We start from the raw sequence: 57671 nt of genomic DNA on the forward strand, positions 1-57671 counted from the left end.
TGCGTATGTATACATCAATCACGCCTCGGTGTGATTGCGTCAAGATTTTAAATTGAGCTTGTGCCTGCTGGACGCAGGTATGCAACCTTTTCCGCAGGACGCGGCGTTCTTAGTCTGAGATAAATTAACACAAGAAAAAAGTCCTTGCACGGTATGTTTTCCTCTATTAATTTAAATGGAAATCATGAAGACCGAACTACATCGGCCTTCATGATTACTTATTTCTGTTATTATTTTTTAGCTCTGAATTCTGGCACTTCAATTTCACCATCAGCAATTTGCTTAGTGAATTTTTCTACTTCGTCTAATACATCTTGTGGGATTGCTCCGCGTGAATCAGCAAGTGCGATACCATCGTCAGCAAGACCGAAAGTTGTTACTTCGCCGCCTGGGAAATCGCCTTTAGCAGCTAGATCAGCTGTGTTTTTAACTGCAATATCAACACGTTTCAGCATTGAAGTCAATGTAATGTTATCCTCACCGATTTTACCTTCTTCGTACTGATCGGAGTCAACACCTATTACCCATACATATGCGTTTGAATCTGCTTTTTTACGTTCTTTTGCTTCAGAGAATACGCCGTTACCTGAACCGCCGGCCGCGTGGAAAATAATATCTACGCCTGAAGAATACATACGGTTTGCAAGTGCTTTACCTAGTTCAGCTTTTGCAAAATCGCCTGTATACTGAACATCTACTTTAAGTTCAGGTTTCACTGATGCAACACCTGCAAGGAATCCAGCTTCAAAACGCTCGATTACCGGAATATCCATGCCGCCAACAAACCCAATTTTATCGGATTTCGTCATATGAGCAGCTGCAACACCCGCAAGGAACGAACCTTCTTGCTCTTTGAACATAAGGCTTGCTACGTTCGGTAAATCAGAAACTTCGTCAACAAGTGCAAATTTATTGTCAGGACGTTGTGTAGCAATTTCTTCAATAGACTCTTTCAATAAGAATCCTATTCCGTAGATTAGATCGAAGTCACGTTGAACTAGTTTATTAAAGTTTGGCAGGTAATCAGCGTCTTCTTTTGATTGTAAGTAATCAAAACCGCCATCGCCTTTTGTATAGTTATTTTCTTTGCCGTATTCTTTGATACCTGTCCAAGCAGATTGGTTGAACGATTTGTCGTCAACGCCGCCTGTATCAGTTACCATCGCGATTGAAAAAGTATCTTCCTTCGGAGTGCTTGTAGAACCTTCTTTTTCTTTTGCTTTATCCGTTCCGCATGCACCAAGTAGTGTACCTGCTGCAAGAACCATTGATAAAGCAAGACCAAATTTACGTTTGCTCATTTGTGGAACCCCCTGTTTTCATTATTATATAGTAGGACGCGTTAGCGTCTTATACCCGTTTCCAGGAAACATAAATGTTGAAAAGTACTAACTAACGTTCGGATGAAGTGGGGGAATTCTGCTAAATCAAGTTAAATCTTTCTCGAAGATTCAGCATCCCATTACCTCATTCCCAGTGGTGCACTTCCTCGCGATTGCTTACTAACATAATAATGGTAGCTATAACTTCACACAAATCCTTGAAGGCTGGATTACTCAAGCCCCCCATGATTCTATTATTTAGTCGGATATTCAGGTACTACAATTTCACCGTCAGCGATTTTTTTCGCAAACTCATCAACTTTTGCAAGGACATCATCTGGAATCGCACCATGTGAATCCGTAAGCGCCATTCCATCCTCAGCTAGACCGTAAGTTTTCACTTCGCCTCCTGGGAATTTACCGTCACGTGCAAGTTCCGAAATATTTTTAACGGCTACGTCTACACGCTTAAGCATAGAAGTCAATGTAATGTTTTCATCCCCGACTTGTCCTTCTGCATATTGGTCGGAGTCAACACCAATGACCCAAACGGATGCGTTTTTATCGGCTGATTTACGTTCTTTTGCTTCAGAAAACACACCATTTCCTGTTGCGCCAGCAGCGTGGAATATAATATCTACACCTGAAGAATACATACGGTTCGCAACTGCTTTACCGAGTTCTGCTTTTCCAAAATCACCGGTATACTGAACGTCAACTTTAATGTCAGGGTTTACTGCTGCAACACCTGCTACGAAGCCCGCTTGGAATCGTTCTATAACTGGAATTTGCATTCCACCAGCAAAACCAATTTTATCGGTTTTTGTCATTAATGCAGCTGCTGCACCCGCAAGGAAAGCACCTTCTTGCTCTTTGAACATAATGCTGACCACATTCGGACTGTCAGCAATTTCATCGACAAGACCGAACATTGTGTCCGGATGCTGATCCGCAATTATTTCCATCGCATCTTTCAGAAGATAACCGATTCCGTATACAAGGTCGAAGTCACGGCGGACAAGTCTGTTCAAGTTCGGCTCAAAATCAGCGTCACCCTTAGATTCCAAGTAGTCGTAGCCGCCATCACCTTTCTCAAGGTTGTTTTCTTTGGCAAATTCTTGGATCCCTTTCCAAGCCGATTGGTTGAACGATTTATCATCAACACCGTTTGTGTCCGTAATCATTGCAATTGAAAAATTATTTTCTTTTGCTCCTTGTTTAGAACCTGTGCCTTCGTTGTTCTTTGCTTTCTCTGTTCCACATGCACCAAGTATTGTACCGGCAGCAAGAACCATCGTTAAAGCAAGACCAAATTTACGTTTGCTCACTTTTGGAACCTCCTCATTTTCTTCATTTTAGTAGGACGTATTAACGTCTTATACCCTTTTTCGTACAACATGAAAACTAAATTTATCGGCCCGGAAATAATTTTTCGAGTAGAGGACCATTTCGCCTTCCTCACTATAATGATGTTGCCGGAGGACAAGGAGCGGAATGTCGACACCACACCTCAGGATGGACGATGCTTCATCATCGTAACCTACAGGTTCAATATGCGCCACAGCTTGAACAATACGGATTGTACCTGACTTTTCGATTGCATCGAATAGGGAGTTATTCAATAATTCATCCGTACTAGACGAGAGATTTTTTGAAAGAACCTGGTCAATACAATAAACGACCGGATCGCCGTCCGCAGTCCTTACTCTTTTAATTGTAACTAGACGCTCATCTTCACCACATCCAAATTTTGCGATGCTTTCATCACAGGGTGCCGTCTCTAAAACGTCCATAAAAATCGTTCCTGGCTCCATCCCCGCATCACGAATCATAGAGGATACACTGGATAAGTTTTCGATGCCCGATGAAAATAATGGTTTTGGTTTAACGAACGTTCCAACACCGTGTTTACGGACAATGACTTTATCCTCCTCTAACACACGAAGTGCTTCACGGAGTGTTGCACGGCTGACACCCAACGTACGAGCGAGTTCAAATTCCGAAGGGAACCGCTCATTCTCTTTGAATATACCCGATTCAATGTCCTTTTTCAGACGTTCAATCACCTGGACATATAGATGCCTTTGGTCCGCCTTTACCATCATTACATCTCCCCCCTCAACGAGGTCAGACCTCTGATGTTAAACGTCACTACTAATCATCCATACTATATCACTTTCGTCATATAAAATAAACAATATTTCAAAAAATATTATCAATGTGTTCTTTTGACTTGATTAAATATACCTATTTTGTCACCCTTATTAAGTATGACTATCCAATTCGTCCTTACTTATTAGCACTTGACGTGGCTTGCTGCCTTCAGGCGGTCCCACAACCCCCCGCATTTCCATCTGATCTACAATGCGTGCCGCTCTCGAATAGCCAACCCTGAAACGACGCTGCAATAAGGAGACGGATGCTGTCTGCATATCCGTCACTAGTTGAACCGCTTCATCGTAATAGTCGTCTGTTTCTTCATGTGGCGCCACTTCTTCAATTTCTGTTGGAATCATTTCTTCTTGGTACTGGGCTTTCTGCTGTTCAATAACAAAATCGACGACTGCCTCAACTTCCGCATCCGTGACAAATGCACCTTGAATCCGAACCGGTTTTGCAACACCTGCCGGAAGGAACAGCATGTCCCCCCTACCCAGTAGTTTTTCCGCACCGCCACCATCCAAAATCGTCCTTGAATCGATTGACGATGACACCGCGAATGCAATCCTCGATGGAATATTCGCTTTAATGATACCTGTTATAACGTCAACACTTGGTCGTTGTGTCGCGATGATCAAGTGGATCCCAGCAGCACGGGCCATTTGTGCAAGCCTTGTGATTGAATCTTCCACATCGCTGGATGCAACCATCATGAGGTCCGCCAGCTCATCCACAATCACAACGATATACGGCATACGTGGATGCTTTTCCTCATTCTCTTCGTTCCAGACGACGATATGTTCATTGTATCCTTCAATATTTCTAGTTCCCGTGTGAGAAAACAATTCATAACGTCTTTCCATTTCAGAGACAACTTTCTTCAGCGCCTGAGATGCTTTCCGTGGATCCGTGACGACAGGTGCAAGTAAGTGAGGAACGCCGTTATAGACATTCAGTTCAACCATTTTAGGATCAATCATCATCATTTTCACTTCATGCGGTTTTGCACGCATTAAAATACTGACAATAATGCCGTTGATACATACACTCTTACCGCTACCTGTTGAACCGGCAATCAAAACGTGCGGCATCTTATTCAATTCTGCTAGCATCGCCTGCCCTGTGACGTCCCGCCCTAGCGAAATCATTAATTTTGAGTCGGGGCGATTATTCTCTTTTGCTTCAATAACTTCCCGCAGGCTGACAACAGCAACTGAACTGTTCGGAACTTCAATTCCGATTGCAGACTTCCCTGGAATCGGTGCTTCGATACGAATTCCGCTTGCAGCTAGTGCAAGTGCTATGTCATCAGCAAGGCTCACGATACGGCTTACTTTAACCCCCGTATCCGGTAACACTTCGTACTTCGTGACAGCCGGTCCAAGATGCACCTCAGTAACCTTCGCTTTCACGCCAAAACTAAGGAAAGTTCGTTCAAGCTTTTGCGCATTCGCCTGAATCGAATTGTACTCTTCCGACTGGTCGATAATTGGCGTTTGTTTCAGTAATGACGGGGGAGGTAAGATGTACGATTCGTTCTCCTCTTCTCCTGTCACACCTGTATAAGCATTAACTTCTACGGGAACTTCCTGTTGTTCCACTACCGCCACCTGCTCATCCTGAACTGGCTTATCTATCCGTTCACTAAACGCCGAAATAATCGGTTGTGATACAACCACTTCGTTTTCTGGTTGGAGTGGCGGCAGATTTTGCACAGATGGTTCATCCTCAGAATTAACTTTCTTCCTCGAGCGGGTCGTTCTTGATTCGCCAGAAGTTTTTTTAACTGCCGGCGCTTTTTTGGGTAATGAATCTTTCATCGACTTAAGCAGTTTCGGGAAATGATCGGCTACATATGGGACAAGCGCTTTTCCTGTTAATAGAACAACACCAATTAAAAATAATAAAATACCTGCAACCATTGCCCCAGCCGAATCAAACAACGAATAGAACATGGCAAATAGAATTGCCCCTGTCATTCCTCCCCCGAGCGCTCCACTTCTCGACGTGATGCCATCATTCGTGATAAGTACTTTCCATGTTTCTTTAAGCGCTGAACTCGACATAAGAACACGGCTTTCGTAGAGTTCCTTGAACAAATGGACATGGCTAAACAGAACGAAACTAGCCAGAATGAATAAACAGCCTCCTACAACACGGTTTCTCCATCCGCCCACTTTCTGTTTAATCATGAACATAAGCGCCTGAACAATGAGCAAGAGTGGGATTGCAACATGCCAGTTCCCGAAAATGAATCTTGACAAGGAAGAAAGGCCTCTCCCAACAATCCCGAATTCAAATATGATGATGATAGCAAAGCCAATCATCACCAAGCCCATCACCTCATATATCAACGGATGCAACTCGGATGACTTCTTTTTTTGCGCGGCCGATTTCTTTTTCTTCTTATTTGATTTCCTAGCCATGTATTAATGGTACCTCCTTTTCAAAAAAAGGGTTTCCCGCCGGTCAGACGGCAAGGAAACCCTTTGTAGCATTTTTAATAAATTAGAAGCTTACCAACTTAGATCCGTGTCAAGACTCCGGGCGCCAGACGCTCGGGACATAAGTCAGCCCAGCTAGGAAGGATTGGACTGCATCCTTCCCCGGAAAAGTTCGCCGCGCCGCCAGTCCTTCTTATGACTGTCGCGTCTAAGCGGCACCCTGCACTTTTCTTATGAATTAGTATTCCATTATTATAGGAATGATCATTGGTCTTCTTTTCGTTTGCTGATACAGATATGAACTAAGTGTATCGCGTATCTCTTGTTTAATGTTTGTCCATTCGAACGTCTCTTTATTCACATATTTCTCAACAATTTTTCTGACAAGATTTGCAGACTCTTCAAGAAGCTCTTCGGATTCACGTACATAGACGAATCCACGAGAGACAATTTCCGGACCTGCAGCGATGCGTTTCTGTTTACGGTTTAGTGTGACAACCACTGTAAAGATCCCATCCTGTGAAAGTAGTTTACGATCACGGAGTACGATATTTCCAACGTCCCCTACGCCAATACCGTCAATCAGAATATTACCTGCTTGAACACGTCCACTCATGCGCATCTTACTATTTTTATATTCGACAATGTCGCCTTTATCTGCAATAAATATTTGTGATTTTTGAAGACCCGTCTCCTGTGCAAGCTTGGAATGCGCAATAAGCATCCGGTACTCGCCTTGGATTGGGATGAAATAGCTAGGTTGCATTAAGTTCAGCATCAGTTTCAAATCTTCCGAACTACCATGCCCTGATACGTGGACATTCTTACTTGACGTAAGAACATTCGCACCCGCTTTTGCAAGATCATTCATCGTCTGGAACATCGAAACTTCCATCCCTGGAGATGGTGTAAACGTGATAAGAACTGTATCTGTTTCTTTGATACGTAAGTCTCTATGCTGTTTACGAACAATTTTTTCTAACGCGTCAAGTGGCTCGCCTTGGTTACCAGTCACGATAATGACAACTCGGTCATCGTCATACTTCTCGATTTCTTTGACCGGAATGACAATGTCATCGTCAACCGTTAAATAACCGAGTTTCAAGCCGACTTCGAAGTAACTTTCTAGACTTTTTCCAACGACTGCCACTTTTTTACCTGTTTCCAATGCCGTATCGAATACTTGCTGAATACGGATAAAATTCGACGCATAAAGTGCGACAAGAATTCTACCTTCTGCTCCGTGGAACGTTTTAGATAGACTTTTTTCAATAACCGACTCAGATGTCGTATAACCCGGACGCTCGGCCTCGGATGAATCCGACATAAGGATGAAGACACCTTCTTCACCAAGTGCCGCCATTTTCGCAATGTCGGGGCGGTACTTACCTTTAGCAGACTGATCGAATTTAAATTCTCCTGTATGGACAATTGCCCCTTCACTTGTATGGAATACGATTCCAAGTGAATCTGGTATGCTGTGTGTCGTATGGAAGAATGTTACGTACGTGCCTTTGAAATTCATGCGACTTTTGTTCGTCACTTCAAAAAACTTAACATTCGGGGGTGCCGGCATTTCTTTCAAATGTTCTTTTGCCAGTGCAATTGTCAACTTAGAACCATAGACAGGTGCCTGTACTTTTTGCAGAAGATAGGAAATCGAACCGATTGCATCTTCATGACCATGTGTCAGGAAGATTCCTTTTACGCGGTCTTTATTTTCTTCGATATAACTTATATCTGGAATGACGATGTCAATTCCAAGCATTTCTCCTTCAGGGAACATAAGCCCCGCGTCAACGATGAACAGTTCGTCATCAACTTCGACCACATACATTGCTTTACCGATTTCTCCAACTCCACCGAGTGGAATGATTCTAATTAGTTCATTTTTTGTTTTTGTCACTTTGTTTCCTCCTATTAATAATTCCCGTCCATAACGACTATATTTCATTATACGGGACTAGAGCTATCTGTACAAACAAAAAAAGCCGGTATTTGATACCGGCTCCGTTTAATTAAAAATATGAAGGTTTTTTCTATAGTTTTCCCAGACTTTATCAAAGGCTTCATCATTACCTTCAAGCCCTACCAGCGGCAGTCTGACTCCCCCAGTTTCGACACCCAGTTTTTCTAGCGCGTATTTCACCATTACAGGGTTGGGTGCAGTAAAAATTGCCCGGTATAAAGGAAGCAACGCCCTATGCATCGCACCCGCTTGTTCTGTCCGCCCCTCTTTGAAGGCAGCAATCATCTGTTGCATTTCATTACCCGCGACGTGTGAGGCGACCGATACGATACCTTTTCCGCCTATTGCCAGGGTCGGTAACGCCAATGAGTCGTCCCCGCTATAGACTGAAAACCCATCATCCGTCCCTGTAATAATATCAACCATCTGATCCAAACTTCCACTTGCTTCTTTTACCGCCCGGATATTTTTTATTTTTGATAAAGCGATAAGCGTTTCAGGAAGCATATTGACAGCCGAACGCCCCGGAATATTATACAACATCACCGGCAGACTGGTTTCCCCTGCAACTAGTGAGAAGTGAGCGTACATTCCTTTTTGGTCAGGTTTATTGTAATAAGGCGCGACGAGCATAATACCGTCAGCCCCTACTCGTTCCGCCATCCGTGTCAGCTTGATGGTTTCTTTTGTAGAAAATGTCCCCGTTCCCGCGATGACTGGTATGCGCTTATTTACTGCTTTTATCGCGAACGTAAAAAGTGCTTCCTTCTCTTCTACGGAAAGTGTAGGAGATTCGCCAGTCGTACCGCATACAACCAATGAATCACTTCCATTCGCAATCAGGTGCTCAATCAGTTTTCCGGTTTTGTCGTAGTCAATGTCTCCCGTTGCTGAAAAAGGTGTGACCATTGCCGTCGATACGCGTCCAAGTTCCATAATTATCAGCCCTTTACTTTTGTTTGTTAATTAAGCAGAGTTTCTGCGATTTGCACAGAATTTAGTGCTGCCCCTTTTAGGAGATTGTCCGATACAATCCACAGATGGAATCCTGCTGGGTGTTCTGGATCTTTTCGAATACGGCCTACAAACACTTCGTCCTTACCTTCTGCAAATAGTGGCATCGGATACAATTGTTTAGATGGATCGTCTTGGACGACGACGCCTGGTGCATTTTCAAGTAGAGCATGAAGTTCTTCTACAGAAACTCCTTCTTTACCAATTTCAATATAAACCGACTCAGAATGCCCCGTTACGACAGGAAGACGTACACATGTCGCTGACACGGACAATTTCTGATCACCAAATATTTTTTTTGTTTCATTCATCATTTTAAGTTCCTCAAGTGTGTAGCCTGAAGGATCGAAAGCATCAATTTGAGGTATCGCATTGAATGCGATTGGATAATGCCGTTCTGCTGAAGCAGATGGTAAAATAGTTGCTTCTGTTTTCGAGCGGTTTTCAAACTGCAAACTCTGACTTTCCAATTCATCAATTGCTTCAGAACCAGCACCTGATACTGCCTGATACGTTGAAACAATGATTCGATCCAGTCCAAACTTCTCACGAATCGGTTGCAACGCAGTCACCATTTGAATCGTCGAACAGTTTGGGTTGGCAATGATTCCTGTATGTCCGCTTAAAGCTCCAGCGTTCACTTCAGGAACTACTAACGGAATGTCTTCTATCATTCGGAATGCGCTCGTATTATCAATGACGACCGCTCCTCTTTTTACAGCTTCATGTGCAAACTTTTCTGAAATAGATCCACCCGCACTAAAAAATGCGATGTCAATGCCTTCGAATGATTCTGGAACCGTTTCTTCAACAATATAGTTATGGCCACCTGCAATGATTTCTGCACCTGCAGATCGCTTGGAGGCTAGCAGCTTAATTGATTGGACTGGAAAATTACGTTCAAGTAATTTTTCAAGAATTTTTGTACCAACAGCTCCCGTAGCACCGACTATTGCAACATTAACCTTTTTCATCTCTATCTCCCTTTCAGCTTATACGGATGCATAAATAATCAGGGCATGCATGTTTTATACTGTTTTCCAAATTGCTGCAAAAAACAGCATGAATAGCATAAATACTTCTGTCCCTTACATCGTTAGCAGTTCATTGGAGGAATTATATCATATATCCGATTATTCTGCCCTGTATTTTTATATTTTGTCGTGAATAATTAATAACGGTTGAAGTTGTCTTTTTTCGAGGGCAGCAGCTGCCGCAGGTACCATGAGTGTGAAATCGGAGATAAGTGAGTTTGGTTTTTTCAACGGATCGTCCTGTCCGAACGGGATAAAAAAGACGTTTTTCATATTGAGCAGTTTCATAAGATTCATTGCATTTAGACCAAGTGCATCGTTTGTTGAAATACCGATGAGCACTGGGCTTTCATTTCGTAGCGTGGCTTTGGCAGCCATTAAGACAGGTGAATCTGTTGCCGCATTAGCAAATCTACTCATAGAATTCCCAGTCATCGGTGCAATAATCATACAATCGACAGGCGTTTTAGGACCGAATGGCTCAGCTCCAACAATTGTAGCTATTACTTTTTCACCAGTTGCAGCTTCAATTCGTGCAATCCATTCTTCCCCTGTTCCGAAACGCGTTGCCGCTGTCAAAACAGAGTGAGTGATAACGGGTACAACGGTTGCTCCCGCGTCTTTTAGTGCATCAATAGTCGGTATGATTGCCTCATACGTACAATGTGACGCTGTAATCCCAAGGCCTATCCTCTTTCCCTTTAGCATCGTGTTCCCCTTTCATCTTCTATACATTCTCTCGAGCGCATCCGCCAAAGCGACTGCTGCATCTACAGGAAAGTGCTTTCCCGGTAATCCGAGGAGTACTGTATAGTATTCAGATGAAAGCTGAGCCTTTAGGCAGCCCGGGGCTGATGCAAGGTCATAAATGTGCAGACTAGGGTTCTGAGGTGCAGCAAGCCACTTTACGGGAATCGTATTGATTAAAATCCCTTTTTTCATTGACCAATCATCCGTTAATCGCTCAGTCTTATATCCGTGATAACAGGCTTCACCGAGCTGATCATTCGACCTGGCAACAACCGTCACAACTGCCCCCAAAGACGCCAATGCATGCGCTGTCGCCTTACCAACCTTGCCGAAACCCGCCACCGAGAAATGAGTCCCTGAGATGCATCGTTTTGTGCGTGCATAGTATTCATGGATAAATCCCTCGGCAGTCAGCTTCGCATTTTGCCAGATGAATGGCTCTTCTTGAAGATAACAATGGAGTGACAATCCTACCTCTCTTAAGGGCTTCAGCCACTCTTCAGACGCTTTTCCCGTATAGAGCTCCATTCCCTCATCTAGTAATGAGGGAGGGATTGGATCTTTCATTTGCACAATCGGGAAAACAATTTGCCTGGGCGAATAGTTCGTGATTTCTTCACCAAGTTCATCCGAATAATGATTGGTTCCAATGTGGTGAGTGGCAAATCCTCTTTCAAACATTATGTCGCTACAGGCCGCCAATCTGCTGTCCGTTCCAATGAAGAGCCAGTTATTATCTTTCATCGCTGGCCAACTCATCCATACTATGCGTTTTTCCAAATAAAATACGATCTTCTCCAATTAGGACAATTTCATGCCAAGGTATGAATTCATCCGAAGCTTCTTGACGGTTCTTGAATGAAAAACGACCGAACTTCTTCTTTATTTCAAATCCGATAATATCCCCTGTTCTTCCGTTAAAAATAAGGTCGGTATCCGCCAAGAAACCATAGCGGACCCCGTCCTCGACTTGAATAAGCTCTTTCTGAGCAAGTTCTGAAAGTAGCATCGTCATTCCCCTTTCCTTCGTCTCCATCCATCATATGAAATGAACACGGGAAAACTGACTAACGCTATAAAGTTAATCTTAAACAGTGGGGGGCTTTATCCCCCACTGTCTATTAGTTTAATCATTCGGGCTTTTACGAGCAGTTGCCCCCCACTTATTCTACTTGTGTCCTCGAAGACTTGGAGTGGGGGCTTACTGCCCGTTAATGCGGGAGCAATCAACTAGTAAATTCTTTTAGAACATCCTTTGGCGCAATGATGGATGTTGCCCGTTGCCCACTAAAGATGTCGTTAGCCATTCTATAAACCTGACTTAATTCGACATTGTCGATAAGAGCTACGACTTCATCAACTGATTTATGCTCCTCTAAAATGAGTTCATTTTTACCATTGCGGTGCATCCTTGCTTCTGAGCTTTCAAGACCTAGCAGGAAACCACCTTTTAACTGCTCTTTCGCATTAAGTAATTCGTTTTCTGTAACGCCTTCCGTCAATATCGACTGAATTACTTCATCAATTGTATCGGATAATTCCCTTAGATTCTCAGGGGAAGTTCCGCCGTATATCATGAATGCGCCCGTTGTTTTATACGCAGAGAAATAGGAATGAATTGAGTAGGCTAAACCACGTTCTTCACGGACTTCCTGAAATAGACGCGAAGACATCGAGCCACCTATTATACTATCCAATACAACCAACTCAGGGATTCGTTTATCGTCCACTGTAAGTCCTGTAAAACCAAGACAGATATGGGCTTGTTCAATGTCTTTTTCTTTTAGCGTACTACCACCGTGAAACTCAGGTAACGCTAGTGGTGTCGCCTGTTCAATTTCCTTTTCCTGTTTGAATGAACCAAATTGAACTTCGATTAGCTGTATTAATCGATCATCATAGTTGCCCGCCACGGAAATAACAATCTTGTCCGGCGTGTACTTGCGCCCCATGAAGTCATCGATCATTTTGCGGTCGAACGTTTTAATTGTCGAGTCATCACCAAGTACCGGTTTACCAATTGGTTGATCGGGATACATAACGCTCCACAACCGTTCATCTACATCGTCATCCGGTGCATCTTCGACCGCCGCAATTTCATCTAGGACAATCGACTTTTCTTTTGCTATTTCTGCTTCATCAAACGTCGAGTTGAAAAACATATCCGTTAAAATTGACAGCGCGCGAGGCGCCTGGTGTCCGAGTACTGTCGTGTAATAACAAGTCATCTCTTTCGATGTGAAGGCGTTAACGTCTCCCCCAATCCGGTCAAATTCCTCTGCTATCATGCGCGCACTTCGCGACGGTGTTCCTTTAAAGAGCATATGTTCAATGAAATGAGCGATTCCTGCTTCTGATTCCATCTCGTCTCCCGAGCCTGCACCAACCCATATCCCCAATGCTACCGAGCGTACATGCGGCATTTTTTCATGGACGATTCTGACGCCATTTCGGCATACATGTGTTTCTATCATTCCTCGAATCCCCCTTTTAAACTCTATTCTATTTTATTTATTATATTTGATAAAAGAAGAAAAAGCCCTCATCTTCACTTGAAGAGGGGCTTTCCATTCTAGTGCTGTATGTCGATTTAGCTTTTCGCTTTTTCAGCTGCTTCTTTTTCTTCAAGAATGACAGCTTTTCTAGACAGGTTAACGCGTCCTTGGTTATCAACTTCAGTTACTTTTACGAACATTTCATCGCCCATTTTCAAGACATCTTCAACGACTTTCGTCCGCTCTTCTGAAATTTCAGAAACGTGGAGAAGTCCATCTTTACCTGGGAATAGTTCAAGGAAAGCACCGAATTTCTCAATGCGTTTCACTTTCGCCATATAGTATTCGCCAACTTTCGCTTCGCGGACAATATTCTCAATCATCGCTTTCGCTTTGGCATTCATTTCATTATTTGGAGAAGAGATATAAATCGTACCATCTTGTTCCGTATCGATTTTAACACTCGTCTCTTCGATAATTTTGTTAATCACTTTTCCGCCAGGCCCAATTACGTCACGAATCTTGTCTGGATTGATTTTGATGACGATAATTTTCGGAGCATATTCAGAAAGCTGCTCACGCGGTCCTGAAATTGCTGTGATCATATGGTTTAAAATTTTCAAGCGACCTACTTTTGCTTGTGTCAATGCTTCTTCCAAGATTTCACGTGAAAGACCATCGATTTTAATATCCATTTGAAGCGCAGTAATTCCTTTTGAAGTTCCTGCTACTTTAAAGTCCATATCGCCAAGATGATCTTCCATCCCTTGGATATCGGAAAGGACTGAATAGTTGTCCCCTTTTTTCACAAGACCCATTGCGATACCAGCAACCGGAGCTTTAAGTGGAACACCTGCATCTAACATAGCCATTGTTGACGCACAGATTGATGCTTGTGAAGATGAACCATTCGACTCGAGCACTTCAGCTACAAGACGAATTGTGTACGGGAAATCAGTATCATTCGGGATAACTGCCGAAAGTGCGCGTTCCCCTAGTGCACCGTGCCCAATTTCACGACGGCCCGGTCCACGGATTGGACCTGTTTCACCGACACTGAAGTTCGGGAAGTTATAATGGTGCATGAAACGTTTTGTTTCTTCAAGACCAAGACCATCGATAATTTGTACTTCACCGAGTGCTCCAAGTGTACAAACACTAAGTGCTTGCGTTTGTCCGCGTGTAAAGAGACCCGAACCGTGTGTACGTGGCAAGATGCCTACTTCAGATGCAAGAGGACGAATTTCGTCAAGGCCACGGCCATCAGGGCGGATTTTTTCATCCGTAATCAAGCGACGGACTTCTTCTTTAACCATTTGATCCAAAACGCCTTTTACCTGTTTCATCGTCGCATCGTCCGCTTCGTTTTCTTTGTAGCGTTCGATTACTCCGTTTTTCACTGCATTGATAGCATCTTCACGCGCATGCTTCTCAACGGTTTGGATTGCATTAACAAGATCGGATTCACAGCTATTTTTAATATCGGACATGATTGTTTCATCCAAAGTGAATAGCGCAACTTCCGTTTTCGCTTTGCCGACTTCAGCAATAATTTTTTCTTGGAATTCAATCAGTTTAATGATTTCACCGTGTCCGAACATAATTGCTTCAAGAATGATATCTTCCGCAACTTCTTGTGCGCCTGCTTCAACCATGTTGATCGCATCTTTCGTACCAGCGACAACAAGGTCAAGCTCACTCTTCTCTAATTGTGCCGGTGTTGGGTTAACGATGAATTTCCCGTCGATTAGTCCAATTTGAATACCAGCAATCGGTCCTTCGAATGGAATGTCAGAAATCGACAATGCTAGTGAAGAACCGAGCATTGCTGCCATTTCAGATGAACAATCATGATCAACAGACATAACAAGTGAGATAACTTGTACATCATTACGGAATCCGTCTGCAAATAAAGGACGAATCGGACGGTCAATCAGACGGCTCGTTAACACAGCCTTATCAGATGGACGTCCTTCACGTTTAAGGAAGCCACCTGGAATTTTTCCAACTGCATACATACGCTCTTCATAGTTCACCGTAAGTGGGAAGAAATCTAACCCCCGTGAATTTTTTGAAGCCGTTGCTGTCGAAAGTACTGTTGTTTCCCCGTAGCGTACAAGTACTGCCCCGTTAGCCTGTTTAGCAAGTTGCCCCGTTTCAATTGTCAACGGTCGTCCTGCCCAATCAAGTGTATAAACTTTTTTCTCGGTCATAATTGAACCCCTCTCCATATCCCAGCCTCGACTGTATACGTGTATGTACTTAGTAGTAGTGTAAGTGATAGCGCTCAGTGAACACAAGTTTTTATCATCAATAACCGTCATCATGGCACATTTGTATAGTATACCACTTTAATGTAGTTTCTAATATAGAACGGGTGAAAATAGTGGTGTTATGAATTTTTTGTAGGAATTGAAACTCCGGTGTGGACAGATGATTATAAAACTGCAAATTAATGCGCTGTACCATTTACCGACACCATTCGTTCCTTTGGAATTGTGGCAGTAGCTGGAATAGTGATTAGAAAAGGCGACACCAAACATCCCCCAAAAGGATGTTAGACGTAAAGATTCCACTCGATACCGCTTCGGCTACCCCTGTAAGGCGCCTTCGCTAGTTTATATACAGTATTCGATACATCTAAGAGGTAGAGTCATGTGGCGGTCATAATAAGGCTCATGCCGGTCATAATCGGAGCCGTGGCGAGCATAACAGGTCCCATGCCGGTCATAACCGCACCCGTGGCGAGCATAACGAGCCCCATGGCGGTCATAACGAGAAAACACAACCAAAAAAAAACGCAAAAAAAAGCGGGCACAAGGCCCACTTTCTGTAGTCATCTTATTAACGGCGAAGGCCGAGTTTAGCAATAAGATCACGGTAACGCTGAACTTCATTGTCTCGTAAGTATCTCAAAAGTCTTTTACGAGTTCCGATCATTTTGTAAAGACCACGACGTGAGTGGTTGTCTTTCTTATGAAGACGGAAATGTTCTGTCAGGTTATTGATCTCTTCTGTAAGAACAGCGATTTGTACATCTGCTGATCCAGTATCAGTATCATGAATTTTGTATTCACTGATCAATTCATTTTTACGTTCTTGTGTGATAGCCATCTTCTTCACCTCCAATAGTAAGATATCCCCGGTTCCCGAGCAAGCGTTGGTGATTCGCGATGCCAAGGAATGGTTTGTGCACATTGGCACGTATTTATAGTACCATGCCTATTTTCGAAATGCAACAATCATTGGCATGCTTCTAAAATCTCTTGTGCGCTCTTTTTGTCTTTGGCGATTTGTTCGACAAGCAGATCGATAGAACCGAATTTTTGCTCATCGCGGATATGTCCAACCCAGTCTACAAATGCTTCTTTACCATAAAGATCTCCGTCAAAATCGAGGACATGCACCTCAACGACGGCCTGCCTATCACTTGGGTCATGGAACGTCGGTTTAATGCCAACATTGCACACACCTTCAAATGTTTGTCCATCTACAGTAAAACGCACTGCATAGACACCATTTGCGGGCAACACTGTGTTACTCTCCGGCATAACGTTGGCAGTTGGGAATCCGAGCAATCTTCCCCTCTTCTCGCCGTCAACGACTATGCCCACCGTCCGAAAAGGTCTGCCGAGAAGCAATTCCGTCTCTTCAACATTACCTTCAGACAAAAGCTTACGAATCCGTGTTGATGAAATCTTTTGCTCGTTATCAGTCACTTTTTTGATAACAGTTGTACCGAATGCTCCGCCCGACAAAGCAGCCATCTGTTCCATGGTGCCTGCACCCTTCGAACCGAATGTGAAGTCAAATCCTGCAGTGACATGCAAAACATGTAGTTCCTTCAAGAATATATCGACGAATTGCTTAGGCGAAAGCGAAGCAAGTGCCCAGTCAAACGTTACGATGAACAAAGCATCGACACCCATAGCACTAAGTAGCCTATTTTTTTCCTTATACTGCGTAATATAACCTACCTTATTTTCACCATCACCAAATAGATGAGAGGGATGCGGATCAAATGTCATAACAGCCGAACGGATACCAAGTTCATCGGCCTTTCTTTTCGCTTCGTTAATCACCGTCTGATGACCTTTATGCAAGCCGTCAAAGAAACCGATTGCAAGGGAATAATGCGAGTCGTTGTCAATCGTAATTGTTCCTGGATAATGCAATTTGTAGATGTCCACTGTAATCGCCCCCTTACCTGTTCAACGGAAACATCTTTTCAGGCTTCATGAGACCAAGCTTGGTAGGATGCTTCCTGTATACCGCAAGTGCCTTGCCTTCATTCATAAATACGATTGCCTCTTCACTTTCGAGCAGTGGATGCTCAGGCAACACTTGTCCATTTTCTACTTTCTCAAGAAGCTCTTCAGTGACTTTAATGGCAGCAAAATCACTTAGTGCATCTTCAAGCGGACGAAGTATCGTGGCGATTTCCCCTTCTTCCTGAAGTGCCCTTACTTCATCCAACGTACGGCAATCGGTCTGCACGTACGTTCCTGACGATGTACGGACGAGTGCCGCCATATGCGCCGGGAAACCCAGTAGCTCCCCTATTTGGACAGCAAGCGTGCGGATGTACGTTCCTTTGCCGCAAGCAACTCGGATTCGGAATGAAACTGTTTCACCTTCATACCATTGTACAGGATCCAACAATTCGATTTCATGAATGAACACTTTCCGTTCAGGCCTTTCAACTTCAATCCCTTTTCGAGCGTATTCATATAACTTTCTACCATTCACTTTTACAGCAGAATACATCGGTGGAATTTGGACAATTTCGCCTGTCAATTTAGCGAGAACTGCTTCAATTTCCGTTCGAGTAATCTGTTTTGGTGATAAATCCGAAGCTACAACTGCTCCATCCGCATCTTCCGTTTCAGTCGCAGTCCCAATGGACACAACTGCTATATACTCCTTGCCGGAATCTGTTACATATTCAGCGACCTTCGTTGCCTGCCCTATACAAATAGGCAATACGCCCTCTACACTTGGGTCAAGTGTACCGGTATGTCCCACTTTTTTCGTACCGAGAATCTTCCGCAATTTAAATACACAATCATGCGAAGTCATTCCTTTTTCCTTCCACAAAGGAAGTATTCCATTCATACACGCCACCGCCTTCACAATTGTCGCTATATGTAAAAAGAAGAAGCCGGAAAGTCCTTGTGGACACCGACTTCCTCCTTTCTTCACTCATTTATTCTTTGACTTCTTCTTCGTTTTTCACCTGTTTAAGAAGTGATTCGATCCGAGTTCCGTATGCAACGGAACTATCGAATTCGAACTTAATTTCGGGTGTTATTCGAAGCCTGATCCGCTTGCCAATTTCAGTACGAATATATCCTTTCGCCTGATTCAGCCCTCTCAGCGTATCTTTCTTTTCCGATTCTTTTCCAAGAACAGAAATGTAAATTGTGGCATGCTGAAGATCACCAGTCACCTCGACATCGGTTACTGTAACAAAACCGATACGTGGATCTTTAATTTTTTGACCGATGATTTCACCAAGCTCTTTTTTCATCTGCTCTGCAACACGATTAGCGCGCATTGTCATGGATGGTCACCCCAATCCCGTTTTAATAATAGTCGAGCGTCAGATTGGACAATTCCCACTCTGGATTTGACTCCAAAAGTCGGATCGCCCGCCTAACTTCACGCTCAGCTGCATCTTTTGATGAGGCAACAGCAACAAGAGCGATTGTTGTCCGTTGCCACAGATCCTGATGATCTAGTTCTGAGATGGAGACATTATAGTCATTTTTGACTCTGTCCGTCATCCGTTTTAAAACAGACCGCTTCTCTTTCAATGAAGCCGCCTCCGGAATGAAGAATGAACATTCCGCGTAGACAATCATACTCGTTTAATTTCTTCCATGATGAAGGCTTCGATAACGTCGTCTACATGTATATCATCAAAGTTTTTGATTGTAATTCCACATTCATAACCTTTTGCTACTTCTTTTGCATCGTCTTTAAAGCGTTTCAATGTATCTATTTCGCCTTCGAAGATGACGATGTTGTCGCGAACGATACGAACGCTTGAATCACGCGTAATTTTACCGCTTGTTACATAGCTTCCCGCAATCGTTCCGATTTTAGACACTTTAATTGTTTCGCGTACTTCAACTTGTCCGATAACTTTTTCTTCGTATTCCGGATCAAGCATACCTTTCATTGCCAATTCGATTTCTTCAATCACTTTATAGATGACACGGTGTTGTCTGATTTCAACGCCTTCTTCTTCCGCCGCGCGTTTCGCGTTGACGTCCGGACGAACGTTGAATCCAATAACAATAGCATTTGATGCGGCAGCAAGTGAAATATCGGATTCATTAATCGCACCAGCACCCGTGTGGATGATTTTAACGTTGACGCCCTCAACTTCAATTTTCATAAGTGAAGATGCCATCGCTTCAACCGTACCTTGTACGTCTGCTTTTACGATTAAGTTCAATTCTTTGATTTCGCCTTGTTTCATATGATCAAACAAGTTATCAAGTGTTACACGTGTTTTCTCAACGCGTTGATCTTGCAGCGCTTCACCGGCTCTAGTTTCCCCGATTTGGCGTGCTGTTTTCTCATCTTCAAAGACAACAAAACGATCTCCGGCTTGTGGTACATCGCTTAACCCTGTAATTTCAATCGGTGTAGATGGGCCAGCTTCTTTCACGCGGCGTCCAATGTCGCTTACCATTGCACGTACACGACCATAAGTGTTACCAACTACGATTGGATCACCTACACGAAGCGTTCCGTCTTGAACAAGAAGCGTCGCAACAGCACCGCGGCCTTTATCAAGAGAAGCTTCAATGACACTTCCGCGTGCGCGGATGTTCGGATCAGCTTTCAGTTCAGCGACCTCAGCGACAAGAAGAACCATTTCAATTAACTGGTCAATTCCTTCGCCTTTTAATGCTGAGATTGGTACGAAAATTGCATCTCCGCCCCATGCTTCAGCAACAAGTCCTTGGTCTGTTAATTCTTGCATAACACGATCTGGATTTGCAGAAGGCTTATCCATTTTATTCACTGCAACGATAATCGGAACATCAGCCGCTTTTGCATGGTTGATGGCTTCGATTGTTTGTGGCATAACACCATCATCCGCTGCAACAACAAGAATCGTAATATCAGTCACTTTCGCACCGCGTGCACGCATCGTTGTAAACGCCGCGTGACCTGGTGTATCAAGGAATGTTATTTTCTTGCCTTTTTCTTCGATTTGGTAAGCACCAATATGCTGAGTGATACCGCCCGCTTCGCCTTGTGTAACTTTCGTATTACGAATCGAGTCTAGAAGTGTCGTTTTACCGTGGTCAACATGCCCCATGATTGTAACGACAGGAGGACGTTCAATTGAAGCAATAGCTGTTTCTTCATGCTCCTCAAAGTACGTTTCAAGATCAGTTACGTCGATACGAATTTCTTCTTCTACTTCAACTTCATAATCTGCGCAGATGAGTTCAATCGCATCTTTGTCCAATTCTTGGTTGATTGTAGCCATGATACCAAGCATGAAGAGTTTTTTGATGATTCCAGACGGTTCACGGCCTAGTTTGTTTGCTAGTTCAGCAACTGACAGTGATTCGTAAAAAGTAATTTTTTCCGGTAACGGTTTTTCCACTTTTGGAATCGGGTTCGCTGGACGATATCTTCTGCGTCCTTGGTTTATACCGCGTGCCGGTGGACGTCCACCGCGACCGCCACCTGGACGACCTCCTGGACCTCCGCCACTAGGACGACCGCCTTGTCCGCTTGGTGCACCTTGTGCTGGACGGTTGCCACCTGTTGTTGAACCTTGTGCTGGGCGATTGCCGCCTGTTGAACCTTGTGCTGGGCGATTGCCGCCTGTTGATCCTTGTGCAGGACGGTTGCCGCCTGTTGATCCTTGTGCAGGACGATTGCTGCCTGTTGAACTTTGTGCCGGGCGATTGCCGCCTGTTGAACTTTGTGCAGGACGATTGCCGCCTGTTGATCCTTGTGCTGGGCGATTGCCACCTGTTGATCCTTGTGCCGGGCGATTGCCGCCTGTTGATCCTTGTGATGGGCGATTGCCGCCTGTTGATCCTTGCGCTGGGCGATTGCCGCCTGTCGAACCTTGTGATGGGCGATTGCCGCCTGTTGAGCCTTGTGATGAATTTGGAGCCATTTTTTGTTCAGCACCCTTCGTTTCTACTTTTGGCGCACTTTGTTTAGTGACATTGCCACTGAATTTAGTATTCAGTTTTGTAATCGAATCAGTATCCAATGTTGACATATGATTTGTAACACTTACATTTATCTTTCCAAGCTCATCAATAACTTCTTTACTCGTCCGATTCACTTGTTTCGCGTATTCGTGTACCCGTATTTTCGTCATTAGTCCACCCCCGGTTATATTCGTTGAGCAGCCCGGACACTTTTTTAGCAAAACCATTGTCCGTTAGCGCAAGTACGACCCGCGACTCTTTTCCTACTGCATGTCCAAGCTCTTCTCGATTCCCAAAAACATGCTTCTCAACGTTGTAAAACGTACTTTTATCAGTTAATTTTTTCATCGTATTTTTAGAGGCGTCCTCTGAAATAATCACAAGACGCGCTTTGCCGGCACGAATCTCCCGAACAACCAAATCTTCACCCATAATAAGCATTCTTGCCCGCGCCGCCATGCCAAGCATTTGATAAATCTTTTTCGGATCTGTCATTTTAATGCCTCCCGGCGGATCGCGTGGAGAAGATCCTCGAATACCTGTTCAGGTACGGCCGTCCCGAGTTGACTTTCAATCGATCTGTTACGGCGCGCGGATTCAACTGCTTCTTCGGATTTTGACACATATGTCCCTCGGCCTGACTTCTTGCCAGTGAGATCAACTGAAACTTCCCCTTCTTTCGGGCGAACAATGCGTATCATTTCCTTTTTAGGGAACATATTGCCTGTCGCCGCACATTTACGCAGAGGAATTTTTTTCATGTTTGTCATGTGTATTCATCCTTCCTCTCAGTCTTCGTTTTCCGTATCCGTATACAGATCAATTGCTTCAGTTCCAACATCTTCTGTCACTTCATCTTCAACGAAGTATGGATCGCTTTCGTTAGCGTCTTCATCCAAATTGACTTGTTCTATGATTAACGCACTAGTAGCTGACGGATAAATTCCAAGTTCACGTGCATCCGTTTCACTCTTAATGTCGATTTTCCATCCCGTCATCTTGGCAGCAAGTCTAGCGTTCTGACCACGTTTCCCGATAGCAAGTGACAATTGATAGTCTGGTACTACAACCGTTGTTGAACGGTCTTCTTCATTTACCTGAACGTCAATTACTTTTGACGGACTTAGTGCATTTGCTACAAATATAGCTGGATCCTCTGACCATTCGACGATATCGATTTTCTCGCCATTCAGTTCATTTGATATCGATTGAACGCGGGCACCTCTTGCACCTACACATGAACCGACCGGATCGACTGCATCATTATTCGTATGAACTGAAATTTTAGAACGATCTCCGGCTTCTCGTGCAATCGACTTGATTTCAACGATGCCTTCAAAGATTTCAGGAACCTCAACTTCAAACAACCTGCGGAGAAGTCCAGGATGTGTTCTAGAAACAAACACTTGCGGACCACGTGATGTACGTTCAACTTTTGTAATATATACTTTGATACGATCATGGGGTTTATACGTTTCTGTCGGAATCTGTTCTCCTACTGGTAAAACCGCTTCCACTTTTCCAAGACCGACATACAAGTTTCGTGCGTCAAGACGTTCAACAATACCGTTGACGATATCATCTTCCCTGTCGACGTACTCTTCATAGATGATGCCACGTTCCGCTTCCCTCACACGCTGCGTAACAACTTGCTTCGCGGTTTGTGCTGCAACACGACCAAAATCGCGTGGCGTCACTTCTTCTTCAACAACATCCTCAAGTTCATAAGATGGATTGATTTTATGTGCATCTTCAAGACTAATTTGTAGACGCTCATCTTCGACTTCTTCGACAACGTCTTTTCTTGAATACACTTTCATCGTTCCTTTATCAAGGTTCAAATCAACGCGCACGTTTTGTGCCTGATTAAAATTGCGTTTATATGCGGTAACAAGTGCCGCTTCGATTGCTTCTACTAATACGTCCCTGGAAATACCTTTTTGTTTTTCTAGGGCTGTCAATGCATCGAGTAGATCACTACTCATGTTAATCACTCCTACTATTCAATTATGCGGAAAAGTCGATTGCCAAACGGGCAAGTGCAATTTTATCCTGGTCGATTACAACCGTTAATTTTCTCGTCTTAATGCGCATTTCAACTTCTGCGCCCTCGGGACCATATGCCAACAAATAACCTTCGAACTCTTTCATATCATTAATGGCTTCGTACGTTTTAATGAATACGAACTGTCCAATTGCTTTTTGAAAATCTTCTTCCTTCTTCAACGGACGCTCTGCACCTGGTGAAGACACTTCAAGAAAATAGTTTTGCGGAATTGGATCAGTACGGTCAAGCTCTTCACTTAACTTTTCACTAACTTGAGAGCACTGATCAATATCGATGCTTCCGTTAGGTGTATCAATATAGACCCGTAAAAACCAATCTCTTCCTTCTTTAACGAACTCTACATCGACAAGTTCCAATTCTAGTTCCTCTACAATTGGGCTGGCGATTTTTGCGACTTCTTCCGTAATATTACTCATCTTACCCCTCCCGAAATATTAATCAAATACGCCTCGGCGTATTTGCGTCCAGATTTTGTATCGTGCTTGCACGATAAACTACACTACAAAATCTGTGACATCCGCCGGAGGCTTTAACCAACTTCAGTATGCGTTTGGACACAGCACTGAAATTGGTTAAAAAACAGTACAGAACAACAGAAAAGAGCGGGAAATCCCACTCTTTTTGCGCAAGACTATTACAAAAGTTGTTCCCATCATACCATACGATATTTGCTGGTGCAAACAAACCGAACAAGAAGCGTTTGGTTTGTTTGTATAATTCCCTCTCACTTTGCGGGGATTATACAATAGATGCCCAACAATACCCTTTATTGCAAATGAAAAAACGTAGTGCAAATACTAGAAGAGGGACAACTGATTCGCTTCAGGCATGCCTTCCAAACAACCTAAGGCGTCCAAATACTCGACAATTGTCTTCGAAACACGGCCGCGCTGCTGTAAATCTTCTTTCGAAAGAAACTCTCCATCTTTCCTTGCTTCAACAATTGAATTCGCAACGTTCGTCCCAAGAGACGGAACTGAATTAAATGGCGGAATTAGTATATTGCCTTCAATTAGGAATGTTGTGGCGTCAGATTTATACAAATCCGGTCTTGCCAATGAAATACCGCGTTCCCACATTTCCAGTGCAATTTCAAGTACGGTGAGCAAACTCTTCTCTTTCGGCGTTGCATCTAGCCCTTTTGCATTAATTTCTTTAACTTGTGCCCGTATCGACGCCGATCCCTTCGTCATGGTCAGTAGATCAAAGTCAGTTGCCCGTATTGTGAAGTATGTTGCATAGTACAAAATTGGGTGATGCACTTTGAAGTATGCGATGCGCAGCGCCATCAATACATAGGCAGCCGCATGCGCTTTCGGGAACATGTACTTTATCTTTTTACATGATTCGATATACCAGTTAGGCACGCTTTGAGCTTTCATTTCCGCTTCAAACTCCGGTGTCAATCCACGGCCTTTACGGACAAATTCCATAATCTGAAAAGCCATTGATGGATCTAATCCTTGATAGATTAAATACACCATAATATCATCACGACAACCGATAACATCTTTCAGTTCGCATGTTTTGTTCTGGATCAATTCCTGTGCATTGCCGAGCCAAACGTCCGTACCATGAGATAATCCCGAAATTTGAATCAGTTCCGAAAACGTCGATGGCTTCGTCTCTTCAAGCATCTGCCGAACAAACCTTGTCCCAAACTCAGGTACACCGAGCGTCCCCGTCTTACACCCTATTTGCTCCGGAGTGACGCCTAGTGAAGATGTACCGCTGAATAATTCCATGACGCCTTTATCATCCGGTGGAATCGTCAGTGGATCAATTCCGGATAAATCCTGCAACATTTTAATCATCGTCGGATCATCATGACCGAGAATATCGAGTTTCAGCAAGTTATTGTCAATGGAATGGAAGTCGAAATGAGTCGTCTTCCAGCTCGAATTCAAATCATTCGCCGGAAACTGAATGGGTGTAAAATCGAATATATCCATATCATCGGGAACAACAATTATTCCGCCGGGATGCTGCCCTGTATTCCGTTTAACGCCAGAACACCCTTGTACAAGGCGATCAATTTCAGCGCCGCGGAAGTTCAAATTATTATCATTCATATAGCCGCGTACATAGCCATAAGCCGTCTTCTCAGCGACTGTTCCGATTGTCCCCGCACGGTAAACAAAATCTTCACCGAACAGTTCCTTGGTATAATTATGGGCATGCGCTTGATAATCGCCGCTAAAGTTAAGGTCAATATCTGGCACTTTATCCCCATTAAATCCAAGGAAAGTTTCAAATGGGATATCCTGACCGTCTTTTTTGAACGGCGTTTCACATATTGGGCACATTTTGTCAGGTAGATCGTAGCCAGAGCTGACAGATCCATCATCGAAAAACTCGGATTTCTTACAGGTCGGACAAATGTAATGTGGCGGCATCGGATTGACTTCTGTGATTTCCATCATTGTAGCGACAAGCGACGAACCGACAGACCCCCGAGACCCAACCAAATACCCCTCATCCAGCGATTTCTTCACAAGCTTGTGTGAGATAAGGTAGATAACTGCAAAGCCGTGACCAATAATTGATTTTAATTCTTTTTCAATGCGCGCTTCGATGTTTTCCGGCAATTGCTCACCATAAATTCCGTGTGCCATCGAATACGTCAATTCGCGCACATCTTCGTCCGCCCCTTCGATTGTAGGGGTATAAAGATCATCCTTGATTGGTTTTACGTTCCCGATTCTAGCTAAAATTGCATGCGGGTTGTCAATGACAATTTCCTCAGCAACTTCTTGACCGAGAAACGCAAATTCCTCCAGCATTTCATCCGTCGTTCGGAATTGAACTGCCGGTAGGGAATGCCTGTTCATCGGATTGGCTCCACCTTGTGATCGGACAAGTACTTGGCGGAATACCGCATCCGTTTCATCAATGTAATGGACATTTCCTGTTGCACAAACCGGTAGACCAACCTTTTTACCAAGCTTGATCAGTTTGCGCATAATGTCTTCCATATTCCACTCATCGCGAATCAATTCAAGTTCAAGCAGATGCGAATAAACCGGTTTTGGATGTACCTCCAGGTAATCGTAAAACTTCGCAATCTCCTCTACTTCTTCGATAGGTTTCTGCATAAGCCCTTCGAACACTTCACCTTTATCACAACCAGAGCCGACAAGCAGCCCTTTGCGGTATTTAACAAGCAATGAACGTGGTATCCGCGGAATACGGTAAAAATAATTCATATGTGAGTAAGAAACGAGTTTGAACAGGTTTTTCAATCCTTCATCATCAACCGCTAAAAGCGTACAATGCGATGGCCGAGACCGTTTGTAGACGTCACCTTCACCTATATGGCGATTAAAGTCATCCAAGTATTCGATACCTTTGCCTTCCGCATCTTTCAACAAACGGAGGAACAGATGTGCAGTCGCTTCGGTATCATAGATCGCTCGGTGAGCCTGAGTCAGTTCGATTCCGAACTTTTTAGCTAGCGTACCTAGCCGGTGATTCCCCATTTCTGGGTACAAGAAGCGTGCTAGTTCGAGCGTATCGATAACTGGGTAGGCCGCGGCTTCCAAGTCTGCCTTTTTACATGCTTGATAAAAGAAACCCATATCGAACTTCGCATTATGGGCTACAAGAATCGAATCGCCTATAAACTCTATAAAGTCCTTCGTGACATCCTCAATTTCCGGTGCATTTTTCACCATATCATCGGTAATTCCCGTCAGCCTGGTCGTTGTAGAAGATAATGGGTGATGCGGATTTGAGAACCTTTCGAACGTCTCTATAATCTCACCATTCTTCACCCTAACTGCAGCTAGCTCGATGATTCTGTCATACACCGCTGAAAGTCCTGTCGTCTCAACGTCAAATACAACAAATGAATCGTCTTCAAGTTTTCTATGCTGTTCTTCAAAAACGATAGGTACTCCGTCATCCACCAAATTTGCCTCTAGGCCAAAAATGACTTTCACACCATGTTTTTTCCCTGCGTTATAGGCCTCCGGAAATGATTGAACGTTCGCGTGATCTGTAATTGCGATAGCGGGGTGTCCCCATTTCGCTGCTTGTTCCACAAGTGCAGATGCTGATACAACGGCATCCATCTGACTCATCGTCGTGTGCGCATGCAATTCAATCCGTTTTCGATCCTTCGGCGCCTTGTCTTGCCTGATAATAGGCGACACTTCCATAACGTCTTGCGCCATCATAATAAGATCACGTACGAACGTATCGTTTTGAATTCCACCGCGAGCACGAATCCATGCCCCTTTTTTCAACGTCTTCATCATTTCTGCATCTTCGTTATCACGCGAGAACATTTTCACAAGAATCGAATCCGTGTAATCCGTCACTTTAATCGTCAACAGTGAGCGTCCACTACGAAGTTCCCGAACATCCGTGTCAAATACATAGCCTTCTATCGTCACGCGACGTTCCTCGTCTTGGATATTCTGAATTTCAAGCATTGGCTCATCAGGTTTGATTGGCGTTCCGAGACGAAATGGCCCAGATACATTGCCATTTTCTTTCTTGGACGTTTCCCTTGTTTTCAAATCATCAAGCGCTTTTTGACCGAGTGCTTCTTCTTCCGCTAGCCGTTGTGCCATAAACGCTTCACGGGCAGCTTCGGCTCCGCTATCTTCCTCTGTCAATTTGAAATCGACGACAGGCCGCGGAAAACCAAATGATGTATAGACATCCGCGATGAGTTCTGCATATTTGCCTTTCATCATTTGAAGTTCCAAATCACTTGTACAAGAAAGCGTCATTTTTCCACCGGTCATGACCGGTTTTTGCCCAATAAGACGCTCTCTGATTGGCGGAGACATATCCCTCAACTCTTCGATGATAAACGGCCAATAATCCGTTAGTAATTGCCCATCTACTTCCTGATTTTTGGATGTAATATGAAGCTTCACCGTTGCAATGGCCGCAAATGTTTTATTCACACGCTGTGAAAATACTGTATAGACATTTGCAGGTAACGGCTTTTCGAGCGTTAAATTAAATTGCCACACTCTCGATTTCCGGTGAATGTTCACGCGGTTAAGTTCCGCATGTTCAAAGTGAATGGCATATTGATCATCTGTCATTTCGATTTGCTGCAGCAAGATATATAATTTATTTATAGCGTCCATAAGCCTCTCCTATCCCTCATTATTAAGAAATGCACAAGGCGCCACAAGAGGAGTAAGGCAGTCTAAAGTCGCCGCATCCTGCTGGCCTTGGCTACAGGAGGGATGTAGTTCAATCCCTCCCAACTGCATGACCTACATCCTGTAGGCCTCCGAGCGGTTGGCGCCTGGAGCTAGACACTGTTCTAGTACAAAAAACGTATTCTTTCTTAGTCTTTCGAACAAAAAGGGAAGTACCGACGCGCGGCCTTCCCTTCTCGATAGTTATTCAGCTATGAAAAACGCTTGTAACTTTTCAGTTAGTTCTTCTTTTTGCCATTCAGCAGTTTCTCCGGTTTGTCTAAATTTAATTTCGACAATTCCTTCTGAAGCTCTTTTTCCGACTGTAATTCGAACTGGCAAGCCAATTAAATCCGAATCGGCGAATTTAACACCTGCCCGTTCAGGACGATCATCATAGAGAACATCGTATCTATAAGATTTTAGAACACTATATAATTCGTCAGCCAATTCTTTTTGACTTTCATCTTTAAGATTAACAGCAATAAGATGGATATCAAATGGCGCAATCTTCTTCGGCCATTTCAAGCCGTACTCATCATTGTACTGTTCTGCAACAGCTGCAAGTATACGGGAAACCCCAATGCCATAACAGCCCATGATATATGGTTTCGATCTACCGTTTTCATCTAGGAAAGTTCCACCCATTGGCTCGCTATATGTCGTGCCTAATTTGAATACATGTCCAAGTTCAATTCCTCTAGCAAACTTAATCGTACCGTTGCCATCCGGAGATGCATCTCCTTCGAGGATGAAACGAAGATCTTCATAGCGATCCACAGCAAAATCACGTTCTGGATTGACATTCGTCAAATGGAAACCATCTTCGTTCGCTCCGCATACACCATTTACGATTGATGCGATTGAGTGATCTGCAATCACTTTGAGATCAAGAGGAAGTTTAAGAGGCCCAATGGAACCTACCCCACAAGAAAGAAGTTCAGTAACATCACCTTCAGCAGCGAATTCAACTTCTGATGCACCCAGTACATTTTTCAGCTTAATATCATTGATTTCATGATCACCACGACAAAGAACTGCAATTAGCTCATCATCTGCCTTGAAGATAAGTGTCTTAATAAGACGAGTTTCATCAACATTAAGGAATGAAGCGACTTCGCTGATTGTTTTTTGATCAGGCGTTGCAACTTTCTCCACTTCCTGTAACGGTTCATCAAGTTTTTCATAGTTCACATTCACTTCGGCCATTTCAATATTAGCAGCATATGACGAAGAGTCACTATATGCGATTGTGTCTTCACCAATATCAGATAGCGCCATGAATTCATGCGTATCTGTACCACCGATTGAGCCACCATCTGCCAGAACCGCACGGAAATCAAGTCCAAGCCTTGTAAAGATGTTCGAATAGGCTTGCATCATTTCCTGGTATTTCTCATCAAGGCTTTCTTCCGTCGCGTGGAAGGAATACGCATCTTTCATGATGAATTCGCGTCCTCGAAGAAGTCCGAAACGTGGACGCTGTTCATCCCTGAACTTCGTCTGGATTTGGAACATTGTCAGTGGTAACTTCTTATACGATTTTACTTCATCGCGGACAAGAGAAGTAATTACTTCTTCATGAGTCGCACCGAGAGCAAATTCCCTTTTATGCCGATCAGTCATTCTGAATAGTTCAGGACCATATGAGTACCATCTTCCGGTTTCCTGCCATAGTTCCGCTTGTTGCATAGCAGGCATAAATACTTCTACCGCTTCGATTGCTTCCATTTCTTCACGGATAATTGTCTCGACTTTTTGAAGTACTTTCTTTCCTAAAGGTAGGAATGAATAAATTCCGCTTGTGTTTTGTCGGATAAAACCTGCACGCAAAAGCAATTGATGTGATTTTACATCGGCATCAGAAGGCACTTCACGCATCGTAGGTATGAATGTTCGCGATTGTTTCATCTATGTTCCCACCTTAAGTAATGTTTTTGGAGATTCCATTCTATTGTCTAGACTCCAGGCGCCAACCCCTCGAGTCGCTTCTGACCTGCCGATAAAGGCAAAGAACGCCTTTTCCGACAGGCCCTACAGCAGGGCGGGATTGAACTTCATCCCTCCTACTTGTCGGGGTTAAACGGCGCCTTGCGCTATTCTAGTCTAGAAAAAAAAGCGCTGTATATCATTCCAGGTTACTATCAGCATAAGTAACATCAGCAAAACAATCCCTACAAAATGGACCATTCCTTCTTTTTGTTTAGCGATTGGCTTCCCACGAATTGCTTCAAACAGGAAGAACAAAAGCCTTCCGCCGTCAAGTGCTGGTAATGGTAACAAGTTCATAATCCCCAGGTTAATGCTTAAAATTGCCGCCCAGTTCATGAGGCTATATATTCCGTGCTGTGCCACTTCCCCAGTAGCTTGGTAAATACCTACCGGGCCTGATAAGGCGTCGAATGACAATTGACCTGTTACGAGCATCCCGAGTAATTCGGCTATTCTCTTAAACCATACAATTGTTTCTTCTACCCCATACTGTACTGCTTTTAGCGGCCCTTTCACTACTGGGCTTGTATACTTCACGCCAATCTGGCCATATTCTTTTCCTTTTTCTTCAACTGTCTTCGGTACAACATCCATTATCACCGAATCACCGTTTCGATCCAACTCAAGCTGGAGCAGTACACCGGGACTATTTTGAATGATTTCGGCAAACTCCTGCCATGTGCCAATGGGTTTACCATCGACCCCTGTAACGTAGTCTCCATCTTCCATCCCCGCAACCTGTGCAGGATCACCGCTAACCACGCTTGTAATAATCGGCTCATACGTCGGAACACCTTGTAACAATCCGATCGCAAGGAATATGAAAAACGCCAGGATAAAGTTAAACAATGGACCTGCAAAGATGGCCATTGCTCGACTGCCAAGGGGTTTCGATTCGAATTGGCGATCATATGGAGCAATAAGCGTTTTCTGCCCCTTCTCATAGATAACCGCTTGTCTAGATACGTTGTAACGGACAAGCTGTCCCTCTTCATCATAACCTTCGATGAACAGTTCCTTTTCTAAATCGGATGATTCTGTTTCAAGGAACAAAACATCAGGATTCGCAACATTACGGTTCAAATAAATCTTTTCAACTTCATCGGCCGCATTAATCAATAGACCTACACGATAACCAGCCTGTAATTCAACCGTGTCAAAGTCTTCTCCTGCCATCCGAACATAACCGCCAAGCGGCAAAAGTCGGACTGTATATAACGTTTCGCCTTTTTGAATACCAATAATTTTAGGGCCGAATCCAATTGCGAATTCACGCACCATAATTCCAGCCTTTTTCGCAAACAAGAAATGTCCTAGTTCATGAAAAAAGACCAAAGTACCGAATACAATTATAAACGAAATAACGGTTTCCATGAAAAACCACCTTCACTGACCTCTTAGGCCGTTTCTAAAAAACTCATTCTACCATAGCATACACCATTTTTCGAGTAAGAGAATCTGTTTCTAAAATTGCTTCAAGATTCGGAGTTGAAATTGTTCGATGCGCCTCCATTACTCGTTCAATGACGTCTTCGATTTGTAAAAATGGAATGCGACCATTCATAAACAACGCTACAGCCACTTCATTTGCAGCATTCATGGCAGCTGGCATTGTACCGCCTTCTCTACCAGCAGCATATGCAAGTCCTAGCGCCTTAAAGCGTATAAGATCCATTTTCTCGAAATGCAACATTCCAATTTCTTCGAGACGAAGCGGTTTCGCGTTTTGCATTGGAATCCGATCAGGATAGGTCAAAGCGTATTGGATCGGTACCCTCATATCAGGTGAGCCTAGTTGTGCCATGACACTTGTGTCTTCGAACTCGATCATCGAATGGATGATACTTTCTTTGTGAAGCAAACAATCGATTTTATCATAAGGCATTGCAAAAAGATGATGCGCCTCAATCACTTCGAGTCCCTTGTTCAACATTGTCGCCGAGTCGATTGTTAATTTATTACCCATCGACCAATTAGGATGCGCAAGAGCCTGCTCGAGCGTTACGTTGGAAAGTTCTGCTCGGGTAAGATCCCTAAAACTTCCGCCTGAAGCGGTCAAAATAAGCCTAGAAATACGTTTCGGATCTTCTCCGTTCAAGGCTTGGAAAAGTGCTGAATGCTCACTGTCCACAGGTAAAATTGGAACACCGTATTTACGGGCTTCACTCATAACGATATCTCCTGCGGCGACAAGTGTTTCCTTATTGGCAATAGCGATGGTTATCCCTGCGCGAATTGCTTCAAGTGTTGGATTAAGCCCAACACTGCCGCTTACGGCGTTGAGCAATATATCAGCACCCGTACGTGCCGCGATTTCAACAAGGCCTTCATCACCGTAAACAAATTCGATAGCGGGGAATTCCATTTTCAGCATCTTGGCGTCTTCACGTCTAATTACAGATACCATTTGTGGATGATACACGGAAGCAATTTCCCTTACACTATCGATATTCAAACCAGCCGAAAAAGATACGAGCTTAAATTTATCTGGGTTGGAACCAATGATATCCAGTGTCTGCATACCGATGGAGCCTGTAGCACCCAGCAGACTTATTTTCTTAATCATATAGACACCCTTTCCGTTATCCTACAAAGTGTAGAAAATGAAGTAATGGCAATACAAAAAGGAGACTATCGAACCTGTCTAGAATCCCGCCATGGCCTGGCAGGAGCTTTCCTGAATCCTTGACTTCATAGTGCCTTTTTAATGCCGATTCGACAAGATCGCCCAACTGCCCGACAATCGAAGCAATAATCGTCACAACAATAAGTATGATATATGTAGAAGCAATCGGGAAGTAGAACTGGAAGATGCAAGCAAAAACAACTGCTGACAATACACCGCCTACAAAACCTTCAACTGTCTTATTTGGAGATATTTCCGGCCACAGCTTGCGCTTGCCAATTTTCTTCCCTATGAAATAAGCACCAGAGTCGGTCGTCCAGATTACCAGCAAAGCATACACGACGTATTCGATTCCAAACAATCTCGTTTCAATTAAATAATAAAATCCGATTCCGACATATAATGCAGCCAAAACAGAAAAAGCGGCATGGTCGAACGTAAATCGGTTTTTCACAACAACTGTATAAATTAATAGCATAAGGACAATAGCGAATGTCATTTCGATTTTTGTATAACCAACCACTTCAAAGACGTTACCACTCCAACCGGCAGGCATAAGTAAAATTGCAAGTGCTAACCATGTCAAAATACCTTCGATTGAAAATAGTTGGATGTCCCTCATCCGTAGTAGTTCATATAACCCAATTGTTGCAATTGCATAAACTGCAATCGTGAAGGGTATCCCACCTATTACAACTAGCGGAACGAAAAAGATAAGCGCAACGATTGCCGTTAGGATCCTCTGTTTCAAACGTCCCCATTCCCTTCTACACTTCCAAAACGTCTATTTCGCAATTGGAAATCTTCAATTGCATTAAGCATGCATATTTCATCAAAATCTGGCCACAACACGTCTGTGAAAGAAAACTCGGCATATGCGAGCTGCCATAGCATGAAATTGGACAACCTGACTTCACCACTTGTACGGATCAGTAAATCCGGTTCAGGTAAATGAGCGGTCATTAAATGAGATCCAATGAGTGACTCATCAATATCTTCAGGATTAATTGAACCATCCGCTATGAGTGTCGCAATTTCTTTAACAGATTCGACAAGTTCTAGCCTGCTACCGTAATTCATAGCAAAGTTTAATGTTAAACCGTCATTGTGCTTTGTTTCATCCATTGCTTTACTAATCGCTTTTTTTGTATGATCTGGCAACATATCAAAGTTTCCAATCATTTCAACCTTCACGTTTTGCTCGATTAATTCGGGGAGGTGAGTGCTAAGAAACTCTCCAGGAAGTTTCATTAAGAAATCTATTTCGAGTTTCGGTCGTTTCCAGTTTTCCGTGGAGAAGGCGTAAAGTGTAAGAACTTTTACACCAAGGTCATTTGCGATGCGTGTTATTACACGGACCTTTTTCATCCCTTCATGATGGCCTGCAATTCTCGGTAAATTACGCTGTTTCGCCCATCTACCGTTGCCATCCATAATAATCGCCACGTGGGCAGGGATATGCTTGCTTTTAACAGTAACAATTCGGTCCAAAATTGAACTAGCTGCCACCACAGTTTTTTTCCCAAATATTTTTTCCAGCATATCGTTTCCTCCACTCAGCTACTATCAGAGCAAGTACATACTCTATCGTAACAAATTAGACGGTTAATTTCATTTTTTATTGCCGTTCAAAAGAACAAAAACGGAAACGCCTGATCAGGGGCGTTGGAATCTCGACTTGGAATAGCTCCCATCATAGGTTATCCACAAGCCAAGATCTTTATAATTTCCTAAGCAAAGAAAAAGACGTCCTGAAATTAGGACGTCTAGAAATATAGAAAGTTCTTCTATCAGATTTCCATGATTTCATTTTCTTTAACTTTTGCAATTTCATCGATTCTCAGGATTTGCGAATCCGTCAACTTTTGGATTTCCTCACCATAGCGGCGTAACTCATCCTCAGTAATATCGCTACTTTTTTCGAGTTTCTTGAAATCTTCATTCGCATCACGGCGAACATTACGAATACCGATTTTTGCTTCTTCTGCTTCTTTTTTCACAGATTTCACAAGTTCTTTTCGACGCTCCTCCGTCAATGCCGGAACAGCAAGACGGATGATGCTACCGTCATTCGAAGGTGTAATTCCGATATCTGATTTCATGATTGCCTTTTCAATATCAGCGAGTATTGTCTTGTCATAGGGTTGAATGACAAGCAGACGCGCCTCAGGTACTGAAATTCCAGCCATCTGTGATATCGGAGTTGGAGCTCCGTAATACTCAACAGTTAATCTGTCCAGCATTGCAGCACTTGCACGTCCTGCACGAATAGACGATAGTTCTCTTGTATATCCACCAATTGCTTTTTCCATACGATCTTTCGCTTGATCCATTACTTCATTAGCCATTACAAATTCCTCCTGACGACCGTCCCGATCGATTCACCTAAGACAGCTCTCTTAATATTTCCATTTTCCATAATAGAGAATACTACGAGTGGGATATCGTTGTCCATACATAGAGTAGAAGCCGTGGAATCCATAACTTCAAGCCCTTGGTTAATGACATCCAAAAACGATAGTTCTAAGTATTTGACTGCATTCTTATCTTTAGCTGGATCAGCGGAATAAACGCCATCCACATTATTTTTCGCCATAAGGATAACATCCGCTTCAATTTCAGCTGCACGGAGTGCTGCTGTCGTATCAGTTGAGAAATAAGGATTTCCCGTACCTGCTGCGAAAATAACGACCCGTTTCTTTTCAAGGTGGCGGATTGCTTTGCGGCGTATGTAAGGTTCCGCAACTTGTCTCATTTCAATTGATGAAGAGACACGTGTTTCAACACCGATTTTCTCGAGTGAATCTTGTAGAGCAAGAGAATTCATTACCGTCGCAAGCATGCCCATGTAATCTGCTGTCGCACGATCCATTCCCATTTCACTGCCGACTTTACCGCGCCAAATATTTCCGCCTCCAACAACAACGGCAACTTCGACATCTAGGTCAACAACTTCTTTCACTTGTTCTGCAACATTTTTAATAACTTCTGGCGATAGACCGAAACCTTGATCACCTGCAAGTGCTTCTCCGCTTAATTTCAAGACGATACGTTTATATTTTGGGTTGCTCATTTGTATCCTCCATCTACTCGTATTCTTGAAAAACAGGGAACACACGCATGTGTTCCCCATTTGTTAGTCTATAACGGCTTAGTTACCTTTAACTTGGCTCATAACTTCGTCTGCGAAGTTATCTTCAGGTTTTTCAATTCCTTCACCAACTGCATAACGGATAAACTCTTTCAATGTGCCACCAGTCGACTTCACGAAGTCACCAACTTTTTGATCGGAATTTTTAACAAATGCCTGATCAAGTACACAAATATCTTCGAAGTATTTACCGATACGGCCTTCAACCATTTTCGCAACGATGTTTTCTGGTTTACCTTCGTTAAGTGCTTGTTCTGTAAGGATTTTACGTTCGTGCTCAACCTCTTCAGCAGAAACTTGGTCACGTGAAACGTATTTCGGATTCAATGCTGCAATGTGCATTGCAACGTCTTTTGCTGCATCTGAATCTGTCGAACCTTCAACAATAGTAAGGACACTGATTCGTCCACCCATGTGCAAGTATGGACCGAATGCATCATTATCCGTTTTCGTGCGAATTTCATAACGGCGAAGTGTGATTTTCTCACCAATTTTTGCAACAGTGTTCGAAATATGATCCGCTACTGATAATCCGTTTGGCAGTATAGATGCAACTGCTTCTTCGACTGTAGCAGGTTTTGTAGCAAGAAGATGTACAGAAAGGTCGCTAACAAGCGTTTGGAAACCTTCATTTTTAGCCACGAAATCAGTTTCTGCGTTCACTTCAAGAATAATTGCTTCGTTACCATCAACGTAAATAGACGTTGTACCGTCTGCAGCAATACGATCCGCTTTCTTAGCAGAACTAGAAAGACCTTTTTCACGTAGGAAATCAATTGCAGCTTCCATATCACCGTTTGTTTCTGTTAACGCTTTTTTACAGTCCATCATACCTGTACCTGTTTTTTCTCGTAATTCCTTAACCATTTGCGCTGTAATTTTCATTTTTTCCATTCCTCCTATTTATGCCATCAATTCCGAAAAAAGACGATAAGGGTATAAGCCGCTTATCGTCTTTTCATTTACTGGATTTACTCTGCAGCTACAGTTTCTTCTTGAGTCGCTTCTTCGTCTTCGCCTTGTCTTGCTTCAAGCAAAGCATCAGCCATTTTGCTAGTCAATAGACGTACTGCGCGAATTGCATCATCATTCGCAGGAATGATGTAGTCAATTTCGTCTGGATCACAGTTCGTGTCAACGATTCCAACTAGTGGAATGTTTAATTTGATTGCTTCAGCAACCGCGATGCGTTCTTTGCGTGGGTCAACAACGAACATAACATCCGGAATTGCTTTCATATCACGGATTCCGCCAAGGAATTTAACAAGACGTTCGTGTTGTTTCTTAAGTTGTCCAACTTCTTTTTTAGGAAGTACGTCAAATGTACCGTCTTCTTCCATTTTCTCGATTTGCTTCATACGTGCAACACGTTTTTGGATTGTACCAAAGTTTGTAAGTGTTCCACCAAGCCAGCGTTGGTTAATATAATACATTCCAGCGCGTTCAGCTTCTTCTTTAATTGCATCTTGTGCTTGTTTTTTAGTACCGACGAATAGAACTTTACCGCCATCAGCACCAACTTGACGCATGAACGCGTAAGCTTCTTCAAGTTTTTTCACCGTTTTTTGAAGATCGATGATGTAGATTCCGTTACGTTCCACGAAGATGAATTTCTTCATTTTCGGGTTCCAGCGGCGTGTTTGGTGACCGAAGTGTACTCCGGCTTCAAGCAGTTGTTTCATTGAGATAACTGACATTTTATATTCCTCCTGTTTTGGTTTAATTCCCTCCGTGTACCTCATCCGCCAAAACGACCTCTCGGCACCATTCCTGACGTCCGTCCACGTGTGTAGTAATACCATTCGATAATATACCATATGATTATCTTTTTTGCAACCTATATAAGATGAAATAGAGAATACCATCGAAACTGCTTCGGCTACCCTATTAAGGCATCTTCGCTTTTATATAGGTATTAATTTGCTCAACATATATATATCATCTGAATTTCAAGATTAACTCTATCTCTGTGCGTCCCTTGCCAAGTTGCTTAGCAATTCCTTCTATGGACTGTCCCGCGTCATGCAGTCTAATCACCTGTGTTCGTTCATCCTCGGCTTCTACCGGTGCCACAGTCTCCTCAGAGGCCTGTCCTGCTGCCTTATATGACTTGAGAGCAAGATTAACTGGCATTTTAGGTATACTGGCACGTATTTCGGGCCGACTTTCTGTTACTGCCACAGATTCTTGTGATGCACTTACAGTTTTCTTCGGGAGAGCAGGTTGTTGGACATGGACTGTAAGCTGTTCAATTAAGCGCTCATTCTCATCTTTCAACTCCGATAAGTATGCGCCAATCGAATTATCCATTTCAGTCATTAGCTTGCGCTGTTTTTTTTCGAGATCATCAAACTTCGTAACTTTAGTATAAAGCAAAGCAAGGAAGTAAAAACTAATTATTTGTATGATGAATAAAAACATTAATAAAATCGTTGTCATCGTCATTAGCCTGTAAAGTCAACAAACGCACCTTTGTATGGGTGTACCGTCTTCTTTTCCTCTTCATTTTGTTGGTGGTCTCCGTTTTGCAATTCACCTTGTTCTTGTTCCCGTGGGTGTCCATTTGCCGCCTTCGCTGCCTCTTCCGATTCCAAGACAGTTTCTTTGGCTTTTAACGCTTGCCGTTCCATAAGGGAATTTGCATGATCTAGGTTTAATTGGGTCTGTTGGTGCTTTTGTTCTGCAATTTTTCCCGCCTCGAAAGTCTTGGGGATGGCAATTTGCAGTTCAATCCCTTTCAGACTCATAAGACGCCTCCGTCAACAATTTCAGCTGCTAATAGTTTGCGAAGTTTGAATAGCGCCTTCGAGTGAATTTGAGAAATCCGCGAAGTAGATAAACCTAAAATTTCACCAATATCTGTAAGAGTCATTTCTTCTGTATAAAAAAAGCTTAATACAAGCTGTTCATTTTTATTAAGTTCCTTGATTTTAGTGATCAAGTCACCAATCAATTCAGTCATCATGGTCTGCTGTTCAGGTGTTTTTACACCTTCATCCTTTATGATAAAAGACTTTTGCCCTTCTTCGTCATCATCATTGACTTTTTCATCAATAGAAAGAACGTTTGAAAAATAATGTTCATGGACAGTCTGATATACCTGATCTACACTTATTCCCATATGCTCTGCAATTTCTTCAGGTGTCGCATGACGTTGCAGCTTTTGCTCAAGCTTCATAATTTCTTCTTCTTGTTTCTTGGATTTCTCCCTAGAAGAACGCGGTAGCCAATCTTCTTTCCGCAAACCATCAATAATTGTGCCACGGATTCGAAAAGATGCATACGTATCAAATTTCAAATCCCTGCCCGGATCGAATTTAGTCAACGCGTCAAATAGACCGTGAAGCCCAAGACTCATTATATCGTCACGCGAAACGTTACGGGGCAGTCCAGAGCTAATCCGTTGCACATGATAGCTGACAAGCGGCGTGTATTTACGGACAAGTATGTCTCCTGCTTCGGGATCACGATTACGAATCCACAGGTCCCAACATACGGCTTCCTCCATCAAATCCTGTTTCGACATCGAATCCCTCACTTTCCATGATGATTCCGTCATAGTTACTCATATTATAGCAAAGAAACGTAAGAAAAGCGCAAGGCGTCCTGTCGCAACGAGGAGGGATGTAATTCAATCCTTCCTAGCTGGATCACTTTCAAGGAACATAGCCTAAGTAGACAATGTCCTGCGGCAATAAGGAGGGATGCAGTTTCTAATCACTGCCGGCTACTTGATCCACATCCTGTGAGCGGCTGGCGCCTGGAGTCTTGACACCGATCGAAGGAGATAAAACGTATACTTTCATTCGAAAAAAGGCGACTGAACTAATCAGCCACCATACTTAACTTTCAGCGACCGAATTCATCCACCCTACTTCAGATTTCCTTCGTCCCTAAGTTTACTGTACGAATGTTAAGCATTGATTCTGTGGGATTGAATTCAATTGTGCGGCCGCTCGATCCACCTGTATCTTCAGCAATAATTGGGATAGACAACCGTTTCAATTCTTGTTTAACGGCTTCAACGTTTCGCGGGCCGATGCGAATCGTGTCGCTAGAACCGAATTGAAACATTTGTGAACCACCCGCAATTTTCGCCTTCAAAGCCATCGGTCTGACACCTTCCGCTTTTAGCAATTCCATCAACGCATAAATACCGGTATCTGCAAACTTAGCGACATTAATACGATCCGATTTACCAAGACTGGAATCCGGAAGCATAATATGTACCATACCCGCAATCTTCTTGCGCTCATCGTAGAGAACAATTCCGACGCATGAACCAAGTCCTGAGGTTCTAATTGTCATCGGTTCCTTTACGATATTCATATCCGCAATTCCTACCCGAATTACCTCATTCAAAATCCCCATATCACATTACACCTAGTGAACGGAAAATTGTAACGTATGATGAAGGGTCCGGAAGCAGGAAAAAGTGACCGTTCACACTTGAAATTCCTTCCTCACTTTCCTCACGAATCTGCGTGTCAATAACGATGACTTCATCGCTATAATGAGATACTTCAATCAGCCCGAAACTGACGATTGCACCAACCATGTCGACACTTAACGAAGGTACTGTAGGATAAATTTTCAAGCCCGTAAAGTCGGACAGAGCGGACAAGTAAGAACCCGAAAGAATATTGCCTAGCTCTTGCATTGCGGATACACCTATTTCAGGTAGATTGGGAGAGGAAAAATCGAATGTCTCGTCCCCAATCAATCTTCTAATGAAGTGATTTGCCGATTCCACGGGAAGAACGAAAAACATGCTGCCGGACAAATCCCCCTTAATTCGGAGGAATATTCCAGCAACTATTTTTTCGGCACCACCAGCAAGGTCAAACATCTCATCGAATGACACTAGTTTGACATTCGGAACATACATATCGATTTTACGATTAAGCAGTTGTGACAATGAAGTCGCCGCGTGTGCAGCACCAATATTCCCAACCTCTTTCAATACATCAAGATGCATGTCCGTAATCTTGTTGTCAGAATCCATCTGATGTCACCCGCTTCACGGGCTCGAGAATTTTATCTAGATTCAGCATAACAAGAAGATGTTTCCCCACTTTAGCGACACCGGATACGAAGTCTGATTCGATGGAACCGACGACTGCCGGTTGTGGTTCGATTGCATTCACTGGAATGTCGAGTACATCATTCGCAGCATCTACAATCAGCCCTACATCATATTCATCCAGCGTAACAATAATTATTCTAGTACTGTCATCCATCTCTTTTGGAGTAAGACCAAACCGCTCACGTAGGTCGACAATTGGTGTAACGATTCCTCTTAGGTTAATGACCCCCTTAACATAAGCTGGTGTTTTGGGAACCCGAGTAATCGAAAGCACTTTTTCGATTGACTGAACGGTATCTACACTTATAGCATATTCCATATCTAGCAATTGAAAAACGATTACTTTCACTTCTTTTTGATTGAGTTTATCAGTCATATTCTTCACCCCCGCTTACTTAATCAATGCGTTGCAATCGACAATGAGTGCAACTTGTCCATTTCCAAGAATCGTTGCACCCGATATTGCGAATACACTTTGTAAATAATTACCGAGCGATTTCAAAACAATTTCCTGTTGCCCAATGAATGAATCGACAACAAGTCCTGCTAATCTTTCACCTTTACGGACGATAACTACCGACTGATAACCATCCGACTCACTATTTTGTTCTGGTATTTCGAAAATTTCCGTCAAATTTAACAGTGGTATGATATTGCCACGGAAATCAATGACTTGCTGATTATGCGCATTCATAATATCTGAAGTCTGAATGATAGCTGTCTCAATGATTGAGGACAACGGAATCGCAAACACTTCTTTTTTCAATTCTACTAGCATAACTGAAATGATAGATAGTGTTAATGGTAGTTGAACTTGGAACAATGAACCTTGTCCTTCTTTCGATTCAATAGACATAAAACCACCGAGCGATTCAATGGTATTTTTCACGACATCTAGCCCAACGCCCCGCCCAGATACATCGGAAATTTTTTCAGCTGTCGAAAAACCTGATGCTAGGATGAGTTCAGCTACTTGACGGTCCGTCAGTGTTTCAGCTGTCTCTTTTGTAACAATGCCACTTTTAATTGCTTTTGCAAGGACACGTTCACGATTGACACCAGCTCCATCGTCTTCAAGTTCTATAAATACATGATTACCCGAATGATATGCACGAAGAGTTACAGTGCCTTCCTCAGGCTTGCCTTTCGCAACTCGCTCTGCTGGACTTTCTACACCATGATCCAGTGCATTACGAATCAAGTGAACAAGCGGATCTCCGATTTCGTCGATAACTGTTCGATCAAGTTCAGTTTCAGCTCCAATGATTTCGAGTTCAACTTTCTTGTTAAGATCACGCGCCAATTGCCTTACCATTTTAGGGAAACGATTGAATACTGTCTCAACCGGTATCATGCGCATGTTCAAGATGATGTTTTGCAAATCACCAGATACACGCGTAATCCGTTCGACCGTTTCATTCAACTCTGGGTTATGGATTTCACTTGCAATTGATTGAAGTCTACCCCGATCAATAATCAACTCTTCAAACAGATTCATAAGTACATCAAGTCTATCAATGTTCACACGAATTGTTTTATTACCTGATTGCACGCCTGAGTTGCGTTTTCCTTTTTTAGCATCTTCTTCGATAATAGTAGGCGTAATCGACTCTGTTTCTTCAGCAGATTCTTCACTTGTATCACGCATCAAATAATCAGTTGTAACAGGTATGACAGACACGCTTTCAATTTCGGACACTTTCAATACTTTGGCTTTCAAGACATCCGCATCTTCTTTTGTAATAAGTGCCACTGTAAACGTTTCGTTAAAGTCTTCATTTTCAAGCCGCTCTACTTTGGGTTCAGATTTAACGATTTCGCCGGATTTTTCCAGTATTTCAAATACCATATACACCCTTGCTGCTTTTAATAAACAATCGTCTCGTAGTTTCACATTAATTTCAAATGTGCTGAAGCCTTGATCAAACGATTGACTAATGACAGTCATTTCGTAACCATCATAACTAAGTGAATCTTTAAGGCTACCTTTATCTTCGAGTACAACAGCTGCCGCAGTTTCAGCTACTACCGCCCCACCTACTTCAATCCTATTCAATGATTCTACAAGTTTGGTAACGTCTTTTTTACCTGACCCACCTGAGGCGATATCCATAACCATCTCTTCAAGGTAATCGACAGCTTGCAAAACGACGTCCAAAATTTCAGATGTAACACGAATCTTTGAATTACGGATTGCGTCCAATACATTTTCCATCATATGTGTAAGATCGGCGATGTCTTCATACCCCATTGTTGCAGACATCCCTTTCAACGTATGAGCGGACCGGAATACTTCATTTACAATGGCAAGATCTAGCGGGTTTTTCTCGAGTTCCAACAGATGCTCGTTGCAAGCTTGTAGATGCTCCTTACTCTCATCTATAAACATTTCCAAGTATTGATTTGTATCCATCGTGACGCCTCCTTTAAGACTTTATAATACCTATTATCGATTCTGATATATCGTGTAAGTCCACGACCTCATCAGCAAAGCCAGCTTCTTTTATTGCTTTTGGCATGCCATATACGACTGATGTCTTTGCCGATTCAGCAATCGTAATTGTTTTCCCGTTTTTCCGTAACACTTCCATACCGTTTTTCCCGTCATAGCCCATTCCTGTCATAATAACTGTCAAAAAGTTCAACTCTCTGTTCTCGGCAGCTGACTCGAGAAGAACATCAACGGATGGTCGATGTCCCGCACGCGGGGGATCCACCGCGTCTAGTCGGACATAGTAGGACATGCCTCTTTTTGTCATTTTAAGATGTTGGCCGCCCGGTGCAATATAGGCTGTACCATTTTCAAGTAACTCGCCATCTTCTGCTTCTTTTACTTGAATATCACAAAGTCCATTCAGTCTATCAGCAAGAGATTTTGTAAAACCTGGAGGCATATGTTGAACAATAAGTATTGGAACACCTATTGAAGCGGGTAAGCCCGTCAGTACCTCTTGTAGTGCCCGAGGACCCCCTGTCGATGTGCCTATTATAACAAATGTTTTACCTGTTTTGGGAATCTTATTTTTAGTCACATTCGTTATCTGACTCCGATTAGGGATAAATCTAGGTATTTCAACAGCTTTATCAACCGGCTTAGTAGCTGATTTCAAACTAATTGGTTGCGTCAAACGTCGCCCCGTAATCTCTCTTGTCAACGTAGACAGCCGTACCCCCGAAGCAGCAATGACTTTCCCTATTATTTCTTCCTTCACCTCGTGAAGATTTAAAGATATAGCCCCACCCGGCTTCGCGACGAAGTCAACTGCACCGTATTCCATAGCGAGCATGGTATTTTCCGCTCCAATTTTTGTTGTGCTCGACAACATGACAATTGGCACTGGCTGGCTCGACATAATTTCTTGCAACGCTTCAAGACCATCCATAATTGGCATTTCAATATCCATGGTCACAACATCCGGTTTCAACATTTCCACTTTTTCTACGGCCTCTTTACCATTGCGTGCAGTCCCAATTACTTCAATATCAGGATGGCCCGACAGAAAATCGGATATGAGCTTACGCATAAATGCCGAATCATCCACAACAAGCGCTTTCTTGCGATTGCCTGTATTCAAATCATCCACGCCCTTTCGCAAAGATACTCCTCATTTTGCCGAGGAATCCTTCTCCTTGTTTGAAATCCTCTTCAGAACTAGGGCTGACAAAGGTCTCTGCAATCGCCATCATCCTTTTGGATATAGGAGCATTTGGATATAGCACTAAAAATGGTTCCTGTGCAAGCACAGCCTTATGAACTACTGGGTCTTCAGGCAGGAAGCCAAGAATCTTTGTCTCTTTCCCTAGGAACTTACGCATAGCATATTGAAGTCTCGTTACAGCATCATTACCATCATCACCCTTTGAAACACGGTTACTGACAATGCTAAATTCCTTATCGGGATCTTGCAAACATATGAATTTCATCATCGAATAGGCGTCTGTGATGGATGTTGGTTCAGTTGTTGAAATAACAATAATTTCATCAACCGCGACAATCAAGTCGATTGAACGTTGCGTTGCCCCCGCTCCCATATCAAACAAGATGAAATCATATCTTTGTTGTAACTGTTCAAACGCTTGGATTAGCCTTTCGAACATAGCGGCTGACCATTCCATAACCGTATCGAGCCCAGAACCTCCGGATATGAAAGACAAACCTCCAGGTGCTTCATTTACTGCCTCATCTAAATCTACCTTATTAAGTAAATAGTCTGTCAAACTGTTCCGTGGAGTCATACCAAGAAGAATATGAATGTTGCCCATTCCAACATCCATATCAATGATAATTACTTTCTTACCTTTAGATAAAATGGCATGGGCAAAATTTGTGGAGAAATTCGATTTCCCAACACCACCTTTACCACTGACGATGGCAATCGAGTTTGACAGTTTACCTTGAGACTTCAGCATCTTTAACCTAAGTGTTTCAGCCTGATCACGCATCATAAGCACCCTTTACTAACAAGGAAATCAGCTTCATGCTGTCTGCCTCGGTAATATCTTCCGGCACTTCCTGACCATCCGTGTAATACGCAGTTCCGATACCATAGTCCTTCATCAGATTAAACATCGGACCGATCGAGCCGGTTTCATCCATTTTTGTGAAAATGAACTTTTCAACCGAAAATGATTTGAACTGTTCTATGATTACCCGCATGTCTTCTTCTTTAGACGTCATTGAAAGGACAAGATACGATTCCATATCTAGCGAAAAATCAATTAGTCGCGTTAAATCTTCTACGAATTTAGCCTCTTTGTAATTTCGACCTGCCGTATCAATAAATATCAGATCACGATCAGCCAATTTCTCGATTGCTTGTTCGAAATCCTTGCTGTTATATGCAATTTCTACTGGAGCCTGCAACAAGTTCGCATATGTACGAAGCTGTTCAATCGCTGCAATTCGGTACGTATCAGTGGTGATAAAGCCGATTTTCTTCTTATTTTCAAGAAGTGCACGTGCAGCAATTTTGGCTATGGTTGTAGTTTTTCCAACTCCAGTTGGTCCAAGAACATTAATGAATTTTTTATTGAAAGAAATGCCCCCGAATGGCAAATCACCGATTTCCCGCTCTAGAAATTGTTTTACAATGACAAGTTGCTCTTCATTTGTGAAATCTTTTTTCTCCACTTTCATCCTATCGTAAAGATTCTCGCCCAACTCAGTGATGAAATTTGTGGACAAACCCTGTTTTTTAAGATGAGTAAGTAACGGTTTTACTTCATCCGGAAAACGTGAATGGGTAGCGGCTTGCTGCATATCCTTCAACATTTTTTTCATTTCGGTCATTTCTTTTTTGAATTCTTCGGTCGTATCGTTGCCTCTTTCAATCTGCACAGAAATAGGTGGGGGAACTGCTTCTTCGATTTTTGATACCGGTTCATCAAAACCCGCAACAACTTCTACAGATTTCTTTTTATATAAACCGAGGAATCCTTTAGATTTAACAACGGTTGAACTAAGGATAATCGCTTCATCACCAAAGTCCATACGAACTTTTTTCATGGCTTCTACCATTGTTTCCGCTGTATACTTTTTCATTTTCATTAAATATCCACCACCCCAACACTTTGGACTTCAATTGAAGCTTCAAGTTCATTGTATGATAATACTGGAATTTGAGGGAAGTATCGTTCCGTTATTTGCCTCAAATACATGCGTATTGCTGGCGTACAGAGAACGACCGGCGATTGATCCATCAAAGCGACACGTTCCACTTCCCCCGCAATCGACTCTAGAATTTCCTGAGAATGTTGTGGATCCAGTGATAAATAATTACCTTGTTCGGTTTGTTGGATACTATCCGCAATCATTTTCTCAACTTTTCCAGAGACGGTCAGTACTTTGAGCGATTGACCAGTCGGCGCATACTGATTTGTAATTTGTCTTGCAAGAGCCTGTCTAACATATTCTGTTAGGACATCGACATCTGATGTATATTTGGAGTAATCTGCAAGCGTTTCAAAGATGATTGGCAAGTTTCGTACCGAAACATGCTCGTTCAGTAACTTCGCAAGTACTTTTTGAATTTCACCAATCGATAAAGGGGTTGGTGTGAGCTCGTCGACAAGAATCGGGAATGTTTCACGCACATGATCGACCAGTTGCTTGGTTTCCTGACGGCCAATCAGGTCCGCAGCATTTGCACGAATCACTTCTGTCAGATGCGTCGAAACAACACTTGGTGGGTCGACAACCGTATATCCAAGAATCTCTGCATCTTCTTTGACATCCTCCGTTATCCATTTAGCCGGAAGTCCAAATGATGGCTCAATTGTATCAATCCCTTCAATCGAATCATCCCCGCCCGGACTCATCGCTAGGTAATGATCAAGAAGTAGTTCCCCTCTTGCTAATTCACTTCCCTTAATCTTAATTCTATACTCATTTGGCTGTAACTGGATATTATCCCTAATACGAACAACCGGGATAACGAGACCTAGCTCAATTGCCAGCTGCCTACGAATCATGACAACTCGGTCGAGTAAATCCCCACCTTGCGTCGCATCTACTAGTGGAATAAGCCCATATCCAAACTCAAATTCAATTGGATCTATATTAAGCAGATTGACGACATTTTCCGGACTTTTCAAACCTTCCGTTTCAAGGTCTTCTTCCATCTCTAACAGTTCCTTAGGATCTTCTATGACCTTCTTAGACATTATATAGGCCCCGAGTGCAAGTGTAATTGCAACCGGAATTGTAAGAATGTCGTTAATAGGTGTAGCAAGACCGAGTAATAATACCGTTGCAGCTGCGATGTAAAGTAATTTGGCTTGTCCGAAAAGCTGGCTGATAATATCGGTACCTAGATTGCCCTTAGACGCGGCACGTGTGACAACAATACCTGTTGCAGTTGAAATAAGCAGCGCTGGTATTTGTGAAACGATACCATCTCCGACTGTCAATTGTGAAAAGAGCAAAGCAGCTTCCGCGAATGGTAGCCCCATTTGAACCACCCCAATGATCATCCCAACAAGCAGGTTGATAATGACGATAATGATACCGGCGATTGCGTCTCCTTTAACGAACTTTGTTGCCCCGTCCATGGCTCCGTAAAAGTCGGCTTCATTACTGACTTTTTCACGCCTCATACGCGCTTCTGTTTCAGAAATCATACCGGCGTTCAAGTCAGCATCTATACTCATCTGTTTTCCGGGCATTGCATCAAGCGTAAAACGGGCCGCTACTTCAGATACCCGCTCCGCACCTTTTGTAATGACGATAAACTGTATAATGACAAGTATGACGAAGATAACGAGACCGACAACAATATTTCCTCCTGTAACAAAGGTACCGAACGTTTCAACAACTCCACCCGCATCTCCGTTTGACAAAATTGCCCGAGTCGTTGAAACGTTAAGGCCCAAACGGAAAAGTGTAAGCAATAGTAATAAGGTAGGGAAAATTGAAAACTGTAACGCTTCCTGCATGTTCATGGCTGTTAAAAGAACTAAAAGTCCGAGTGTAATATTTATAATTATCAAGAAACTCAAGAGCCATGGTGGAAGCGGGATGACAAGCATCGCAACAATCATAATTACCGCCGCGAGTACTCCTATATCTCTGAATTTCATGTCATCCCTACTTTCTAGTATTTAATCAAACACATCCCGGAGTGTTTGCGTCCAGATTTTGAATTGAGCTTGTGCCTGCAGGACGCAGGTATTCAGCCTTTGCCGCAGGATGCGGCGAACTAAGGTTGCCTATTCACTCAATTCAAAATCTGTGACATCCGCCGGCCGACTAAGGGAGCCGCGTCCTGCGGCAACGTCGACACTAGTACGTCCTGTACGTCGCAGGCTTTTGGACATCAAGGAAGGATTGAACTACACCCTTCCTTGATGTCCAAATCAAATTTTACGTTGAATTCTGTATACATACGCAAGTATTTCAGCTATTGCTTTGAAGAACTCTTCAGGAATCCTTCCCCCAATTTCAACATCGTCATAGAGCGCTCTGGCCAGTGGTCGGTTTTCTACCATGACAATGTTGTTTTCAGTCGCAATCAATTTAATCTTTTGAGCGACGAAATCGACACCTTTTGCGACAACGATGGGTGCATCCATATCCCCGTCCTTATACTTCAGTGCAATCGCATAATGAGTCGGGTTCGTGATAACGACATCTGCATTAGGCACTTCCTGCATCATGCGTCGCATCGCCATTTCACGTTGGCGCTGCTTAATCTTGGATTTTATAAGCGGATCCCCTTCGGAGTTTTTATATTCATCCTTAATATCCTGTTTGGACATCCGAAGATTTTTTTCATAGTCATATTTTTGATACATAAAGTCCAAAATGGATATGAATAACAAGACAAATGCTGCTGTTATTCCCATCAATGCGGCAAGTTGCCCGATTGTCGTTAATACGTCCCAGGGGCTTTTAAATGCCAGCCCTAGTACTTTATCAATATTCGCCATAAGAATAAGCGTTGTAGTTGTTCCAATAAATGAAATTTTCAATATGGACTTCATTAATTCAATAATGGCACGGATCGAAAAAATCCGCTTAAGCCCTTTGATTGGATCTATTTTCTTCAAATCCATTTTCAGCGGTTCAGCGGTAAGAAGCAAACCGAATTGAAATATATTCCCAGCCACTCCAGCAACAACCGCAATTAGCATGACAGGCAATAGAAGAAATGCCATTTGAATTAAGACATCTCCATAAATGAGCATTGCCTGATCCTCATCTAGATTGGATATAGGAATATATTCAGTGAATGCCTGATGAAAAAACACGAAAAAGCGGTCCCTCATAAATCCTGCAGCAAAAAACAGGAAAAGGAACACGGAAAGTAGCAGGATTGCACTTGTAACGTCCTGACTTTTTAAAACCTGACCTTTTTTCCTGGAATCTTGACGTTTTTTCTGAGTGGCTTTTTCGGTCTTTTCCCCTGCGAAGAATTGCAGATCAAGCCGCAACATCATATTAGCCACCTCCAAGAAGTAACATCAAGTCCCTCATACTGATCATAATCACTTCAAACAATTTCTTCATCATTTGGACCATAACACCCATCATAATAAACAGAACAATGAAACTAACCCCAATCTTGATTGGGAATCCTACAACGAAAATATTTAATTGCGGCACTGCTCTTGCAGTGATTCCAAGTGCTAAATCGACGAGGAATAATGTCGCAACGATTGGAATTGACATTTGGAAAGCGATTGCAAATGAGGTTGCAAATGTCCGAATGACGAAATCGACTACCCCTTCTTTCCCAAAGGCCGGCCACAGTTGGTCTGCCGGGAGAAATTGATAGCTATAAAAAATACCATCTAAGAGCATATGATGGCCGTTTAGTGCCAGTAGTAACAGAATGGCCAACGTGTTAAAGAATTGACCTAATAGAGGAGATTGTGCCCCAGTCTGCGGATCAATTACGTTTGCAATCGCAAAACCCATTTGAAAATCGATAAAACCACCTGCAACTTGAATAGCAGACATAACGATGAATGCGATGATTCCAATGAATAATCCTGTCATTGCCTCTTTTACGACTAACAACAGATAGGCCCCATTAATCTCAAGCTCGGGCATGTCGACTGTATAGACCATCGCCCACGCAAGCAAAGCACCAAAAATGATGCGCTGAGTAGTAGGTATTGCACGGTAAGAAAATAGTGGCAGTGTAACAAAAAAAGCAGTGACTCGGGTCAGAATAAGCAAGTATGCGGCTAATGAAGGGACTAATTCTTCCATTTAATCATCCGATATACCGTCCCAGATTCTCAAAAATATCAGCCGCAAACGTTGTAACCCTTGCTAGCATCCATGGGCCGAAAACGACAACCCCTACTAACACAGAAACAATTTTAGGCACGAATGCCAGTGTCTGTTCCTGAATCTGAGTGGTTGCCTGGAAAATACTCACGGAAAGCCCTGTCACAAGTGCAAGAATAAGGAGTGGGCCTGAAGTCAAAAGAATGACCCAGATTGCACGCTCAGCTATCTCTATGACTAATTCCTGTGTCATTCAAAACCCCTCCTAAAAACTTTGCAACAATGATTTGATAATGAGATACCATCCATCAACTAGGACGAACAGCAATATTTTAAAAGGTAACGAGATCATAACTGGTGGTAACATCATCATCCCCATCGACATAAGGATACTCGCTACAATCATGTCAATAACTAAAAATGGTATGAAAATCATAAAACCCATTTGAAATGCAGTCTTAATTTCACTCAGTGCGAATGCAGGAACTAACATCGTCAGTGAAACGTCTTCAAGTGAGTCAGGTCGATCCGCTTTATTATAGCGAAGGAATAACTCCAAATCCTTCTGCCGAGTATGTTTACTCATAAACTCTTTAAGCGGGATACTTGCCTGTTCATATGCTTCGTCGAGTGAAATCTCATCGGCAAATAATGGTGTAAGAGCCTTATCATTCACTTGCTGAAACGTTGGAGCCATGATAAAAAATGTTAAAAAGAGTGCCAGACCGACAAGTACTTGGTTCGGAGGCATCTGCTGTGTTGCAAGTGCAGTTCTGACGAATGACAGAACGATGATAATCCTCGCAAAAGATGTCATTAAAATTAGAATAGCCGGAGCTAGAGACAAGACAGTCAGAAGCAACATCATTTTGATAGATGTTGATACATTTGCGGGATCACTATCTGAGAAAAACTGGGCAAAATCATTCATCTCGGTTGCGCTCCTTTTCTGTCAACCGGCTGATATGCCGTTTTCTCTCTTCTTTCATCTCCTCAAGCCTTGATTGAAAAACAGTACTGAAATCGGGTGACTCTTCCGTTTTCACATTCGAATGACTTTTCGATTTACCCGCTACTTTAGCAAGTATCCGATTCAGCATCCCGGATGCCACCTCCGTACTATCACCCGCGTAGAATTCAACTAATTTGTCAATTTCATCGAGATCCGTGATTTCTTTTAACAATCGGATATCGTCTCCAACCCCGATAAGGTAATAGGATTCGCCTATGACGACCAGTTGAATCGATTTATGTTGTCCGAGCGAAATACCACCCATATTTTTCATAAATCGATTTTTATCGTAAAGTCGATTTTTCCGATTAACAAACTTCAAGAGACCAAAAAGTATTCCGAGGACGAACACTAAAGCAAATAACGTTTTTATGTAGTCCCCCGCCGAGGAACCCACGTCTTTCTTGTCCGTAGTAAGATCTTCAGCGAGTGGTGGTAACGTGTCCTTATCAGTATCCGTACTGACATCCGTTTCCGAGTCTTTGTTAAACAAATCGGACACCGGTTTATTCGGATCAGCAATGGTGTCTGCATGGACGAATGCGTATGGCAATTGGGTTCCTAGGAAGATGATTAGAATGAAAGCTGATAAGTACTTTTGTACAATCGTTGATCTCATTCTTCGGTTATCCTAGTGCTTTTTCGATTGCTTCAACAACACGATCTGCCTGGAATGGTTTGACGATAAAGTCTTTCGCACCAGCTTGAATCGCATCGATTACCATTGCCTGTTGTCCCATTGCTGAACACATGATGATCTTCGCCGCAGGGTCTTTTTCTTTAATTGCTTTTAAAGCTGCAATACCATCCATTTCTGGCATTGTAATATCCATTGTGACAAGATCAGGTTTTAATTCAAAATACTTTTCAATAGCTTGTAAACCGTCTGCCGCCTCGCCAACCACTTCGAAATTATTTTTTGTCAAAATATCTTTTATCATCATCCGCATGAAAGCTGCATCGTCTACTATTAATATACGTCTACTCATTGTCATTACCCCCGTTATATTATCTTAAATTATTTATACGTTCTGTTTGGCTTAAAATATCTGTAATTCGTACTCCGAAGTTTTCGTCGATAACGACCACTTCTCCTTTTGCGATATGACGGTTGTTTACTAATATATCAACCGGTTCTCCCGCAAGTTTGTCCAGTTCAATAATAGAGCCACTCGACATTTCCAATATCTCCTTGACCGAACGCTTAGTTCTGCCAAGTTCGACCGTGACTTGTAATGGAATATCAAGGAGCATATTTAAGTTATTGGACTCGGACTTGTTTAAAGATAGACTTTCAAAGTTAGCAAACTGTGCCTGCTGAACTTGTACCTGCGGTTGTTGCGGACGCATTTGCATCTGCGGTTGTGGTGCTGGTTGTCCGTATTGTGTGTCATAAGTTGGTTGCTGCATCCCTTGGCCATGACCATTTTGTTCGTACGACTGCTGTTGCACTTGTTGTTGCTGTGCTGGCTGTTGGACTGGAGTGGATTGCTGTTCTATTGGTCGATTCATCTCGGCAACTGCCGCAGTTTCTTCTTCTGCGTCACCGCCCATGAGAGAGGCAACTAATTTTTTGCCAAATCCTAGTGGAAGTAATTGCATAATGTTTGAATCAATCAGGTCCCCTACTTTAAGCGTAAACGATACTTTTATCAATAGGTCATCACCCGGAATAAGATCCCGACCTCGGTCTTCAAGGACATCCATCAAATCGATTGTTGGTGGTGAAATATCGACTTTTCTATTGAACAAAGTTGACATCGAAGTAGCCGCGGAACCCATCATTTGATTCATTGCTTCTTGGACAGCACTTAAATGAATTTCACCAAGGTCCATATTCGGATGTAGACCATCTCCGCCTAACATAAGATCCGCAATAATTGCAGCGTCACTTTGTTTTATTACGAGCAAGTTCATACCACTAAGGCCTACTGTATAGTCAACCTTAATGGCAACGTATGGATGGATAAATTCTTCTTCCAAAACTGCCTTATCGACAACCGAGATAGTAGGCGTCGTTATGTCAACTTTTTGTCCGAGCAATGCAGATAATGCTGTTGCTGAACTGCCGAATGAGATATTACCAATTTCACCAAGTGCATCTCTTTCCATATCATCCAAGTAATCTGCGGTTAGTATTTCTTTTGTGGTGGAGTCCTCAGGCTCATCGATCGACAAAGGTTCTCCACGTAGTAGTGCTTCAATTTCTTCCTGCGAAAGGATATTATCACTCATCATCTTCTTCCCCTCCGATCTTTGTATCAATTATTTGAACAGCCATCTTGTTTTTCAAATGCCCCGGCTGTGCCGTAAATTTAGGTATATCACCAATTTTTATAACGAGTGGATCGTCAATTTTACGGTCTAATTTTACGACATCCCCCACTTGAAGGTAGAGAAAATCTTCAATTGTCATATTTCCAGTACCGAGTTCAGCAATGACAGACAAAGGAGCTTTTTTTAATCGTTTTTCAATAACCATACTTTGCTCTGTCGTAGGTTCTTTCTTGTTAGTCTGCATCCAATAACGGACCGATAAGTTTGGTACGATTGGTTCAAGAACGACGTGCGGGATGCAGATATTGATCATTCCGCTTGATTCTCCGATGATAATATTAAACGATATCACAACGACTGTTTCATTTGGCGATATCATTTGAAGGAATTGAGGATTTACTTCAATCTCCGTCAGGAATGGATCGATATCGATGATTCCTGACCATGCTTCGCGTAAATTATCAAAAGAACGTTCGAATAAATTTGTCATGATTTTTAATTCAATTTCAGTTAAGTTATCAACTTTACCTGGAATTTCTCCAACTCCACCCATCATGCGATCGAGCATCGTATAGGCAATGTTCGGGTTCACTTCCATCAGGATATTGCCGTCTAATGGTGGAACTTCAAAAATATTAATTAAGGTCATATTTGGAATAGAACGTATAAATTCCTCGAAAGGAATCTGATCAACCGATGCTACACTGATTTGGACATACGTTCGCAGCTGTGCTGAAAAATATGTCGTTAATAATCTTGCGAAATTCTCATGAATCCTGGTCAAACTTCGAATCTGATCTTTAGAAAAACGAAGGGCGCGTTTAAAATCATACACTTTTACTTTCCGAGTCTCGTCTTCTTTTTTCATGTCTTCTGCAGACATTTCCCCAGTTGAAATCGCAGATAATAATGCGTCGATCTCACTTTGGGATAATATATCCCCGGCCATATATGGTCACCTCCCACTATCTGACTCTAGTGCAAATGCTTAACTATATCAGTATTTCATTAAATTTGCTACGGTGCTCTGTTTATATAAATATTCAATTGTTCAATATATATGGTTATTGAATAATATAAGAAACGATATAGACCTTTTGTATTTCCCCACTTTGCATAAGAGGGTTAAGATGTGCTATCAAAGCATCCTCGAAGGCCTTTTTGCCAGTTTTTCCTTCAAGGTCTTTCGCCGTCATTTCGGAAAGTTCCTGGATAACGATATTTTTCACTTGAAAATCCCTTTTTGCAAGTTCTTCTCCAGCTAACTTATTATCTGTTTGGATTTTCAAGGTAATGCGGATAAATTGTCGGTCTCCAAGGTTCGTCGTAATTTCGTCGATATCAACCGAAGACTCGATAATTTCATCAATTGTTGGCTCTTTTGCTTCATCATCTTTATTCAGTTGCATAACAAGAATGAGTCCAACTGCGCCGATCAGCGTAATACAAACTAGTATAATAAGCGATACCGTCAGTACTTTATTCTTCATCTTCTTCACCTCGTATATGCGGATTTGATAATAACTGGACCGCCTTATAAAATTCGATGATGCGGCTGTTCACCTCTTCAACAGTATCAAAGACAACATATTTAGTTCCTGTCGTAAGGGTAATCGTCGTGTCAGGAAATGACTCGACTTTCTCAATGTATAGCGCGTTCAATGTGAATTCGGTTTTGTTTAGACGCGTAACTCGTATCATATGTAAGGGGCCGGGCACAGAGCCGGCCCGACCCTCCTTTTCTAGTGAAGCTATGTTAGATTACCTGCGTTGTCGATTAGTTATCGTTTCAAGTTAACAAGTTCTTGCAGGATTTCATCTGATGTTGTGATGATACGCGTGTTTGCTTGGAATCCACGTTGCGCGACGATCATTTCTGTGAATTCTTCAGCAAGGTCGACGTTGGACATTTCTAGGGAACCGGATTTGATAGCTCCGTGACCTCCTGCCCCCTGGGGATCGCCAGGTACGGGATCACCAGAGTTCGGTGATACTTGGAAGTAGTTCCCTCCCACTTTTTCAAGTCCACCGGGATTTGGAAACCTAGCCAACTGAAGTTGCCCTGCCTCTACCAAGTTACTATCTTGTACATATGTCACTTTACCATCTTGGGCAATAGACATGTTTGTAGCATTTGAAGGAATGTTGATAGGACTAGTTAGACCTTGAAGATAACTACCATCGCCGTCCACAAGATCCCCTGCATTATCCAAATAGAAATTTCCCGCTCTTGTATAGAACATATCGTCCCCAGTTCCAACCATGAAGAAACCATCCCCCTCAATTGCAAGGTCTAATGTGTTTCCAGTGAATTGTGTAGAACCAGGTGCATGGATTGTATCTATTGCTGATAATTGTGAACCTAGCCCAACTTGTTTCGCGTTAACCCCACCACGATTTTCGCCAGGTGCTGAAGCTCCCGCAACTGTTTGTGAAAACTGATCCTTAAAAATTGTACGTCCTTTTTTAAATCCGTACGTATTGACGTTTGCAATATTATTACCAATTACATCCAACTTTGTTTGGAAGTTTCTTAGACCTGAAATCCCTGAATACATTGAGCGTATCATTTATATTTTTCCCCTTTCGATTTTAAAAATGTAACCGCATCTATCAGTCAGCGGCTTGATGGCATCCATATAGGTCCTGCCAGTTTTAGCTAAGCACAATTGTGCCGTCGATATTTGTAAATAATTGATCCTTCGCTTCTGTGCGATCCATCACTGTAATGACCGTCGAGTTCTTTGCACTGACTATAAGTGCTGCCTGGTCCATCAGTACCAGCGATTCTTTGATACCCATCTTCTTTGCCTCGTTCACCTTTTCAGTAACATTTGCCCATTCAGCATCTGAAATATGGATGTTCCGTTCTATCAAGCGATCGTTTGCGTGTTTGCTGATTTTCAATTCAGTAGGCTGTACTGCTTTATTCAGATGTTCGAGAAATGATTGTTTCGTACTTGGTGTCAACTGCAGTGATTTACTTTGACGTATAAGTGGTTGCGACGAAATGCGATGGAGATTTATGTTGTCCATATCATCACCCCGTTGGTTTTTCTGATTTTGGTTGTTCCGTTACCGGTAGTTCTTTATCACTAATTGAAGTGAATTTTTTACCGTCAATTCGTGTTCCATCTTCTAAAACATATTGAAGTTTTCCATCTTTATTTGA

Annotated in this window: 56 protein-coding genes (1 of these 56 only partly in view); all 56 read right to left on the reverse strand. The window is 42.8% G+C overall.

Annotation, left to right across the window (positions count from 1 at the left end; all coding sequences use genetic code 11):
• Nucleotides 1-230: 230 nt before the first annotated feature.
• Entirely contained in the window at nt 231-1301 is a 1071-nt protein-coding gene (locus I2484_RS00275; RefSeq protein ID WP_207149029.1) for a BMP family lipoprotein, read from the reverse strand.
• Between the two features lie 275 nt (nt 1302-1576).
• Nucleotides 1577-2650 (reverse strand): BMP family ABC transporter substrate-binding protein, encoded by a 1074-nt coding sequence (locus tag I2484_RS00280; RefSeq protein ID WP_207149030.1) that lies wholly within the window; start codon nt 2648-2650, stop codon nt 1577-1579.
• A 48-nt stretch (nt 2651-2698) separates the two neighbouring features.
• A complete protein-coding gene (locus I2484_RS00285; protein ID WP_207149031.1) occupies nt 2699-3427 on the reverse strand; it encodes a GntR family transcriptional regulator in 729 nt (242 codons plus the stop codon).
• Between the two features lie 159 nt (nt 3428-3586).
• Entirely contained in the window at nt 3587-5908 is a 2322-nt protein-coding gene (locus tag I2484_RS00290) for an FtsK/SpoIIIE family DNA translocase (protein WP_207149032.1), read from the reverse strand.
• 256 nt (nt 5909-6164) lie between these two features.
• On the reverse strand, nt 6165-7832 hold the full coding sequence (locus tag I2484_RS00295; RefSeq protein WP_207149033.1) for an RNase J family beta-CASP ribonuclease: 1668 nt from the start codon (nt 7830-7832) through the stop codon (nt 6165-6167).
• Between the two features lie 108 nt (nt 7833-7940).
• A complete protein-coding gene (dapA, locus tag I2484_RS00300; RefSeq protein ID WP_207149034.1) occupies nt 7941-8831 on the reverse strand; it encodes a 4-hydroxy-tetrahydrodipicolinate synthase in 891 nt (296 codons plus the stop codon).
• Nucleotides 8832-8857: 26 nt separating this feature from the next.
• Nucleotides 8858-9883: an aspartate-semialdehyde dehydrogenase gene (locus tag I2484_RS00305; protein ID WP_207149035.1), complete on the reverse strand. Its 1026-nt coding sequence runs from the start codon at nt 9881-9883 to the stop codon at nt 8858-8860.
• Between the two features lie 177 nt (nt 9884-10060).
• Nucleotides 10061-10651, reverse strand: coding sequence for a dipicolinate synthase subunit B (locus I2484_RS00310; RefSeq protein ID WP_186671198.1), 591 nt, complete (start codon nt 10649-10651; stop codon nt 10061-10063).
• A gap of 12 nt (nt 10652-10663) precedes the next feature.
• Nucleotides 10664-11437: a dipicolinate synthase gene (locus tag I2484_RS00315; protein WP_207149036.1), complete on the reverse strand. Its 774-nt coding sequence runs from the start codon at nt 11435-11437 to the stop codon at nt 10664-10666.
• Nucleotides 11427-11702, reverse strand: coding sequence for a YlmC/YmxH family sporulation protein (locus I2484_RS00320; RefSeq protein WP_207149037.1), 276 nt, complete (start codon nt 11700-11702; stop codon nt 11427-11429). Before I2484_RS00320 ends, I2484_RS00315 begins: the two co-directional genes overlap by 11 nt.
• 217 nt (nt 11703-11919) lie before the next feature.
• The gene (locus tag I2484_RS00325) at nt 11920-13167 is read right to left on the reverse strand and encodes a M16 family metallopeptidase (RefSeq protein ID WP_207149038.1); all 1248 of its coding nucleotides are present in this window, start codon (nt 13165-13167) and stop codon (nt 11920-11922) included.
• A gap of 116 nt (nt 13168-13283) precedes the next feature.
• Entirely contained in the window at nt 13284-15401 is a 2118-nt protein-coding gene (pnp, locus tag I2484_RS00330; protein WP_207149039.1) for a polyribonucleotide nucleotidyltransferase, read from the reverse strand.
• Between the two features lie 631 nt (nt 15402-16032).
• A complete protein-coding gene (gene rpsO, locus I2484_RS00335; RefSeq protein ID WP_067211137.1) occupies nt 16033-16302 on the reverse strand; it encodes a 30S ribosomal protein S15 in 270 nt (89 codons plus the stop codon).
• Between the two features lie 128 nt (nt 16303-16430).
• Nucleotides 16431-17378 carry a bifunctional riboflavin kinase/FAD synthetase gene (locus I2484_RS00340; RefSeq protein WP_207149040.1) on the reverse strand — a complete coding sequence of 316 codons (948 nt, stop codon included), beginning with the start codon at nt 17376-17378 and terminating at the stop codon, nt 16431-16433.
• A gap of 13 nt (nt 17379-17391) precedes the next feature.
• The gene (truB, locus tag I2484_RS00345; protein ID WP_207149041.1) at nt 17392-18303 is read right to left on the reverse strand and encodes a tRNA pseudouridine(55) synthase TruB; all 912 of its coding nucleotides are present in this window, start codon (nt 18301-18303) and stop codon (nt 17392-17394) included.
• A gap of 91 nt (nt 18304-18394) precedes the next feature.
• A complete protein-coding gene (rbfA, locus tag I2484_RS00350) occupies nt 18395-18751 on the reverse strand; it encodes a 30S ribosome-binding factor RbfA (RefSeq protein WP_186671205.1) in 357 nt (118 codons plus the stop codon).
• A gap of 22 nt (nt 18752-18773) precedes the next feature.
• A complete protein-coding gene (locus tag I2484_RS00355) occupies nt 18774-19052 on the reverse strand; it encodes a DUF503 domain-containing protein (RefSeq protein ID WP_067211147.1) in 279 nt (92 codons plus the stop codon).
• Nucleotides 19049-21556: a translation initiation factor IF-2 gene (infB, locus tag I2484_RS00360; protein ID WP_207149042.1), complete on the reverse strand. Its 2508-nt coding sequence runs from the start codon at nt 21554-21556 to the stop codon at nt 19049-19051. Before infB ends, I2484_RS00355 begins: the two co-directional genes overlap by 4 nt.
• Nucleotides 21504-21881: a YlxQ family RNA-binding protein gene (locus tag I2484_RS00365; RefSeq protein ID WP_186671207.1), complete on the reverse strand. Its 378-nt coding sequence runs from the start codon at nt 21879-21881 to the stop codon at nt 21504-21506. Before I2484_RS00365 ends, infB begins: the two co-directional genes overlap by 53 nt.
• Nucleotides 21878-22156 carry an RNase P modulator RnpM gene (gene rnpM, locus I2484_RS00370; RefSeq protein ID WP_067211155.1) on the reverse strand — a complete coding sequence of 93 codons (279 nt, stop codon included), beginning with the start codon at nt 22154-22156 and terminating at the stop codon, nt 21878-21880. The genes I2484_RS00365 and rnpM overlap by 4 nt, the downstream gene beginning before the upstream one ends.
• 18 nt (nt 22157-22174) lie before the next feature.
• Nucleotides 22175-23371, reverse strand: coding sequence for a transcription termination factor NusA (gene nusA / locus I2484_RS00375; protein WP_207149043.1), 1197 nt, complete (start codon nt 23369-23371; stop codon nt 22175-22177).
• Between the two features lie 22 nt (nt 23372-23393).
• Nucleotides 23394-23870, reverse strand: coding sequence for a ribosome maturation factor RimP (rimP, locus tag I2484_RS00380; protein ID WP_207149044.1), 477 nt, complete (start codon nt 23868-23870; stop codon nt 23394-23396).
• Nucleotides 23871-24251: 381 nt separating this feature from the next.
• The gene (locus I2484_RS00385; protein ID WP_207149045.1) at nt 24252-28562 is read right to left on the reverse strand and encodes a PolC-type DNA polymerase III; all 4311 of its coding nucleotides are present in this window, start codon (nt 28560-28562) and stop codon (nt 24252-24254) included.
• Between the two features lie 261 nt (nt 28563-28823).
• Nucleotides 28824-30530, reverse strand: a complete 1707-nt coding sequence (locus tag I2484_RS00390) for a proline--tRNA ligase (RefSeq protein WP_207149046.1) — start codon at nt 30528-30530, stop codon at nt 28824-28826.
• A gap of 195 nt (nt 30531-30725) precedes the next feature.
• Entirely contained in the window at nt 30726-31985 is a 1260-nt protein-coding gene (gene rseP, locus I2484_RS00395) for an RIP metalloprotease RseP (protein WP_207149047.1), read from the reverse strand.
• A 43-nt stretch (nt 31986-32028) separates the two neighbouring features.
• Nucleotides 32029-33174, reverse strand: a complete 1146-nt coding sequence (locus I2484_RS00400; protein WP_346014138.1) for a 1-deoxy-D-xylulose-5-phosphate reductoisomerase — start codon at nt 33172-33174, stop codon at nt 32029-32031.
• Between the two features lie 19 nt (nt 33175-33193).
• On the reverse strand, nt 33194-33988 hold the full coding sequence (locus I2484_RS00405) for a phosphatidate cytidylyltransferase (protein WP_207149049.1): 795 nt from the start codon (nt 33986-33988) through the stop codon (nt 33194-33196).
• The gene (locus I2484_RS00410; protein WP_207149050.1) at nt 33985-34779 is read right to left on the reverse strand and encodes an isoprenyl transferase; all 795 of its coding nucleotides are present in this window, start codon (nt 34777-34779) and stop codon (nt 33985-33987) included. Before I2484_RS00410 ends, I2484_RS00405 begins: the two co-directional genes overlap by 4 nt.
• 248 nt (nt 34780-35027) lie before the next feature.
• Nucleotides 35028-35585 (reverse strand): ribosome recycling factor, encoded by a 558-nt coding sequence (gene frr / locus I2484_RS00415; protein ID WP_207149051.1) that lies wholly within the window; start codon nt 35583-35585, stop codon nt 35028-35030.
• The gene (gene pyrH, locus I2484_RS00420) at nt 35585-36310 is read right to left on the reverse strand and encodes a UMP kinase (protein ID WP_186671216.1); all 726 of its coding nucleotides are present in this window, start codon (nt 36308-36310) and stop codon (nt 35585-35587) included. Before pyrH ends, frr begins: the two co-directional genes overlap by 1 nt.
• A 78-nt stretch (nt 36311-36388) precedes the next feature.
• Complete coding sequence (tsf, locus tag I2484_RS00425) at nt 36389-37282, reverse strand: translation elongation factor Ts (protein ID WP_207149052.1); 894 nt, start codon at nt 37280-37282, stop codon at nt 36389-36391.
• Nucleotides 37283-37359: 77 nt separating this feature from the next.
• Complete coding sequence (gene rpsB, locus I2484_RS00430) at nt 37360-38085, reverse strand: 30S ribosomal protein S2 (protein ID WP_207149053.1); 726 nt, start codon at nt 38083-38085, stop codon at nt 37360-37362.
• A gap of 241 nt (nt 38086-38326) precedes the next feature.
• Nucleotides 38327-38827 carry a DUF6115 domain-containing protein gene (locus tag I2484_RS00435; RefSeq protein WP_207149054.1) on the reverse strand — a complete coding sequence of 167 codons (501 nt, stop codon included), beginning with the start codon at nt 38825-38827 and terminating at the stop codon, nt 38327-38329.
• 5 nt (nt 38828-38832) lie between these two features.
• Nucleotides 38833-39135, reverse strand: a complete 303-nt coding sequence (locus I2484_RS00440; protein ID WP_207149055.1) for an RNA polymerase subunit sigma — start codon at nt 39133-39135, stop codon at nt 38833-38835.
• Nucleotides 39132-39914: a FliA/WhiG family RNA polymerase sigma factor gene (locus tag I2484_RS00445; protein ID WP_207149056.1), complete on the reverse strand. Its 783-nt coding sequence runs from the start codon at nt 39912-39914 to the stop codon at nt 39132-39134. Before I2484_RS00445 ends, I2484_RS00440 begins: the two co-directional genes overlap by 4 nt.
• A gap of 350 nt (nt 39915-40264) precedes the next feature.
• On the reverse strand, nt 40265-40759 hold the full coding sequence (locus I2484_RS00450) for a chemotaxis protein CheD (protein WP_207149057.1): 495 nt from the start codon (nt 40757-40759) through the stop codon (nt 40265-40267).
• Between the two features lies 1 nt (nt 40760).
• Nucleotides 40761-41393 (reverse strand): chemotaxis protein CheC, encoded by a 633-nt coding sequence (locus I2484_RS00455; protein WP_207149058.1) that lies wholly within the window; start codon nt 41391-41393, stop codon nt 40761-40763.
• Nucleotides 41383-41850, reverse strand: a complete 468-nt coding sequence (locus I2484_RS00460; protein ID WP_207149059.1) for a chemotaxis protein CheW — start codon at nt 41848-41850, stop codon at nt 41383-41385. The genes I2484_RS00455 and I2484_RS00460 overlap by 11 nt, the downstream gene beginning before the upstream one ends.
• Before the next feature lie 15 nt (nt 41851-41865).
• Nucleotides 41866-43887, reverse strand: coding sequence for a chemotaxis protein CheA (locus I2484_RS00465; protein ID WP_207149060.1), 2022 nt, complete (start codon nt 43885-43887; stop codon nt 41866-41868).
• A 13-nt stretch (nt 43888-43900) separates the two neighbouring features.
• On the reverse strand, nt 43901-45070 hold the full coding sequence (locus tag I2484_RS00470; RefSeq protein WP_481886361.1) for a protein-glutamate methylesterase/protein-glutamine glutaminase: 1170 nt from the start codon (nt 45068-45070) through the stop codon (nt 43901-43903).
• Complete coding sequence (locus I2484_RS00475) at nt 45051-45917, reverse strand: MinD/ParA family protein (protein WP_207149061.1); 867 nt, start codon at nt 45915-45917, stop codon at nt 45051-45053. The genes I2484_RS00470 and I2484_RS00475 overlap by 20 nt, the downstream gene beginning before the upstream one ends.
• Entirely contained in the window at nt 45910-47022 is a 1113-nt protein-coding gene (gene flhF, locus I2484_RS00480) for a flagellar biosynthesis GTPase FlhF (RefSeq protein WP_207149062.1), read from the reverse strand. The genes I2484_RS00475 and flhF overlap by 8 nt, the downstream gene beginning before the upstream one ends.
• Nucleotides 47022-49052, reverse strand: coding sequence for a flagellar biosynthesis protein FlhA (gene flhA, locus I2484_RS00485; protein WP_207149063.1), 2031 nt, complete (start codon nt 49050-49052; stop codon nt 47022-47024). Before flhA ends, flhF begins: the two co-directional genes overlap by 1 nt.
• Nucleotides 49053-49328: 276 nt before the next feature.
• Nucleotides 49329-50411: a flagellar biosynthesis protein FlhB gene (gene flhB / locus I2484_RS00490; protein WP_207149064.1), complete on the reverse strand. Its 1083-nt coding sequence runs from the start codon at nt 50409-50411 to the stop codon at nt 49329-49331.
• Between the two features lies 1 nt (nt 50412).
• Nucleotides 50413-51189 carry a flagellar biosynthetic protein FliR gene (gene fliR, locus I2484_RS00495; protein ID WP_207149065.1) on the reverse strand — a complete coding sequence of 259 codons (777 nt, stop codon included), beginning with the start codon at nt 51187-51189 and terminating at the stop codon, nt 50413-50415.
• 4 nt (nt 51190-51193) lie between these two features.
• Nucleotides 51194-51463, reverse strand: coding sequence for a flagellar biosynthesis protein FliQ (gene fliQ, locus I2484_RS00500; protein ID WP_207149066.1), 270 nt, complete (start codon nt 51461-51463; stop codon nt 51194-51196).
• Nucleotides 51464-51475: 12 nt separating this feature from the next.
• Nucleotides 51476-52141, reverse strand: a complete 666-nt coding sequence (gene fliP, locus I2484_RS00505) for a flagellar type III secretion system pore protein FliP (protein ID WP_207149067.1) — start codon at nt 52139-52141, stop codon at nt 51476-51478.
• Entirely contained in the window at nt 52134-52841 is a 708-nt protein-coding gene (locus I2484_RS00510; RefSeq protein ID WP_207149068.1) for a flagellar biosynthetic protein FliO, read from the reverse strand. Before I2484_RS00510 ends, fliP begins: the two co-directional genes overlap by 8 nt.
• A 7-nt stretch (nt 52842-52848) precedes the next feature.
• On the reverse strand, nt 52849-53211 hold the full coding sequence (locus I2484_RS00515; RefSeq protein ID WP_207149069.1) for a response regulator: 363 nt from the start codon (nt 53209-53211) through the stop codon (nt 52849-52851).
• A 19-nt stretch (nt 53212-53230) separates the two neighbouring features.
• Entirely contained in the window at nt 53231-54457 is a 1227-nt protein-coding gene (gene fliY / locus I2484_RS00520; protein WP_207149296.1) for a flagellar motor switch phosphatase FliY, read from the reverse strand.
• Nucleotides 54450-55448, reverse strand: coding sequence for a flagellar motor switch protein FliM (gene fliM / locus I2484_RS00525; protein ID WP_207149070.1), 999 nt, complete (start codon nt 55446-55448; stop codon nt 54450-54452). The genes fliY and fliM overlap by 8 nt, the downstream gene beginning before the upstream one ends.
• Nucleotides 55449-55563: 115 nt before the next feature.
• Nucleotides 55564-55989, reverse strand: a complete 426-nt coding sequence (gene fliL, locus I2484_RS00530; protein ID WP_207149071.1) for a flagellar basal body-associated protein FliL — start codon at nt 55987-55989, stop codon at nt 55564-55566.
• Nucleotides 55979-56200 (reverse strand): flagellar FlbD family protein, encoded by a 222-nt coding sequence (locus I2484_RS00535; protein ID WP_207149297.1) that lies wholly within the window; start codon nt 56198-56200, stop codon nt 55979-55981. The genes fliL and I2484_RS00535 overlap by 11 nt, the downstream gene beginning before the upstream one ends.
• Nucleotides 56201-56280: 80 nt before the next feature.
• Complete coding sequence (gene flgG, locus I2484_RS00540) at nt 56281-57069, reverse strand: flagellar basal body rod protein FlgG (protein WP_207149072.1); 789 nt, start codon at nt 57067-57069, stop codon at nt 56281-56283.
• 85 nt (nt 57070-57154) lie between these two features.
• Nucleotides 57155-57535 carry a TIGR02530 family flagellar biosynthesis protein gene (locus tag I2484_RS00545; protein WP_207149073.1) on the reverse strand — a complete coding sequence of 127 codons (381 nt, stop codon included), beginning with the start codon at nt 57533-57535 and terminating at the stop codon, nt 57155-57157.
• 4 nt (nt 57536-57539) lie between these two features.
• On the reverse strand, nt 57540-57671 hold the end of the coding sequence (locus I2484_RS00550; protein ID WP_207149074.1) for a flagellar hook capping FlgD N-terminal domain-containing protein. The gene runs 585 nt beyond the window's last position; only the last 132 of its 717 coding nucleotides appear in the window; the start codon falls outside the window, past its right edge — the gene reads right to left on this strand; its stop codon occupies nt 57540-57542.

This window comes from Sporosarcina sp. E16_8 (genome assembly GCF_017347095.1).
GTDB lineage: Bacteria > Bacillota > Bacilli > Bacillales_A > Planococcaceae > Sporosarcina.

Excerpts from the sequence above, each read along its gene's own strand:
- infB (WP_207149042.1), bottom strand. The coding sequence starts at position 21,556 with ATGACGAAAATACGGGTACACGAATACGCGAAACAAGTGAATCGGACG.
- rpsO (WP_067211137.1), bottom strand. The coding sequence starts at position 16,302 with ATGGCTATCACACAAGAACGTAAAAATGAATTGATCAGTGAATACAAA.
- flhB (WP_207149064.1), bottom strand. The coding sequence starts at position 50,411 with ATGATGTTGCGGCTTGATCTGCAATTCTTCGCAGGGGAAAAGACCGAA.
- I2484_RS00320 (WP_207149037.1), bottom strand. The coding sequence starts at position 11,702 with ATGCTACTTTCAGAACTTGCTCAGAAAGAGCTTATTCAAGTCGAGGAC.
- dapA (WP_207149034.1), bottom strand. The coding sequence starts at position 8,831 with ATGGAACTTGGACGCGTATCGACGGCAATGGTCACACCTTTTTCAGCA.
- I2484_RS00465 (WP_207149060.1), bottom strand. The coding sequence starts at position 43,887 with ATGGATACAAATCAATACTTGGAAATGTTTATAGATGAGAGTAAGGAG.
- I2484_RS00475 (WP_207149061.1), bottom strand. The coding sequence starts at position 45,917 with ATGCGTGATCAGGCTGAAACACTTAGGTTAAAGATGCTGAAGTCTCAA.
- I2484_RS00390 (WP_207149046.1), bottom strand. The coding sequence starts at position 30,530 with ATGAAACAATCGCGAACATTCATACCTACGATGCGTGAAGTGCCTTCT.
- I2484_RS00305 (WP_207149035.1), bottom strand. The coding sequence starts at position 9,883 with ATGAAAAAGGTTAATGTTGCAATAGTCGGTGCTACGGGAGCTGTTGGT.
- rseP (WP_207149047.1), bottom strand. The coding sequence starts at position 31,985 with ATGGAAACCGTTATTTCGTTTATAATTGTATTCGGTACTTTGGTCTTT.
- I2484_RS00355 (WP_067211147.1), bottom strand. The coding sequence starts at position 19,052 with ATGATTGTCTACGCGGAATGTTCATTCTTCATTCCGGAGGCGGCTTCA.
- I2484_RS00365 (WP_186671207.1), bottom strand. The coding sequence starts at position 21,881 with ATGACAGATCCGAAAAAGATTTATCAAATGCTTGGCATGGCGGCGCGG.
- I2484_RS00460 (WP_207149059.1), bottom strand. The coding sequence starts at position 41,850 with ATGACTGATAAACTCAATCAAAAAGAAGTGAAAGTAATCGTTTTTCAA.
- fliR (WP_207149065.1), bottom strand. The coding sequence starts at position 51,189 with ATGGAAGAATTAGTCCCTTCATTAGCCGCATACTTGCTTATTCTGACC.
- I2484_RS00545 (WP_207149073.1), bottom strand. The coding sequence starts at position 57,535 with ATGGACAACATAAATCTCCATCGCATTTCGTCGCAACCACTTATACGT.
- fliY (WP_207149296.1), bottom strand. The coding sequence starts at position 54,457 with ATGAGTGATAATATCCTTTCGCAGGAAGAAATTGAAGCACTACTACGT.
- pyrH (WP_186671216.1), bottom strand. The coding sequence starts at position 36,310 with ATGAGCAACCCAAAATATAAACGTATCGTCTTGAAATTAAGCGGAGAA.
- I2484_RS00385 (WP_207149045.1), bottom strand. The coding sequence starts at position 28,562 with ATGGACGCTATAAATAAATTATATATCTTGCTGCAGCAAATCGAAATG.
- rpsB (WP_207149053.1), bottom strand. The coding sequence starts at position 38,085 with ATGTCAGTTATCTCAATGAAACAACTGCTTGAAGCCGGAGTACACTTC.
- I2484_RS00325 (WP_207149038.1), bottom strand. The coding sequence starts at position 13,167 with ATGATAGAAACACATGTATGCCGAAATGGCGTCAGAATCGTCCATGAA.
- I2484_RS00410 (WP_207149050.1), bottom strand. The coding sequence starts at position 34,779 with ATGCTGGAAAAAATATTTGGGAAAAAAACTGTGGTGGCAGCTAGTTCA.
- I2484_RS00455 (WP_207149058.1), bottom strand. The coding sequence starts at position 41,393 with ATGGATTCTGACAACAAGATTACGGACATGCATCTTGATGTATTGAAA.
- tsf (WP_207149052.1), bottom strand. The coding sequence starts at position 37,282 with ATGGAAAAAATGAAAATTACAGCGCAAATGGTTAAGGAATTACGAGAA.
- truB (WP_207149041.1), bottom strand. The coding sequence starts at position 18,303 with ATGAATGGAATACTTCCTTTGTGGAAGGAAAAAGGAATGACTTCGCAT.
- pnp (WP_207149039.1), bottom strand. The coding sequence starts at position 15,401 with ATGACCGAGAAAAAAGTTTATACACTTGATTGGGCAGGACGACCGTTG.
- I2484_RS00285 (WP_207149031.1), bottom strand. The coding sequence starts at position 3,427 with ATGATGGTAAAGGCGGACCAAAGGCATCTATATGTCCAGGTGATTGAA.
- I2484_RS00535 (WP_207149297.1), bottom strand. The coding sequence starts at position 56,200 with ATGATACGAGTTACGCGTCTAAACAAAACCGAATTCACATTGAACGCG.
- I2484_RS00275 (WP_207149029.1), bottom strand. The coding sequence starts at position 1,301 with ATGAGCAAACGTAAATTTGGTCTTGCTTTATCAATGGTTCTTGCAGCA.
- I2484_RS00440 (WP_207149055.1), bottom strand. The coding sequence starts at position 39,135 with ATGAGTCTGAAAGGGATTGAACTGCAAATTGCCATCCCCAAGACTTTC.
- rbfA (WP_186671205.1), bottom strand. The coding sequence starts at position 18,751 with ATGACAATGCGCGCTAATCGTGTTGCAGAGCAGATGAAAAAAGAGCTT.
- nusA (WP_207149043.1), bottom strand. The coding sequence starts at position 23,371 with ATGAGTAGTGATCTACTCGATGCATTGACAGCCCTAGAAAAACAAAAA.
- flgG (WP_207149072.1), bottom strand. The coding sequence starts at position 57,069 with ATGATACGCTCAATGTATTCAGGGATTTCAGGTCTAAGAAACTTCCAA.
- I2484_RS00315 (WP_207149036.1), bottom strand. The coding sequence starts at position 11,437 with ATGAAAGATAATAACTGGCTCTTCATTGGAACGGACAGCAGATTGGCG.
- fliP (WP_207149067.1), bottom strand. The coding sequence starts at position 52,141 with ATGAATGATTTTGCCCAGTTTTTCTCAGATAGTGATCCCGCAAATGTA.
- flhF (WP_207149062.1), bottom strand. The coding sequence starts at position 47,022 with ATGAAAATGAAAAAGTATACAGCGGAAACAATGGTAGAAGCCATGAAA.
- rimP (WP_207149044.1), bottom strand. The coding sequence starts at position 23,870 with ATGAGTAATATTACGGAAGAAGTCGCAAAAATCGCCAGCCCAATTGTA.
- I2484_RS00445 (WP_207149056.1), bottom strand. The coding sequence starts at position 39,914 with ATGTCGAAACAGGATTTGATGGAGGAAGCCGTATGTTGGGACCTGTGG.
- rnpM (WP_067211155.1), bottom strand. The coding sequence starts at position 22,156 with ATGACAAACATGAAAAAAATTCCTCTGCGTAAATGTGCGGCGACAGGC.
- I2484_RS00450 (WP_207149057.1), bottom strand. The coding sequence starts at position 40,759 with ATGGGGATTTTGAATGAGGTAATTCGGGTAGGAATTGCGGATATGAAT.
- I2484_RS00510 (WP_207149068.1), bottom strand. The coding sequence starts at position 52,841 with ATGAGATCAACGATTGTACAAAAGTACTTATCAGCTTTCATTCTAATC.
- I2484_RS00310 (WP_186671198.1), bottom strand. The coding sequence starts at position 10,651 with ATGCTAAAGGGAAAGAGGATAGGCCTTGGGATTACAGCGTCACATTGT.
- fliM (WP_207149070.1), bottom strand. The coding sequence starts at position 55,448 with ATGGCCGGGGATATATTATCCCAAAGTGAGATCGACGCATTATTATCT.
- frr (WP_207149051.1), bottom strand. The coding sequence starts at position 35,585 with ATGGCTAATGAAGTAATGGATCAAGCGAAAGATCGTATGGAAAAAGCA.
- fliL (WP_207149071.1), bottom strand. The coding sequence starts at position 55,989 with ATGAAGAATAAAGTACTGACGGTATCGCTTATTATACTAGTTTGTATT.
- I2484_RS00290 (WP_207149032.1), bottom strand. The coding sequence starts at position 5,908 with ATGGCTAGGAAATCAAATAAGAAGAAAAAGAAATCGGCCGCGCAAAAA.
- flhA (WP_207149063.1), bottom strand. The coding sequence starts at position 49,052 with ATGAAATTCAGAGATATAGGAGTACTCGCGGCGGTAATTATGATTGTT.
- I2484_RS00435 (WP_207149054.1), bottom strand. The coding sequence starts at position 38,827 with ATGACAACGATTTTATTAATGTTTTTATTCATCATACAAATAATTAGT.
- I2484_RS00515 (WP_207149069.1), bottom strand. The coding sequence starts at position 53,211 with ATGAGTAGACGTATATTAATAGTAGACGATGCAGCTTTCATGCGGATG.
- fliQ (WP_207149066.1), bottom strand. The coding sequence starts at position 51,463 with ATGACACAGGAATTAGTCATAGAGATAGCTGAGCGTGCAATCTGGGTC.